The 57,671-nt window shown below is 72.1% G+C and carries 13 protein-coding genes and 2 pseudogenes (2 of these 15 cut by a window edge); 9 read left to right on the forward strand and 6 right to left on the reverse strand.

Annotation, left to right across the window (positions count from 1 at the left end):
* From WI697_RS05205 to WI697_RS05245, 9 genes and pseudogenes are all read left to right on the forward strand, one after another.
* Window positions 1–2,752: the 3' end of an amino acid adenylation domain-containing protein gene (locus WI697_RS05205; protein WP_345957691.1), read on the forward strand. The gene continues 3,647 nt to the left of window position 1, outside the view; the window shows 2,752 of its 6,399 coding nt (coding positions 3,648–6,399); the start codon falls outside the window, past its left edge; the stop codon is at window positions 2,750–2,752.
* A complete protein-coding gene (locus tag WI697_RS05210) occupies window positions 2,749–8,157 on the forward strand; it encodes an SDR family NAD(P)-dependent oxidoreductase (RefSeq protein ID WP_345957692.1) in 5,409 nt (1,802 codons plus the stop codon). The genes WI697_RS05205 and WI697_RS05210 overlap by 4 nt, the downstream gene beginning before the upstream one ends.
* Window positions 8,154–23,711, forward strand: coding sequence for an amino acid adenylation domain-containing protein (locus tag WI697_RS05215; protein ID WP_345957693.1), 15,558 nt, complete (start codon window positions 8,154–8,156; stop codon window positions 23,709–23,711). The genes WI697_RS05210 and WI697_RS05215 overlap by 4 nt, the downstream gene beginning before the upstream one ends.
* Before the next feature lie 24 nt (window positions 23,712–23,735).
* On the forward strand, window positions 23,736–28,856 hold the full coding sequence (locus WI697_RS05220) for a condensation domain-containing protein (protein WP_345957694.1): 5,121 nt from the start codon (window positions 23,736–23,738) through the stop codon (window positions 28,854–28,856).
* A 15-nt stretch (window positions 28,857–28,871) separates the two neighbouring features.
* Window positions 28,872–33,734 carry an SDR family NAD(P)-dependent oxidoreductase gene (locus WI697_RS05225; RefSeq protein WP_345957695.1) on the forward strand — a complete coding sequence of 1,621 codons (4,863 nt, stop codon included), beginning with the start codon at window positions 28,872–28,874 and terminating at the stop codon, window positions 33,732–33,734.
* Window positions 33,731–37,963, forward strand: a complete 4,233-nt coding sequence (locus WI697_RS05230) for a beta-ketoacyl synthase N-terminal-like domain-containing protein (protein WP_345957696.1) — start codon at window positions 33,731–33,733, stop codon at window positions 37,961–37,963. The genes WI697_RS05225 and WI697_RS05230 overlap by 4 nt, the downstream gene beginning before the upstream one ends.
* Window positions 37,964–38,025: 62 nt before the next feature.
* Window positions 38,026–44,439 carry an amino acid adenylation domain-containing protein gene (locus tag WI697_RS05235; RefSeq protein ID WP_457853542.1) on the forward strand — a complete coding sequence of 2,138 codons (6,414 nt, stop codon included), beginning with the start codon at window positions 38,026–38,028 and terminating at the stop codon, window positions 44,437–44,439.
* Window positions 44,436–50,957, forward strand: a pseudogene (locus WI697_RS05240) (amino acid adenylation domain-containing protein); the annotation flags it as partial. The gene WI697_RS05235 and the pseudogene WI697_RS05240, both read left to right, overlap by 4 nt.
* Window positions 50,958–51,057: 100 nt before the next feature.
* On the forward strand, window positions 51,058–51,291 hold the full coding sequence (locus WI697_RS05245) for an MbtH family protein (RefSeq protein ID WP_345957699.1): 234 nt from the start codon (window positions 51,058–51,060) through the stop codon (window positions 51,289–51,291).
* Window positions 51,292–51,388: 97 nt separating this feature from the next.
* On the opposite strand, the pseudogene WI697_RS05250 reads toward WI697_RS05245, so the two are convergent.
* The 6 genes and pseudogenes from WI697_RS05250 to WI697_RS05275 all read right to left on the reverse strand — a co-directional run.
* Window positions 51,389–51,547: pseudogene (locus tag WI697_RS05250) on the reverse strand (addiction module antidote protein); the annotation flags it as partial.
* A gap of 652 nt (window positions 51,548–52,199) precedes the next feature.
* A complete protein-coding gene (locus WI697_RS05255; protein WP_345957700.1) occupies window positions 52,200–53,012 on the reverse strand; it encodes a hypothetical protein in 813 nt (270 codons plus the stop codon).
* A 22-nt stretch (window positions 53,013–53,034) separates the two neighbouring features.
* Entirely contained in the window at window positions 53,035–54,732 is a 1,698-nt protein-coding gene (locus WI697_RS05260; protein ID WP_345957701.1) for a toll/interleukin-1 receptor domain-containing protein, read from the reverse strand.
* Window positions 54,733–55,089: 357 nt separating this feature from the next.
* On the reverse strand, window positions 55,090–56,112 hold the full coding sequence (locus WI697_RS05265) for a CPBP family intramembrane glutamic endopeptidase (RefSeq protein WP_345957702.1): 1,023 nt from the start codon (window positions 56,110–56,112) through the stop codon (window positions 55,090–55,092).
* Between the two features lie 131 nt (window positions 56,113–56,243).
* Window positions 56,244–57,434 (reverse strand): CynX/NimT family MFS transporter, encoded by a 1,191-nt coding sequence (locus WI697_RS05270; protein ID WP_345957703.1) that lies wholly within the window; start codon window positions 57,432–57,434, stop codon window positions 56,244–56,246.
* Between the two features lie 2 nt (window positions 57,435–57,436).
* Window positions 57,437–57,671: the final stretch of a FadR/GntR family transcriptional regulator gene (locus tag WI697_RS05275; protein WP_345957704.1), read on the reverse strand. The gene runs 533 nt beyond the window's last position; 235 of the gene's 768 nt are visible here — the last part of the coding sequence; its start codon lies beyond the right edge, outside the window; the stop codon is at window positions 57,437–57,439.

Here is a 57,671-nt window from a genome sequence, read left to right on the forward strand (position 1 = left end):
CCGGATCGGTGCCGGCCCCGATCTGCCGCCGGCGCCCGCGCTCACCTATGCCGATGTCGCCGATTGGCAGCGCCGCCGCCTGAACGAGGCCGAAGCCCGCCGCCAGTTGGACCATTGGCGGGGCGTACTGACCGACCCGCCGGTGCTGGATCTGCCGACCGACCGGCCGCGGCCGCCGGTGGTCTCGTCGGACGGCGGCTGCCTTGTCCGCGATCTGCCCGCGGATCTGCCGGACGATCTCCGCAGGCTTGCCGCCGCTGCCGGCGGTACCCCCTTCATGGTGATGACCGCCCTGTTCGGCCTGCTGCTCGGCCGCATGGCCGGCCAGGACGAGGTCGTGATCGGCACGCCGGTGACCAACCGTCCGGACCGGCGGCTGGAGGATCTGGTCGGCTTCTTCACCAACACCCTGCCGCTCAGGCTGGATCTGAGGGGGGCCGATCTTCCCGCCCTGCTCTCCCGCACCCGCGCCACCTGCCTCGCCGCCTTCGACCATCCGGACCTGCCCTTCGAGCGCCTGGTCGATGCCTTCGCGCCCGAACGCAGCCTGGCCCATACGCCGCTCTTCCAGGTGATGCTGGCCTGGCAGCTGGCCGGCGCCAGCCGGCTGGAACTGCCGGGGCTTGCCGTCAGCCGGCTTGCCCCCGCCTTCACCGCGGCCAAATTCGACCTGATGCTTTCGGTCGAAGACTCCGGCCGGTCGATGTCCTGGCGCTTCGACTATCGCGCCGAGCTGTTCGAGCCCCGAACGATCGCCCTGATCGCCGACCGGCTCACCGCCCTGATCCGCGCCGCCGCCCGCCATCCCGCAGCGCGTCTGCCGGAACTCTTCGAAGCCCCGGTTCCGACAGTGCCGGCGTCCCCCGCCCCCGCCTCCGATGTCGTCGACGTCATCCTCGCCCGTCTCGACGCCGATCCCGGCCGGATCGCGCTGGTCGACGCGGCCACCGGCATCAGCCTCACCGCCGCAGAACTGGCAGCCCGGGCCCGCCGCCGCGCGGCGGGGCTGGTCGCGGCCGGCATCGGCCCCGATCGCATCGTCGCCCTCGCCCATCCCCGCGGGGCCGAGCTGGTGGTGTCGATGCTGGCGGTGGCGATTGCCGGCGGTGCCTGGCTCGCCCTCGACGAGGACGAGCCCGAGGCGCGCCGGGCGCTGATCCTGGCGACCGCCGCCCCCGATCTGGTGCTGGATGCCGACGGCGCCGCCCGGATCGATGCCGCCGCCGGCGATCATCCGCTGCCGGCCGGCGCCCGCCATCCCGACCGGCTGGCCTATCTGCTGTTCACCTCGGGCTCCACCGGCACGCCCAAGCCGGTGGCCGTGCCGCACCGCGCGCTCGCCCGGCACATGGCCTGGATGAACCGCAGCTTCCCGCTCGACGCCGCAGATGCCGTGCTTCAGAAGACGCCCACCGGCTTCGACGCCTCGGTCTGGGAGTTCCAGGCGCCGCTGATGACCGGCGCCCGGCTGGTGCTGGCCCCTTCGGGCAGCCATCGCGCGCCCGAGACCCTGGGCAGGCTGCTCGACGCCCATGGCATCACCATCCTTCAGGCGACGCCGACCCTGGTCGATGCGCTCGCGGCCACCGACGCCCTGGCCCGCGGCCGGCGGCTGCGCCGGCTCTTCATCGGCGGCGAGGCACTCGGCACCCCCACCATCCGCGCGGCGCGGGCGACCCTGCCGGCGGGCTGTGCCGTCATCAATCTCTACGGCCCCACGGAATGCTGCATCGATGCGACCGCCTGGGTCGCGGACGACCTGCCCCAGGACTTGCCCCAGACGGGCACGGCACCGCTTGGGGCGGCGATCGACGGCGTGCATCTCATGGTGCTCGACCGCACCGGCCGTCCCGTCCCGCCGGGCCTGCCGGGTGAACTCGCCATCGGCGGCGAGACCGTCGGCCGCGGCTATCACGGCGATCCGGTGCGCACCGCGCTCGCCTTCCGTCCCGACCCGGCGGCCCCCCGCCCCGGCGCCCGCTGCTATCTGACCGGCGATCGGGTGCTGGTCGATGCCCGGGGCCGGCTGCGCTATCAGGGCCGGATCGACGCCCAGATGAAACTCCGCGGCCAGCGGATCGAGCCGGGTGAAATCGAAGCGGTGTTGAGCGCCCATCCCGCCATCGCCCGCGCCGGGGTGACGGTGGTGAGCGCCGAGAGCGGCGAGACCCTGGTCGCCTGGCTGACCTGCCATCCGGGGCAGGCGCTGCCTGCGGCCGATGTGCTCCGCCGCCATGTCGCCCGGCATCTGCCGATCCACATGATCCCGGCGCGGTTCGTCGCCACCGACAGCCTGCCGCTCACCGCCTCGGGCAAGCTCGACCGCCGGGCGCTGACCGCCCGGCCGCTGCCCGCGGCCGACCGCCCCGCCGGCGGCGATGCCCCGGCCAGCCCGGTCGAGATCCTGATTGCGGACATCTGGGCCGAGGTGCTGGACCGGCCGGCCATCGCGCGCAGCGACGACTTCTTCGCCCTCGGCGGCCACTCGCTCAAGGCCGTGCGCATGCTCGCCCGGCTGAACGAGGCGCTGCCGGTGGAGGTGCCGCTGCGCACCGTGTTCGAGAACCCGACCGTGGCGACGCTTGCCGCCGCCCTCGACGCCCTGACCGATGCGGCACTGGCCGGAGATGACGATCTCGCCGCCCTGCTGGCCGAAATCGAGGCACTCCCCGAGACGGATGGGCCCGAGACAGATGGGCCCGGGACAGATGGGCCCGAGGCCGAAACCTTTCCGGATACCGCCGCCCAATGAGCACGCTCCCGCCCGATACGCCTGCCGGCCGCAGCCTGCTTGACCGCATGGCCGCCCTCAGCCCCGCCCAACGCGCGGCGCTGAAGCAGCGTCTGGCGGCCCGCGACGGGGCTCCGGCAGCACCTGCGACGACCGTCGCTGCGGAGACATGGCCCGAGGTCGGCGCACAGGCCCCGCTTTCCCCCGCCCAGGCGCGCTTCCTGTTCCTGGCCGAAGACGAGGCCGGCGATGCCCAGGCCATGTCGCTGATGCTGCGCATCGACGGGCCGCTCGATGCCGATCGGCTGGCGGCGGCGGTCTCGGACGTCGTCACCGCCCAGGCGGCGCTGCGCTGCCGGATCCTGAACACCGCCCGGGGCCCGGTGCAGGAGGTGCTGCCCGCCCCCGCACCGGCCGAGGCATTGCCGGTCGTCCATGTCTGGCCGGCGGAGGATGCCGACGCCGCGCTGGTTGCGGCGGGCCTCACCCTCGGCCGCGAGGGCTTCGATCTCGCTGCCGGCCCGCTTGCCCGTTTCCGCCTGTTCCGCTGTGCGCCGGATCTGCACGGGCTGGGTGTGGTGCTGCATCACATCGTGGCCGATGGCTGGTCGGCCGGGCTTTGCCTCGCCCTGATTCAGGACGCCTATGCCCAGCGGATGGCCGGCCGGCAACCGGCGCCGCCGCCTGCGCGTTCCGCCTTCGACGAAGCCCGGCGTCTGGCCGATCTGGCAGGCGGGGAAGCGCATCGCCGCAGGCTAGACCAATGGGTCGACCGTCTGGCCGGTGCACCGCGGCGGCTGATGCTGGATGGCGGGCCGGGAGAGCCGGGCCCCGCCCGGCACCTGCCCTTCCGGATCAGCCCCGCGCGGACGGAAGCCCTGGCCGGCCTCAGCCGGCGTGTGCCCGGCGCCACGGTCTTCACCGCCCTGCTCGCCGCCTGGGGCGCGGTGCTCGGCCGGTTCACCGATCAGGGCGACACCACGATCGCGGTCGCGGTCGCCAACCGCCCCGATCCGGCGCTCGACCGCACGATCGGCGAATTCGCCGATCTGGTGGTGCTGCGGCTCGCCACCGCCGACGATCCGGGCGTGGATACCCTGCTCACCCGCACCCGCGATGCGGTGATCGACGCCCAGGCCCATGACGGCATCACCCTCGCCCAGATCATGGAAGCGATCGACCGCCGCCATGGCGCCGGGGCCCGGCCGGCGATCGATGCCGCCTTCAGCTTCCTGAACGTGCCGGCACCTGCGGCCGACGCCCACGGCCTGCGCTTCCGGCCGCTGCCGCTGCCGGCCGACCGGCTGGATTTCGCGCTCTATCTGACGGCCCATGAAGATCCCGCCGGCGGGCTGGCCGGATCGCTGGGCTTCCGGCCCGACATGGTACCGCCGGCGCTCGCCGCCGCACTCGCCGACGCTTTCGGGCTGGTCGTCGACGCCATCAGCCTGGACGGCAGCCTGCCGGTCTCGCGCCTGGCCCTGACGACCGAACCCGCCGGCGACGACCTGCCGGTGGTGACCGGCCCCGATGGCCGGCTGCATCTGGCGCCCGTGGGTCTGCCGGGCCGGCTGCTGCCCGGCCCCGACCGCGCGCGGCGGTTGTCCGACGGCCGGCTGCGGCTGCTGCCCGGCATCGACGGCGCACTGCGCCGCGGCACCGCACGGGTTCATCCGGCCGCGGTGGAAGCGGCGCTGCGCCGCCTGCCCGGCGTGCTCGATGCGGCGGTCTGGACCCGCATCGGCACCGATCACGAGGCCCGTCTGGTCGCAGCGGTCGCGACCCGCATTCCGTCGATCGGGCCTGCGGGTTTCGCGGCCGGGCTTGTGGACGCGCTGCCGCCGCTGCTCCGCCCGGATGCCGTCCTGCCGGTTCACGCCATCCCGCGCGATGCCGAGGGCCGGCCCGACCGCGCCGCCCTCGACCGGCTGGCCGTGCCCGCGGCCCCGCACCGGGCGGATCGGGCGGCCCTGGTCTGGGTGGAGGCGCCGGCCCCTGCCCTGCAGCACCTGCCGCTCGACAGCCTGCCCGGCACCGCCAGAGCGGCGGATGACGCGGACTGGCTGGTGCCGGGCGACCCGCCGCCGCCGGCACTGGCCGATGGCGGACCGCTGGTTCTGCCCGCCGATGCCCCGCGCACGCTGGATGCCGCCCTGATCGCAACCGCCGCCGGCCATCCGGGGCGCGGCATTCTGCATGACGACGGCCGCGGATCGCCGCAGCTTCAGGATTATGCCGGGCTGCTGGCGGCGGCCCGCCGCACGCTCGGCCGGCTTCAGGCGGCAGGGCTGCGCCCGGGCGACCGGGCGGTGCTGGTCTTCGCCGATCTCTCCCGCCATATCGAGGCACTCTGGGCCTGCATCCTGGGCGGCCTCCGGCCGGTGACGGTCGCCGTGCCCCATGCCGCCGGCGATGCCGTCGCGGCCAAGCTTTCGGGCACCCATGCGCATCTGGGCGCCCCGCCGGTGCTGACCGATGCCGACACCCGCGATCATCTGACCCGGATCCTGCCCCAGGCCCGGATCCTGGTCGCCGCCCCCGCCGCCGACACGCCCGAGGGCATTCTCCATCCGGCCGCCCCGGAGGATGTCGCCTTCATCCAGCTCTCCTCGGGCTCGACCGGTGTGCCCAAATGCATCCAGGTCACCCATGGCGGGGTGATCGCCCATGTCTTCGGCCAGGTCGACGCCTGGGGGCACGGCCCCGACGACGTGTCGATGAACTGGCTGCCCTTCGACCATGTCGTGCCGATGCTGACCTGCCATCTGAAGGACACGGTGCTCGGCCGCCAGCAGATCCAGGCCCCCACCGCTGCGGTGCTGGACCGGCCGCTGCTCTGGCTCGACCTGATCGAACGCCACCGGGTGACGCTGGCCTGGGCACCCAATTTCGCCTTTCGCCTGGTGGCCGACGCCTTGTCGCGTGAGACGGGGCGGCGGCGCGACCTGTCTTCGATCCGCTGGTTCATCAATGCGGGCGAACAGGTGACGGCACCGGTGGTCGCCGATGCGCTGGCGGCCATGGTGCCGCATGGCCTGCGCCCCGGTGCCGTGCGCAATGAATTCGGCATGGCCGAACTCTGCACGGTGATGACCGGCGGCATCGACTTCACCGCAGACGGCGCCTGCCGCCATGTCACCGCCGGATCGCTGACCGGCCGGCTGCGCGCCGCCACGGCCCCCGGCCCCGGCACGGTCAGCTTCGTCGATGCCGGCCGGCCGATCCCCGGTGTCGCGATCCGCATCGCCGATCCCGACGGCGCCACCTGCCCGGAAGGCGTGATCGGCCGGCTTCAGGCGCGGGGTGCCGTCACCACCCCCGGCTATATCGACAACGCCGCCGCCAATGAAGCGGCCTTCGCCGATGCCGGCTGGTTCGACACCGGCGATCTGGGCTTCATCGCCGATGGCCGCCTGGTGCTGACCGGCCGGCTGAAAGAGATGATCGTCGTCCGCGGCGCCAATCACTATGCCCATGACGTCGAAGACGAGGCCGGCCGTGCGGCAGGGGTCGCCGCCACTTTCGTCGCCGCCACCGCCGTCGACCGCCCCGATCTCGGCACCGAAGGGATCGCCGTTTTCTACGTGCCCGAGGCTTGTCTGGCCGAGATCGGTGCCGCCGATGATGCCGGCCCGCGCCGCGCCGAAATCGCCGAGATCACCGCCCGTCTTGCCCGCCGGCTCGGCATTGCGCCCTCGGTGGTGGTGCCGCTGGACCGGGCCGATTTCCCCAAGACCACCAGCGGCAAGATCCAGCGCACCGCCCTGCGCCGCCGGCTGGAAGCGGGCGATTTCGATGCCCGACTTGCCACCCTCGGCCTCGCCCCGGGCCGCGATCGGGGGCCGGGACTGCCCGACTGGTTCCTTGAGCCGGGGGATGCCCCCGCCCCGCCGCTTGCCGGCGCCCCGCGGCTTGGGCTGATCGAAGACCGCCTGCCGCGTGGCATGGCGCTGGCCGATGCCATCGACCGCCGGCGCGCGCTGCTGGCCCGGCTGGCCGGCCAGGATGCCGAGCTGGTGCAGGATGCCGAACTGGTCACCGTGACACCCGCCGGCGACGTCACCGCCGCCGCGGTCGATGCCTTCACCGCCGCCGCGGCCGAGGACCTGCCCGGCCTGCATCTGCGCCGGATCATCGTGGCCGACGGTACCCCCGAAGCGGTGGTCACCGACGAGATCGCCCGCGGCACCCTGCCGGTGGTCCACCTTACGGCCGGCGGCCGCACCCGGCCGGTGCTGCGCCCGGCGCGGCTCGCCACCGACATCCCTGCCCAGGGTATCGCCCCGGGGCAGTCCTGGCTGGTCACCGGCGGCCATGGCGGGCTCGGCCGGGCGCTGATCCGCCACCTGCTCGATCGGGGCGTGGCCTCCATTACCGTCATCGGCCGGCGCATGGCAACGATGGATGACCCGCGGGTGCAGGCCCTGTCGCTCGATCTTGCCGCCGCCGATGCCGGCGCGCGGCTTGCGGCCCTCGGCCGGTTCGACGGCATCGCCCATCTGGCCGGGCTCTATCGCGAGCGCCCGGCGGCCGAGGAAGACGGCAGGGCGGTGGCCGAGCTGGCGGCGCCCAAGACCGGCATGCTGCCGGCGCTTGCCCGCCTGCTGCGGGATGACGGGCTGCTGATCGCCTTCTCCTCCGTCGTGGCCCATCTGCCGGCGGCCGGCACCGCGGCCTATGCCGCCGCCAATGCGGCCCTCGAAGCCGAAGCCGCTGCGCTGCGCCGGCCCGGCGGGCCACGCCTCGTCACCATCGCCTGGACGAATTGGGAAGGGCCCGGCATGGGGGCGGCCGTCACCGGTGCCGCCGGCCTCGCCCGCGGCCGCGGCCTGCTGCCCATCCCGCCCGCCGACGGTCTGGCCAGCCTGGATGTCGTGCTGGCCGCCGGCCTCACCCGCGCGGTGATCGGCGCCGATCGCCGCCATCCGATGATCGCGGCCCGCTGCATCGATCCGGAACTGTCCCCCGCCCGCGCCCGCGCGGTGCTGCTGGTGGCAGGTGAAACGGCTGCCCCGGCGACGCTCCGCCGGGCCGAAGACGTCTTCGGCACCCCTGCCGGGCCCGGGCTCCGCCATGTCGATCATCTGCCGGAAAGCGACGACGCCCTTGCGGCCCTTGCCGGCGGCGGCGACACCCTTGCGGCCGTCGCCCCCCGCACGCCGACCGAAACCGCCTTGGCCGCGATCTGGTCGGAACTGCTGCCGGCACCGGTCGCCGGCATCGATGCCGATTTCTTCGCCGCCGGCGGCCACAGCCTGCTCGCCGCCCGGATCGTCACCCGGATCAACGACCATTTCGGCCTGCACCTCACCCCGGCCGCGCTGTTCGATGCCCCGACCATCCGCGCGCTGGCGGCGCATGTCGACGGCATTGCGGCGCCGGGCCCGGCCGGAGCCGACGAGGATTTCGAGGAGGGCGCCCTGTGACCGCCACCGACCTGCTCGCCCGCGTCGCCGGTGCCGGCATCCAGCTCTGGTCCGAGAATGGCGAGCTGCGCTTCCGGGCACCGAAAGGGGCGCTGACCCCGGAACTGCGGGCCGAGATCGGGGCGCGCCGCGCCGAGTTGATCGCGCTTCTGGCCGAGGCGGCCGCCGTCGCCGCGGCGGATGACCGCGACCCGCTGCCCCCCTTCCACCCCGAACTGGATGATGAGATCCCGCTCGCCCCCGGCCAGGCCCGCTGGTGGTTCCTCGACCGGCTGGGCGCCGATCCGCGGGCGGCGCTGATCACCGCGGCGCTCGACCTCAGGGGCCCGCTCGACATCGACCGCCTGGCCCGGGCCTTCGCCGACATCGTCCGCCGCCATCAGCCGCTCAGGACCGCAATCCTCGATCTTCAGGGCACGCCGCGCGCCGTGCTCCGGCCGGTGCCCACGGCCTGGCCGCTGCCGGTGACCGATGCCGCCGACGACGCCATGGCCGATGCGATCGCGCGCGAGATTGCCGCCCGGCCGATCGATCTGGCGGACGGGCTCAACCTCCGCACCGCGCTCCTCCGCCAGGCGCCCGATCATCACCGGCTGGTGGTGGTGCTGCACCATGCCGCCGCCGATGGCTGGTCGCTGGGCGTGCTGCTCCACGAGTTGCAGGTTCTGTATGACGGCGGCACGCTGCCGCCGCTCCGCCGCAGCTATGCCGAGGTGATGCAGGATCAGGCGCGGATCCGCGCCGCCGATCTCGATCTCTGGCGCCGGATGCTCGCCGACCTGCCGCCCGCCTCGGACCTTCTTCTGCCCGGGCACCCCGAACCGACCGGGGGCGACCACGTGATCCGGCGGCGTCTTGCCCCAGAGACGGCGGCCCGGCTCGACGCCCTCGGCCGCGGGCTGGGCGTCACCCCCTTCATCATCCTGACCGCGGCCGCCCAGATCCTGATCGGCCGGCTGTCGGGCAGCCGGGATTTCGCCCTCGGCACCCCGGTCGCCAACCGCCCCGATGCCGATGCCGAGGCGCTGATCGGCTTCGTCACCAACACGCTGGTGCTGCGCGCGGCACTCGGCCGGGCGCGCACGGTGCGCGAGCTGCTCACCGCCATCCGCGGCGACACCCGCGATGCGCTTGCCCACCAGTCGCTCCCCTTCGACCGGCTGGTCGACGCGCTGGGCATTGCCCGCACCGGCACCGACAACCCGCTCTTCCGGGTGCTGGTCGCAGCCGGCACCGCCGATCTGCCGGCGCCGGGGCTGGGCGGTCTCGACGTCGCCATTCTGCCCGCCCCGGCCACGCGCACCCGGCTCGACCTTGAAATTCACGGCCATGCCGGGCCCGAGGGCTTCGATCTGGCGGTCACTTTCGATCCGGCCCGGATCGGCCGCACCGCTGCCACCGACCTGCTGGACCGGTTGGGTCTGATCCTGGACGGCATGGCGACCCGCTCCGATGAAGCCTGGGCCGACCTGCCGATCCTGACCGCGGCCGAGGCCACGCGCATCGATGCTGCGGCCCGCGGCGCCGCCATCCGCCACCCGCGGGTGCTGGACGAGATCCTGGCCCGCGCGGCCGAGGCCCCCACGGCACCGGCTTTGATCGACGCCCATGGCAGCCTGGATCGCCGCAGTCTGATCGGCCGCGCCGCCGCGCTCGCCGGGCAACTCGGCGCCGTGCAGGGTGCACCGGTGGGGTTGATGCTCGGCCGCGGTCAGGCCCATGGCATCGGCCTGCTGGGTGCCTGGCTGGCCGGTGCGGGGGCCATGCCGCTCGATCCCGAGCTGCCGGATGCCCGGCTCGCAACCATGATCGCCATCGCGGAACCGGCCGCGATCGTCGCCGATGCGGCAGAGATCGACCGGCTGCGCCGGCTGACCGACCGGCCCGTGCTTCCCCTGCCCGATGCCACCGCCGAAACCCGGCCGGTCGCGACATCGCCCGACGACCTCGCCTATCTGCTCTTCACCTCGGGCTCGACCGGCACGCCCAAGGGGGTGCGGGTCGCCTGGCGCACGCTCGACCAGCTGATCGGCTGGCACCGGGCCCGCCACCCCATGCCCGCCCGCACCCTCGGCTTCGCGCCGCTCGGCTTCGACGTCTCGATGCAGGAAGCGGCCCTGGCCTGGGCCGAGGGTGGGACGCTGGTCACCGCCGACGAGGCCACCCGCCGCGACCCGGCGGCGCTTGCCGCCTTCATCTCGCGCCACGACATCGCCCGGCTGTTCCTGCCGGTGGTGATGCTCCATGCGCTGGCCGACCATCTGGCCGACCATCCCGACCGCACCCCCGCCTCGGTGCAGATGATCGCGACCGCGGGCGAGCAGCTGCGCATCACCGCCCCGGTCCGCGACTGGTGCCGGCGGCAGCCCTTCGCCATCGACAACCAGTACGGCCCGACCGAGACCCATGTCGTCGCCGCCGAACTGCTGCCGGCATCGGATGTCGACCGCTGGCCCGACCGCCCGGCGATCGGCCGCCCGGTCGACGGCGCCACGCTTTTCGTCACCGACCCGGCCGGCCATCTCCTGCCCGACGAGGTGGCGGGCGAGCTGCTGATCGGCGGCACGGCCCCGGCGCTCGGCTATGCCGGCGATGCCGCCCGCACCGCGGAACGCTTCGTCACCGGCCCCGATGGCGGCCGCGCCTATCGCACCGGCGACCGGGTGCTCCGCCATCGCGACGGCCGGCTCAGCTATCTGGGCCGGGCCGACGACCAGGTGAAGATCCGCGGTTTCCGGGTCGAACCGGGCGAGATCGAGGCGGCGCTGGGCAGCCATCCGGATGTCGCCCAGGCGCTGGTGGTGGTGCGGACGATCGCCGGCCAGGCGACGCTGGTCGCCCATGTCGAGCCGCGCGCACGCCCCGCCGACGAGACCGGCTTCGCCCAGGCGCTCGCCGACCATCTGCGTGCCCGCCTGCCCGAGCCGATGGTGCCGGCGCGCTGGGTGATCAGCCCCGCCCTGCCGCGCTCGGCCAACGGCAAGCTCGACCGTCGGGCCCTGCCGGCCGTCGACGGCATGCCGCTCGCCGCCGCCACGGCCGCGCCGCCCGCCACCGAAACCGAGCGGCGGCTGGCGGCGATCTGGGCCGAAATCCTGGCCCTGCCGGTCGATGCGGTGTCGCGCGGCGACGATTTCTTCGCCCTCGGCGGCCATTCGCTGCGCGCCACCCAGCTGATCGCCCGCATCGGCCGCGATCTGGGCCTGGAGCCTGCGGTGGCCCAGGTCTTCGAGACCCCGCGCCTTGCGGATCTGGCGGCCGCCCTCGATGCCCTGACGCCGGCCGGCCGGACCGCCCCGATCCCGCGCCGCACGGACGACGACGACCTGCCGCTCTCCTTCGCGCAGGAGCGGTTGTGGTTCATCGATCAGTTGAGCCCGGCGCGCGGCGCCTACAACATGCCGGCCGCCCTGCGCCTGACCGGCAGGCTGGACCACGACGCCCTGGCCCGCGCCTTCGCCGCGATCTGCCGCCGCCATGCCGTGCTGCGCACCGCGATGATCGAGCGCGACGGCCGGCCGGTGCAGCGCATCCATCCCGCACCCGAGACCTGGCCGCTGCCGGTCGAGGATCTCTCTCACCTCGCCGATCCCGAGGCCGAGGTGGTCGCCCGCGCGGTCGAGGATGCCGAAACGCCTTTCGACCTCACCCGGCCGCTCAAGATCCGCACCCGGCTGCTGCGGCTCGGCCCGACCGCCCATGTCCTGCTCGCCACCCTCCATCACATCGCCTCCGACGGCTGGTCGATCGGGGTGATGGTGCGCGAGCTGGGCGCGCTTTATGCCGCGTTCGCCGCCGGCCGGCCCGATCCGCTGCCGCCGCTCTCCGTCGACTATGCCGATGTGGCGCTCTGGCAACGCGCCCGCCTGTCCGGGGCTGAACGCGACCGGCTGCTCGACCACTGGCGCGGCGTGCTCGACGGCTTTACCGCCCCCGAACCGGTCTTCGACCGGCCGCGGCCGGCGGTGCAGAGCTATCAGGGCGCGCTGACCCGCCGGCCGATGCCGGCGGCACTTGCCCGCCATGTCGACGAGACGGCGCGCCGCCACAAGGCGACGCCCTTCGTGGTGCTGCTCGCCGCCTTCCAGCTGCTGATCGGCCGCATCTCGGGCACCGCCGACGTCGCCGTCGGCTCGCCCATCGCCAACCGCACCCATCCCGATACCGAGGCGCTGATCGGCTTTTTCGTCAACGCCCTGGTGCTGCGCAGCCGCTTCAACGACGATCCGGGCTTCGCCGCCTTCACCGACCGGGTGCGCCAGGTGGTGCTCGACGCCCAGGACCATCAGGACCTGCCCTTCGAAGTGCTGGTCGAAGCGCTGGAGCCCGACCGGGCGCTGGACCGCAACCCCCTGTTCCAGATCGCCTTCGCGGTCCAGAACGCCGAATTGCCGCCGCTCGCGCTTGACGGGCTCGACATCAGGGCCGTCGAACGCGAGGTCACCCGCACCCGCTTCGATCTGGAACTCCATGTCTGGCCGTCGGAGACCGGCTACGACCTGGTCGCCTATTACGCCACCGACCTTTTCGATGCGGCCACCATCGACCGGCTGCTCGGCCGCTATGAAACCCTGCTCGCCGCCGCCCTGGCCCGGCCCGAGGCCCCGGTATCGACCCTGCCGGTCGCGACCGCGGATGAAGAGGCCGCCCTCGCCGCGCTCCGTGCCGGCCCGCCGGCCGCGGCCTTCCGTCCCGTCACCGCCGAAATTGCCGATCGGGCGGCCGAGGCCCCCGCGGCTCCGGCGATCCTGCACCAGGGTGCCCCCCTCTCTCGCACCGATCTGGACCAGGCCGCCACGCGCCTCGCCCGGCGGCTGATCGCGGCCGGTATCGGACCCGAAGACCGGGTCGGCCTGCTTTTCGACCGCTCGCCCGCTTTCGTGATCGCGGCACTGGCGGTGCTGCGCGCTGGCGCCGCCTACGTCCCGATGGTCACCGACTATCCGGACGAGCGCATCCGCTGGCAGATCGCCGATGCCGGCATGCGCGCGGTGCTGGCCGCCGCCGATCAGGCACCCCGCATCGGCGATGCCGTGCCCGTGCTGGTGCCGGACGACGATACGGGTGACGGCGATGCCGCAGCCCGGCTGCCAGATCCGGCGGGCCTGGATCCGGCGGGCCTGGATGCCGACCGCCTCGCCTATGTGGTCTATACCTCGGGCTCCACCGGCCGGCCCAAGGGCGTGGCCGTCACCCATGGCGGGCTCGCCAATCTGGTCGCCTGGCACCGGCGGGTCTATGCGCCCGACCAGACCACGCGCATGGCCCAGGTGGCCGGCCTCGCCTTCGACGCCGCCGGCTGGGAGATCTGGCCGGCACTTGCCGCCGGGGCCGCCCTGGTCCTGCCCCAGCCGGGGGCCAGCCGCGATCCCGACCTGCTGCTGGCCGATTTCGTCACCCATGGCGTGACCCAGGCCTTCGTGCCGACACCGCTTGCCGCCCCGCTGCTCTCGCGCCCCAGGCCCGAGGGGTTGAAGCTCGACCTGCTTCTGACCGGCGGCGAACGGCTGGCGACTGCCCCCGAGATGCCCGGCGTGCGGCTGATCAACCATTACGGCCCCACCGAGACCGCGGTGGTCGCCACCGCCGGCCCGGTCGATCCGGCAGAGATAGCCGACGGCCGCGCACCCGCCATCGGCCGGCCGATCGACGGCTTCACCGCCCATGTCCTGGACCGCCGGATGCGCCCGGTACCCCTGGGTGTGGCGGGTGAACTCTGGCTGGGCGGCGCCGGTCTCGCCCGCGGCTATCTGGGCCGGGCGGAGCTGACCGCCACGGCTTTCCTGCCCGACCCGTTCTCCTCGACCCCCGGGGCCCGGCTCTACCGCACCGGCGATCTGGTGGTGCGGCGGCCCGACGGATCGCTCGATTTCCGCGGCCGCGCCGACGGCCAGGTGAAGCTCCGCGGTCACCGGATCGAGCCGGGGGAGATCGAGGCGGCGCTGCGCGACGATCCGGCGGTCGCCGAGGCCGCCGTGCTGCTGGCGCCGGCCGGCGATGGCCAGGCCGGCGCCCGGCTGGTCGCCTTCGTGGTGGCAGATACCGCCGCCGACGAGGCCGACCGTGCCGCCCGCGAGGCCGAGCGCGCCGAGGACTGGCGCCGGCTTTATGCCGATACCTATGGCGCGCTGGACGGCGACCCGGTCTTCCGCATCGCCGGCTGGACCAGCAGCTACGACCGCAGCCCGATCCCGGCCCCGGAAATGGCCGCCTGGCGCGATGCCACCGTCGCCGCCATCGACCGGCTGGGCGGAGAGACGGTCTGGGAAATCGGCTGCGGCAGCGGTCTGCTGCTGTGGAAGCTGGCACCGCGCCGCCGCCGCTACCATGCCACCGACTTCTCCGCCGAGGCGATCGCGCATCTGAAGGCCGATCTGGCCCGAAGCGGCATCGATCACGTCACGCTGGAGCGCCGCGCCGCCGACGACATGGCCGACCGGCCGACAGGCCCCTGGGATAACCGGCCGGCGGGCCCCTGGGATGCGATCGTCATCAATTCGGTCATCCAGTATTTCCCGGGCGAGGACTATCTGCTGCGGGTGCTGCGCGGCGCGCTCGATGCCATCGCGCCCGACGGCGCGCTCTTTGCCGGCGACATCCGCGCCGCCCATGTCGAGCGCGGTTTCCAGACCTCGATCGCCCTGCATCAGGCCCCCGCGGCCACCCCGGCGGAGGCGCTCTCAGCCCGCATCGCCGATGCGCTGGCGGCCGAAAAGGAACTGCTGATCGACCCGGCCTGGTTCCTGACCCGCGCCGCGGCCCTGCCCGGTGTGGCAGGGGTGGACATCCGGCTGAAGCGCGGCCGCGACCGCAACGAGATGACCCGCTTCCGCTATGACGTCACCCTGTTCAAGGGTGCGGCCCGGGCGCCGCTGGTGCCCGACCGGCGGATGGTCTGGGCGGACGGCCCCGATTTCCCCGCCCTCTGTGCGCGGGTGGCGGCAGAGGGTGGCCGGATCGAGATCCTGGACCTGCCCAATGCCCGCACGGCCGCCGACATGGCGGCGGCCGACCGGCTGGACGGCCGCCATGCCACGGCGGGCGACATCGCCGCGGCCGCAGCCGAAGCGGCGCGGGATGCCGTGGATCCCGAAACCCTCTGGTCGATCGCCGATGAAGCCGGCGTCGCCCTGCGCATCACCTGGGCCGAGGATCCGGCCCTGATGCATGTGCTGATCGAACCCGCCGCCGCGGCCGAAGATCCGCGCCCGCCGCTCTGGGCGCCCTGGCGGTCGATGCCGGCGCGCAGCCCGATCAACGACCCGCTGGCCGCCGGTGCCGACCGGCGCATGATCCGCCGCCTGCGCGACCATCTGCGCCGCCGCCTGCCCGAAGCCCTGGTGCCGGCCGAGATCCGCCTGGCCGACCGGCTGCCGCTTACCCCCAACGGCAAGCTGGATCGGGCCGCCCTGCTGGCGCGGCTCACCGCCTCGCGCGCCGCGGCTCCCGAGGCCGCCGCCACCCCGGCCGGCGCCACCGAGGCGACCCTCGCCCGGATCTGGTGCGAGGTTCTGGGCATTCCCACAATTGGCCGGACGGACAATTTCTTCGAGGCCGGCGGCGATTCGATCCTGTCGATCCAGGTCGCCTCCCGCGCCCGCAAGGCCGGGCTGCCGCTGGCCGTCCGCGACCTCTTCGCCCATCAGACCCTGGCGGAACTGGCCGGGGCGCTGGACGCCCGCGCCGAAACCGATGCCGGCCGCGATGCCTGCCTGCCGGTCGACGGCGCCGTACCGCTCACCCCCGTTCAGGCCTGGTTCCTGGACCGGGAACCGGTCGACCCGCATCACTTCAACCAGGCGATCCTGCTGACCCTGCCGGCTGGAACCGGGGATGCGGCGATCCGGGCCGCCGTGCAGACCCTTGCCGGCCGCCACGACGCGCTGCGCCTGCGCTTCGCCCCCGATGGCAGCGGCCGGATGATGCAGCAGGCGGGCCCGGTGGACGGCGCCACCCGGTTCGACAGCATCGATGCCCGCGGCGACGACTGGGGCGCCCATGCCGCCCGGGTGCAGGCGGGGCTGGACATCTCCCGCGGCCCGCTGCTGCGTGTGGTCCGCTACCGGACCGGTGCCGACACCGACCGCCTGCTGATCGTCGCCCATCACCTGGTGATCGATGCGGTGTCGTGGCGGCTGCTGCTCGACGAGCTGCGCGAGCTGCTGGCCGGTGATGCCGTCGACCCGGTACCGGCTCCCTCCGTCACACCGGCACCCTCCTTCACCCGCTGGGCGGCGGCACTGGCCGATCGGGCCGCGCGCGGCGCCTTCGACGACGAAATCCCGCACTGGCAGGCGGTCGCCCGCGCCGCGACCTCGGCCGCGGACCTGCCGGTCGACGACCCGGCCGCGCCCGATCTGGTCGGGCGCGCCCGGGCCACCCACCGCGCGCTCGACGAGACCCGCACCGACCGGCTGCTGCGCGCCGCCAACCGCGCCCTGCGCACCGAGGCGGCGGAGATCATCACCGCGGCCGTCGCCCGCGCGCTGGCCCGGCTGACGGCCACCGCCCCGGTTACCGCCCCGGCCACCACCCCGGTCACCGCCCCTGGCCCGGTCACCCTGCTGATCGACCGCGAAGGCCATGGCCGCGAGGATCTGGTGCCGGGTCTCGATCCTGCCCGGATCACCGGCTGGTTCACCGCCATTCACCCGGTGGCACTGATCGTCGATCCGGCCGAGCCGCCCCGGGCCAGCCTCGCCCGGATCAAGGACGCGCTCCGCGCCGTGCCGCGCCGGGGTGCCGGCTTCGGCCCGCTCATCCGCGCCGGGCGGATCGACACCCCGCCACCGGCGCCCGGGATCGCCTTCAACTATCTGGGCCAGGTCGATGCGGCGCTGGATGGCGGCGGCCTGCTGGCCGCGGCACCAGAGCCTGTCGGGCCCCTGCAAAGCCCGGCGGCGCAGCGTCTGCATGCGCTGACCATCGGTGCCGCGGTGATGGCGGGGCGGCTCAGGGTCGAGATCACCTGGCCCGGCGACCGCATCGCCGCCGCCCGTATGGAGCGGCTGGCCGATGATGTGGTGGCCGAACTCGGCGCCCTGGTCGATGCCTGCATGGCGGCCGATGCCGCCGGGCTGACGCCCTCGGATCTGCCGCTCGCCGGGCTGGATCAGCCGGGCCTCGATGGCCTGCTCGCCCGGCTGCCGATCCCGGCGGAGGCGGTGGAAACCGCCTGGCCGGCAACGGCACTTCAGCACGGCCTGCTGCTGCAGGGCGCGCGCGGCCCGGCCGAGGGGGCGGCGCTCTATGTCGAACAATTCGCCTTCCGCCTGCGCCCGCCCGTCGACACCGGGGCGCTGGCCCGCGCCTGGGATCTGGTCACCGCCCGCCACCAGGCGCTGCGCTCGCTGATCCTGCACGAGGGGTTGGAGCGGCCGCTGGTGGTGGTCGCGCGACACCACAGCCCCGAGATCGCGACCTGCAACCATCGGGCGCTTGCACCGGCCGTGGCCGAAGCGGCGCTCGATGCCGCACTTGCCCGCGACCGGGCCACCCGCTTCGATGCCGCCCGGGCCTGCCCCTGGCGCCTGGCCCTGCACCGGTTGCCCGGGGATGCCGGCTCTGATGAAGATGTCGGGGCGGGCGACATCGTGCTGGTCTGGAGCTTCCACCACGCCCTGCTCGACGGCTGGTCGACCTTCCGGGTGCTGGAAGAGGTGCTGGCCGCCTATGCCGCCCTCAGCCGCGGCGCAACGCCGGATCTGGCGCCGGCCGCCCCGCTCGCCCGCTTCGCCGCCTGGCTCGCCGCCCGCAATCCGCTGGCCGAAGAGACCTATTGGCGCGCGGCCCTCGACACCCTGCCCGAACCGCAGCCGCTGCCCGCGGCCCGCCCCGGCGGCACGGCGACGGCCGAACGCCGCCACGTCACCGGCCGCCTGCCGGCTCCGGCGGCGGCACGGATCATAGAGGCCGCCCGGCTGCTGAAGGTGACGCCGGCCACCATCGCCCAGGCCGCCTGGGCGATGGTGCTGGCCCGCCATGGCGACCGCGACGACGTCGTCTTCGGCACCACGGTCTCGGGCCGGCCCGAGGCGGTGGCAGAGGTCGAACGCATGGTCGGCCTGTTCATCAACACCGTCGCCGTGCGCGTGCGGATCGATCCCGCCCGCCGCATCGGCGACTGGCTGGCCGAGCTTCAGGAAAGCCGCCGCGCCGCCACCGCCTTCGAGGCCGCCCCCCTGGGCCTGGTCCAGCGCTGGGCCCTGCCGGGAGAGCAGCGCCGGCCGCTGTTCGAAACCATCCTCGCCTTCGAAAACTACCCGGTCGCCGAGGCGCTGAAGGGCGATGCCGCCACCCCGCCGGTGCTGGATGTCGCCGACACCGTCTACGAGGGCCGCACCGAATATCCGCTGGCCGTCACCGTGCTGCCGGGCGACGGCTTCGCGGTCGACATCGCCTATGATCCGGGGCTGGTCGATGCCGGGGCGGCCGACCGGCTGCTCGGCCAGATGCTGACCGCGCTGGCCGGCCTCACCCGGGATCCCCTGGCCCGGCTGGCCACGGTCGACGTGCTGGATGCGGCCGAGCGCCGGCTGATCGCCGACTGGTCTGAGGGCCGTGGCGCGGCGGCGATCGCGGCCGGCTTCGCCGGGGATCCGGCACCGGTTGCCGATGACGACCGGCCACTGCATCTGCGCCTTGCCGACCATGGGGCCGGGGAGCCGGCGCTGATCCATGGCGATCGCCGGCTGGATCGCGCCTGGCTCGACACCGCCGCCCGCCGGGTCGCCGCCCGGCTGGTTGCGGCGGGCGTGGGCAAGGGCGATCTCGTCGCCCTGCTGATGCCGCGCTGCCCCGAACTGGTCGCGGCCATGGTCGGCATCCATCTGGCCGGCGCCGCCTATCTGCCGCTCGACCCGGTCTATCCCGATGCCCGCATCGCCGCGGTTCTGGGCCATGCCCGGCCGCGGGCGGTGCTTGCGGATGTGGCGGGGCTCGGCCGTCTTCACGACCTCGCCGGGGCCCCGGCGCTGCGGCTGGATGTCGCCGCCGTCACCGGCACCGGCCCCCTGCTCGACCCGCTGCCCCAACCCGCCGCGGACTGGCGGGATCAGCCCGCCTATGTCATCTACACCTCGGGATCCACCGGCACGCCCAAGGGCGTCGTCGTCACCCTCGGCAATCTCGCCCGGCTGATCGATGCCACCCGGCCCTGGTTCGATTTCGGGCCCGGGGACGTCTGGACCCTGTTCCATTCCCCCGCCTTCGACTTCTCGGTCTGGGAGATCTGGGGGCCGCTCGCAACCGGCGGCCGGCTGGTGATCGTCGATCACGACCAGGCCCGCGACCCGGCCGGCTTCCATCGCCTGCTGGCGCATGAAGGCGTGACGGTGCTGAACCAGACGCCGAGCGCCTTCGCAGCCCTCGACGCGGCCGATGCCCTGGCGGCAGGCGTCCCGGCACTCGATGCGCTGCGTCTGGTGATCTTCGGCGGCGAGGCCCTGGATGCCGCAAGCCTTGCCGGCTGGTTCGCCCGCCATGGCGACGACCGCCCGGCGCTGGTCAACATGTACGGCATCACCGAAACCACCGTTCATGTCACCCATGCCCGGATCCGCGCGCCCCACGCCGCTGAAACCGGCACGGCGCCGATCGGCGTGCCGATCCCCGATCTCTCCCTGCAGCTGCTCGACCATCAGGGGCGCCCGGTGCCGATCGGGGCGGCGGGGGAAATCCATGTCGGCGGCCGCGGCCTCGCCCGCGGCTATCTGGGTCGCGACGACCTGACGGCCGAGCGTTTCATCACCACCGCCGACGGCACCCGGCTCTATCGCAGCGGCGATCTCGGCCGCTGGCGCAGCGATGGCCGGCTCGATCATCTGGGGCGGATCGACGCCCAGGTGAAGATCCGCGGTTTCCGGATCGAACCGGCCGAAATCCGCGCGGCCCTCCTCGCCCATCCAGCCATCGCCGATGCCGCGGTGGCGGCCCGTGCCGGCGGCGCGGATGGGGAATTGCGGCTGGTGGCCTGGATCCTGGCCGACGATGTCCCGGAAGATCTGCGCGACCATCTGAAGGCCCGGCTGCCCGACTGGATGGTCCCCTCCGCGATCATGCCGGTGGCGGCGCTGCCGCTCACCCGCAACGGCAAGCTCGACCTTGCCGCCCTGCCCGACCCGTCACCGGTCGCCGGCAGCGGCGGTGCGGCGCCCGCCACGGCGACCGAGATCCGGCTGGCCCGGATCTGGGAAGAACTGCTGGGCGTGCCGGCACCCGGCCGCCGTGATGATTTCTTCGCCCTCGGCGGCCATTCGCTGCTGCTCGCCCGCCTCGCCCACCGGATTGCGCGGGAATTCGGCGTCACCCTCGACTGGCCGACCCTCTTCGCCGCCACCAGCCTCGAAGCCCAGGCCGCCAGGATCGAGGGCCTGGCCGGCAGCGATGGCCTGCCGCCGCTGCGCCCGGTGCCGCGCGACGGCCGGCCGCTGCCGCTGTCGGCCGCCCAGCGCCGGATGCTGTTCCTGAACGAGGCCGCCCCCGGCCCGGCGCACACCATCCCGCTGCTGCTCGGCCTGACCGGCCCTCTCGACCTCGCCCGGCTGCAGGCGGCGATCGACGGGCTCATCGCCCGGCACGAGGCGCTGCGGTCGCGCTTCCCGACCGTGGCCGGCCAGCCGGTCCAGCTGGTGGCGCCCGCTGCACCGCAGCCGCTGGCCGTGGTCGAGCCCGAGGATGCGGCCGAATGGATCCGGGCCGAACTCGCCCGCCCCTTCGATCTGGCGAACGAGCCCGCCTTCCGCTGCACCCTGCTGCGGCGTGGGCGGCAGGATCATGTCCTGGTCGCCTGTCTGCACCATGTCGCGGGTGACGGCTGGTCGGTCGGGCTGCTGGCGCGCGATCTGGGCGCGCTCTATCAGGGCGATACCGACCTGCCGCCGGTGGTGATCGGATCGGCCGATCTGGGTGCCGCCGAGGCCGATCCCCGGCGGATGGCGGCGGTGAATGCGGCGCTGGACCGGCGCGCCGCGGCCCTGGCCGGGCTGCCGGTGCTGGACCTGCCGACCGACCGGCCCAGGCCCGACATCCGCCGCGGCCTGGGCGCCTGCCACGGGTTCACCCTGCCCGCCACCCTGGCAGAGGCGGCCCGCAGCCTTGCCGCCGCCCGGGGCACGACGACCGCCGTGGTGCTGGCGGCGGCCCAGGCGGCCCTGCTCGGCGGCCTTGCCCAGGCCGACCGCTTCGCCATCGGCCTGCCGGCCGCAGAACGCCTGGCGCCCGAGACCGCCGAGACCGTCGGCCTGCTGGTCGAAACCCTGGTGCTGGCGGTGGATCTGGGCCAGGTCAGCGGGGCCGGGCTGATCGACCGGCTGGCGGCCGAGATGCGCACCGCGCTGGGCGCGCGGCCGCTGCCGCTCGACCGGCTGATCGACCGGCTGGCGCCGCCGCGCGATCCGGCGCGCACGCCGGTCTTCCAGACCATGTTCGGCCATGAACGTCTGGCCGCCCACGGGCTCGACATGGGCCCCGATCTGGCCGCAGAGCTGCTGCCGGCACCCATGGCCGGCGCCCGCACCGATCTCACCCTGATCCTGACCGACCGTGCGGATGGCGGGCTGGACGGGTTGATCGAATACGACACCGACCTGTTCGAAGCGGCAACCATCGACCGCCTGGCCACCGGCTATGCCCGGCTGCTGGCCGCCCTGATCGCGGCGCCCGACCGGCCGGTCGCACAGCTGCCGCTCGGCGACCCGGCCCCGGCCGCCCCCGCATCGGCCCCGCGGCCTGCCGGCCCGGCTGCGGCGTTCCGCGCCGTCGTGGCGGCCCGCCCGCAGGCGATCGCCATCAGCCATGCCGACGGCACCCGGATCGGCTATGCCGATCTGCTCGACCGTGCCGACAGGCTCGCCCGCGGGCTGACCGCCCGGGGGCTCCGCCCCGGCGCCCATGTCGGGCTCTATGCCGAACGTTCGGTCGAGAGCATCGTGGCGACGCTCGCGATCATGCTGGCGGGTGCCGCCTATGTGCCGATCGATCCCGCCTATCCGGCCGAGCGTCAGGCGATCATCGCCCGGGATGGCGGGCTGGAGGCGCTGATCCTGCCCCGAACCGCCCCCCTGCCCGACTGGGCGGCCGGCCTTGGACAGATCGTTCGGATCGACCGGGATGGCGGGGGCGATCAGCATGGTACCCCTGCACCCGCGCCCGACGGACCGGTATCGCCGGAGGCCGTGGCCTATCTGATGTTCACCTCGGGCTCCACCGGCCGGCCCAAGCCGATCGCGGTGCCCTGGCGGGCGGTGATGGCCCGTGCGATCGCCGGCGGCTATGCCGCGATCGGGCCCGAGACGGTGATCCCGCACATCTCCAACCCGTCCTTCGACGCGGCGACCTTCGAAATCTGGGGGGCGCTGCTCAACGGTACCCGGCTGCATCTGGTCGATCAGCCGGTGCTGGCCGATCCGGCCCGGCTGGCCGATGAACTGACGCAAGCCGGCGCCACTCTCGTCTTCCTGACCACCGCCCTGTTCAACCGCATCGCCGAGCGTGCCCCCCAGGCCTTTGCCGGCATCGGGCGGGTGCTGACCGGCGGCGAGGCGATGCAGATGCGCTGGATCCGGGCGGCGGCGGCCGCCTGTCCCGCCACCCGCTTCGCCAATATCTACGGCCCGACCGAAACCACGACCTTCGCCACCGTCTTCGACATCGACGATGTGGCGATCGATGCCGCCCCGATCGGCCGGCCGATCGCCGACACCACCGCGCAGATTCTGGACCGCCATCTCCGGCCGCTGCCCGATGGCGTGCCCGGGGAACTCTGCCTGGGCGGCGCCGGCCTTGCCCATGGCTATCCGGGCGATCCGGTGCGCACGGCGCTGGCCTTCGTGCCCGACCCGTTCGCCACCACCCCGGGGGCGCGTCTCTACCGCACCGGCGACCGGGTGGTGCGCGATGCCCGGGGCAGGCTCCGCTATCTGGGCCGCCGCGACGGCCAGATCAAGCTGCGCGGCCATCGCATCGAGCCCGGAGAAATCGCCGCCGCGGCGCAGACCGTTCCGGGCGTGGCCCAGGCCCATGCGATGCTGCGCCGGGACGACGACACGCCCCGGCTGGTGCTCTACGCAACCGGCACCGCCACCCCGGCGGCACTTGCAACCGCCCTCCGCGGCCTCCTGCCGCGCTGGATGGTGCCCTCGGCGGTGCTGGTGCTCGACAGCCTGCCGGTCACCGCCAACGGCAAGATCGACACCGCCCGCCTGCCGGCACCGCCGGCGGTCGCAGCGGACCCCGTGGCGGCGACCGGTGACGGCACCGTCGACCGGCTGGCGGCGATATGGGCCGTCCTGCTCGGCCATCGCACGTTCGGGCCGGCCGACAACTTCTTCGATGTCGGCGGCCATTCGCTGCTGCTGGTCGATCTGCGTGCCCGCATCGCCGAGGGGCTGGGGGTGACCCTGGCCATGACCGACTTCTTCGCCGCCCCGACCCTGGCCGATCTGGCCCGGCGGATCGACGAAGGCGCGACGCCGGCGGCACCCGCCCGGCCGGGCGCCGCCGCCGATCGCCTGGACGGCCGCAGCCGTCTTGCCGCCCGCCGCCGCAGACCCTGAACCCCGACCCGAAGGCCCCTGCCGATGATCCCCGCCGACGACCACAGCATGACCAATGCCGGGACCGCGCCGTCGCCCACCGACATCGTGATCATCGGCATGGCCTGTCGCGTGCCCGGCGCCGACGGGCCCGAGGCGCTGGCGCAGCTGCTGGCCGAGGGGCGCGAGGGCATCGCCGATCTGCCTGCCGATGACGGCATCGACGATCCGCGCTGGGTGCGGCGCAAGGGGCTGCTGGCCGATCCCTTCGGCTTCGATGCCGGGCTGTTCGGCCATGCCCCGCGAGAGGCGGCGCTGATCGACCCGCAGGCGCGGCTGCTGCTGGAACTGGCCTGGGAAGCGCTGGAACGCGCCGGCCAGCCCCCCCGGGCGACCGAGGGCCAGGGCCGCACCGCCGTCTATGCCGGCGCCGGCATCAGCACCTATCTGCTGACCCATCTGCTCAACAATCCCGCGGCGGCCGATCTCGCCACACCCTTCGAGGCGGTGCTCGCTAATTCGGGCGACAGCCTGGTGACGCGCATCGCCTATGAACTGGATCTGCGCGGCCCGGCGGTGGACGTCCAGACCGCCTGTTCGACCTCGCTGGTGGCGGTGCATCTGGCGGTGCAGGCGCTGATCGCCGGCGAATGCCGGATGGCGCTGGCCGGCGGCGCCTCGATCGACCTGCCGGCGCCGACGGGCTATTGGTACGCCCCCGGCATGATCCTGAGCCCCGACGGCCATTGCCGGGCCTTCGCGGCCGATGCCGCCGGCACCGTGCCCGCCTCGGGCGGCGGCATGGTGGTGCTGAAGCGGCTGGTCGATGCGCTGGAGGATGGCGACCATATCCATGCGGTGATCCGCGGCTCTGCCATCAACAACGACGGAGCCGCCCGGATCGGCTTCACCGCCCCGGGTGTCGAGGGCCAGGCCGAGGTGATCGCCGAGGCGCTGACGCTGGCCGGTATCGCGCCCGAGCAGATCGGCCTGATCGAGGCCCATGGCACCGGCACCCCCATCGGCGACCCGATCGAGGTTCAGGCGCTCACCCGCGCCTTCGGGCCCGAGGTGCCGCGCGGGCAGTGCCTGCTGGGCTCGATCAAGAGCAATCTGGGCCATCTGAACGCGGCGGCCGGCGTGGTCGGCCTGATCAAGGCGGTGATGGCGGTGGAGGCCGGCATGGTGCCGCCCACCCTGCATGCGGACCAGCCCAACCCGGCCCTCGACCTCGCCGCCACGCCTTTCCGGCTGGCGACCGCCCTCAGCCCCTGGCCGGCGATTCGCGGGCCGCGGCGCGCGGGCGTCAGCTCCTTCGGCATGGGCGGCAGCAATGCCCATGTGGTGATCGAACAGGCCCCGCCGCCCCCCGTGCGCCCGGCCGCCCCGGCCCGGCTGCTGTGCTTCGCGGCGGCGACCGCCACCGCACTCGACCGCATGAGCACGGCCCCGATCCCGGCGACGGCCGATGCCGGCTTCACCCTGCTTGCCGGCCGGGCACGTCTGCCGCATCGGCGGGTGCTGCTGTGGCTGCCGGATGGCGGGATGGAAACGATCGACGGTCAGGCCCCCGACCAGCCGGTGACCGTGGCACTCGCCCGGCCCGATGCCGCCGTCGCCGCCGGTCTGGCGGCCCTTGGCCTGGACCTCAGCCCCGATGGCACGCTGATGCTGGAGGTCGAGGGCCGCGACGAAACCGCGCTCCTCCGCGCCGTCGCCCGCGCCTGGACGCAGGGTGCCGACATCGATGCCGTCCGGCTCTACGGCCCCGGCCGCCGCCGGCTGCCGCTGCCCGGCTATCCGTTCGAACATGGCCATCACGAGATCCCGCGCCCCGCCGCCATGCCGACCGCGGCCGATCCGCTGGCCCTGCCGCCCAGGCTGGCCGATCCGGCCGACTGGTTCTGGCTGCCGGTCAGTCGCGAAATCCCGCCGCCTTCGGTCGAGGCCGAGGCGGCGGATGCCGCCATCACCGGCCCGGTGCTGATCCTGGCCGACGCGCTGGGGGTGAGCGCGATCCTGGCCGATCGGCTGCGGGCGGCCGGCCACGGCGTCACCCTGGTCACGCCCGGCAGCGCGTTCGCCGCGGCGGGGCCGGGCCGTTTCACCCTGGACCCCGCGGATCCGGGCCAGTTCCGCAGCCTGGTCGCAGCGCTCCAGGCCGAGCCGCGCACCATCCTCCATGCCTGGGCGCTGGAGGGGGCCGAAGCGCCCGCCGCCGGGGTCGAGACCATCGCCGCGGTGCAGAGCCGGGGGCTGCATGCCCTGCTCCACCTGCTTCAGGCCCTGGGCAGCCCGGGCACGGGGCCCGAACGCCGGCTGCTGGTGGCGGCCGACCGGCTGCTGCCGGTGACGGACAATGATCTCCGGCCCGATCACGCGCCGCTGCTGGGGGCCGCCAAGATCGTTTCGCAGGAATACGACCGCATCCTCTGCCGGATGGTCGATCCCGGCACCGCCGCGCCGGCGCAGCTGGCCGATATCCTTCTGGCCGAGCTGACCGAGGGGGCGGAGGCGCCGCGCGTGACCAGCTGGCGCGGCGGCCGGCGCTTCGTCGGCGAAGAAGCCCCCCGGCGGCTGACCGGGGATGGCCGGGCGCGGTTCGTGCCGGGCGGGGTGACGGTGATCACCGGCGGGCTGGGCGGCATGGGTCTCGCCTTCGCCGAAGAGGTGGCGGAGCTTGCCCCCGGCGGCGCGCTGGTGCTGATCGGCCGGTCGGTCTTCCCCGACCCCGAAGACTGGGAGGACTGGCTGGTCGAGAATGGCGAGGCCGGCCGCATCGCCCGCAGCATCCGGCGCCTGCAGGCGATCATCGCCCGCGGCACGAGGCTGATGGTGGCGACCGCCGACGTGGCCGATGCCGGTGCGGTCGAGGGGGTTCTGGCCGAGGCGCGCCGCCGCTTCGGGCCGATCACCGCCCTGCTGCACACCGCGGGCCTTGCCGATTATGAAGGCGTGATCCACGGCCGCCCGCGGGAACGCACCGACCGGGTGATGGCCGCCAAGCTTCAGGGCACGTTGGTGCTCGACCAGGCAACGCGGAACGATCCGCTGACCCTGTTCCTGCTCTGCTCCTCGCTCGGCACCGTGCTCTATCATGTGAAGTTCGGCCAGGTCGGCTATGCGGCGGCGAACGAGTTCATCGACGCCTTCGCCCGGGCGCGGGCCGCCGACCCTGCCCGCCCCGGCGCCACGGTCGCGATCCGCTGGTCGGACTGGCGCGACAGCGGCATGTCGGTGGCGGCGCTCGCCCGCTGGGCGGAGCGCACCGGCATCGACGAGAGCGACTATATCTCGGACGGTCTGACCGATCTGGAAGGCCGGCTGGCCATGCGCCGCGCCGCAGGCCAGGCGGCGCCGCTGATCGGGGTGTCGCAGCACGACCTGCGGATGCTGGTTGCCCAGGATCCCCTGCGCGCCCGGGCCTTTCTGGCCGAGACCGACCGCGCCCATGCCCGGCCGGCGCTGGCGCAGGATTACGTGGCGCCGCGCACCGCGGCAGAGCGCGAGGTGGCGCGGATCTGGCAGCGGCTGCTGGGCATCGACCGGGTGGGCGCGCTGGATGATTTCTATGATCTGGGCGGCCATTCCCTGCTGGCCACGCAGGTTCTGTCGCGGATCACCGAGCGGCTGAAGGTCGAGGTGCCGCTGGATGCCTTCCTGGACGATCCGACGGTGGAGGCGCTGGGAGGGCTGGTGGATGCGGCCGAGGCCGCCCGCGCCGCGACGGCCACCGCCGCCGCCGGCAGCCTGCCGGCCGAGACCTCTGGCGATGACGGCCCGATCCCTCATGCCGGCCGGCCGGAAACCGGGCTGCCGCTGTCTTTCGCCCAGGCGCGCTGCTGGTTCCTGGACCAGATGGAGCCGGGCAGCGCCGGATATAACATGCCGATGGCGCTGGATGTGGCCGGGCCGCTGGACCGGATGGCCCTGTCGCACAGCATCGACCTGATCCTGGCCCGGCACGAGGGGCTGCGCATGCTGTGCCTGGTGCAGGACGGCGAGCCGCGCCAGATCGTGGCGCCGGCACGCACCGGCAGTCTGGAGATCCGGCCGCAGACCGGGCCGTCCGACATGCGGGCCCTGGCCGAGGCCGAGGCGCGCAGGCCCTTTGACCTGACGCGGGACATCCCCTTCCGCGCCGCCCTGGTGCCGGTGGGGCCCGAGCGGCATCTGCTGCTGATCACCATGCACCATATCGCATCCGACGGCTGGTCGATGGGGGTGTTCCTGGACGAGCTGGCGCGGTTCTATGCCGGCTTTGCCGCGGGCCAGGTGCCGGCCCCGGCCCCCCTGCCGGTGCAGATGCCGGATGTGGCGGCCTGGCAGCGGCAGCGCTATGCCGGCGGCCGGCTGGAGGCGCTGACCGGCTGGTGGCGCGACCGGCTGGCGGGGCTGCCCGATCTGGTGCTGCCGACCGACCGGCCGCGGCCACCCGTCCGTAGCGATGCCGGCGGGCTGATCGCGGTGCCGCTGGACACGGCGGCCATGGCCCGGCTGCGGGCGCTGGGGCGGGCGGAGCGGGCGAGCCCGTTCATGGTGCTGCTGGCGATCTTCCGCCATCTGCTGGGCCGCTATTCGGGGCAGGAGGATTTCGCGATCGGCACGCCGGTGGCGGCCCGGTCCCGGCCCGAGCTGGAGCCGCTGATCGGCTTTTTCGCCAACACGCTGGCCATCCGCAGCCGCATACCTTCAGATGCAAGCCTGCGCCGGGCGGTGGCGATCGTGCGCGAGGATGCCGGCCAGGCCTTCGCCCGCCAGGACCTGCCCTTCGACCGGCTGGTGGAAGAGCTGGGCATCGCCCGCGACCCCGGGCGCAACCCCGTATTCCAGGTGCTGTTCGTGCTGCAGAACGCCGGCCGGGCGACCCCGCGGGTGGCGGGGCTGGAGCTGACGCCGCTGGAGGCGGACACCGCCACCGCGAAGTTCGACCTGACGCTGTCGGTGGTGCCGGCCCCCGTGGCGGAGGGGGCCGAGGCCGAGGATTGCAAACAGGCGTTGTTCGAATTTGCCACCGACCTGTTCGATCCGGCCGGAATCGAGATGATGGGAGCATGCTTCGCCGAACTGGTCATGCGACTTTCGGTTGAAGCCGACGCGCCGATGTCGTCCATTGCGCTGACTGCCGCGGGGATGGCGGCCGCAGCCGATGACGACGGCTGGTGAGGGAGGGAGGACGAGATGACCCGCGATACCACCGACCTGGCCACCCGACTTGCCGCACTGGACCCCGCCCGCCGGGCATTGCTGGAGCGGAGCCTGGCTGCACGCCGGACGATGCAGTCTGCGGATCTGCCCATCGATCTGCCCATCGATCTGCCCACGGATCTGGCCGGGGCCGTCGCACGTCTGCTGGCAGCCAGCCCCGCCGCCCGGGCGATGGTCTTTACCCTGCGGGAACTGGGGGTCGGAAAAGGCAGGGTCGTGGGGGTGCTTTTAGCCGAAACGGCTAAGCACGGGCCCGAAATAGCCGCAATGGCTATTTCCGCCGGGCTGGCCACCGGCGCCGATGTGCTGGTGGCGGCAGATGGCGATCGGATGCCGGGCGACATGATCACGCTGCCCTCGGCCGACCTGCCCTGGCCCGAGGTGCCGGCGACCACCCCGGCGGTTGCGGCGGAACCGGTTGGACGGGTGCTGATCGACGGGCCGGATGGGTACCAGCCGGTCGATCTGGCGGGACGCTTCGCCCGGCTGGCGGAGGTCTTCGCCGGGGCACGGCGGGTGGCGGTGGAAAGCGGGACCGACGACCCGGATGCCGTGGCGGCGCTGATGCTTGCGGCCGCAGGCGGGCTGGGCCTGACCGGGATCGAGGCGGCCGCCACCCGGCCGCGGGCCATGCTGGCGCGGCTGGCCGCATCGCCGGCCCAGGCCATGGCCATCCGGCCCGGATCGCTGGCCCGGCTGATCGAGGCCGCAGGCGGCAGCGACCATCCGGGGCTGACGGGCATCGCGGCGATCGATTTCGGCGGGGCGGCGGTGCCGGCGGCGCTGGTGGCGAAGCTGCCGGGCCGGCGGCTGTTCTGCCATTATGCCGATGGCAGCGGCGCGCCGCTGGCCGGCTGGGACATCGACCCGGCGCTGGTGACGGGAGAGACCGCACCGGCAGGGCGGCCGCTGGCCAGGGGACGGATCCGGATCGTGGACGGCAGCGGTGCCATGGCGCCGGCCGGCATGGTGGGACGGATCGAGACCCGCCCCACCGCAGAAGAGGGCACCGCAGACGGAGGGGGGGCCTGGGTCGCGACCGGCGATGCCGGACGGCGCACGCGCGACGGGCTGCTGGAAACCCTGGCCCGGCCGGATGGCCGGCTGCGCCGGGACGGCCGGCTGCTGGACCTGGCCGCGGTGGAACGGCGGATCGCCCGCCTGCCGGGGGTGGCGGATGCGCATCTGCGCCTGCGCCGCACGGAAAACGGGCCGGTTCTGCTGGCCGCCCTGGTGCCGGCCGGTGCGCCCGAGCGGGCGGCGGCCGCCCTGGCCGCCCTGCCCGGCTGGTGCCGGCCCGAAGCGGTGCAACTGGTCGACCATCTGCCGCTGACCGCCGCGGGCGAGATCGATACGGCGGCGCTGGACCAGCTGCCGGTGCCCGACGAGGCCCTGCTGGAGGCGGCAGATGCCGCCCTGGCCCCGGCCGCCCCGATGGAGGCCCCGGAAGCGGTGGATCTGGCGCGGCTGGCGGTGCTGCCGCCCGCACCGGACCGGCGCGCCCCGCCGCCCGAAACCCTGATCGCCACCGGCGCGCCGCTGCCCGGGCCGCGCTTTCGCACCCTGCCCGAGATTCTGGACCATGCGGCAGACCATGCGGCCGCACGCGGGATCGGGATCATCCGCGACGGCCGTGGTACGGTGGAGCAGATCGACCATGCCGGGTTCCGCGACCGGGTGCGGCGGCTGGCGGGCGGGCTGGCCCGCGCCGGGATCGGCCGGGGTGACCGGCTGCTGCTGGTGGTGGCCGACATCGCCGACTATCTGACCGGCTTCTGGGCCGCGCAATGGCTGGGCGCCGTGCCGGTGCCGGTATCGGTGGCGGGCAGCTGGACGGCGGAAGACGGCAATGCCGCCAAGCTGCTGCAGACCCGCCGGCTGCTGGGCCATCCGCCGGTGCTGGCCGATCGCGGCCGCGCCGGCCTGATCGCCGATTTCCTGGCCGCCCACGAGGACGACATGTCGGCGGGGCCGGTGCTGGACCCGGCGCTGCTGGCCGAAGGCGGCGCCATGGAAGAGGCGGTGGCGGCGGACCCGGATGCGCCGGCAATCCTGCTGCTGACCTCGGGCTCGACAGGTGCGCCCAAGGCGGTGGTGCAGACCCATCGCACGCTGATCGCCCGGACCACCGCGACCATCGCCCATCGCGGCTATGGCCCCGGGGATCTGTCGTTCAACTGGATGCCGCTGGACCATGTGGGCGCGGTGGTGATGTTCCATCTGCGCGATCTGGCCGCAGGGGCAGGCCAGATCCATGCGCCGATCGATCTGGTGCTGGCCGAGCCGCTGAACTGGCTGCGCTGGATGAGCCGCGACCGGGTGACGGTGAGCTGGGCGCCGAATTTCGCCTTCGGCCTGATCGTCGCCGAGGCGGCGCGGCCGGGGGCGCTGGACGGGATCGACCTGTCGGCGCTGCGCATCCTGATCAATGCCGGCGAGGCCATCGTGCCGCGCACCGCCCGGCGCTTCATCGCCGCCCTGACCCCGCACGGGCTGGGAGCTGCGGTGATGAAGCCCGAATGGGGCATGTCCGAGACCTGTTCGGCGGTGATCTGTTCCGACGGCTTCACCCTGGAGGGCACCACGGATGACGACATGGCCGCCGATCTGGGCGGCCCCGTGCCCGGCACCGCCTTTCGGATCGTGGAGGCGAGCGGCACGCCGCCGGTGGGGCGGCTGCAGGTGAAGGGGCCGACGGTGACCCCGGGCTATCTGGAAAACCCCGAGGCCAATGCCGAGGCCTTTACCGCGGACGGCTGGTTCGACACCGGCGATCTGGGCACGATGACCGGAGGCCGGCTGAAGATCACCGGCCGGGCCAAGGACGCGATCATCGTGAACGGCCGCAATCTGCACGCCCACGAGATCGAGGCGGTGGCGGAAGAGGTGCCGGGCGTGGCGGTGTCGTGGACGACCGCTTTCGCCAACCGCCCGACCGGGGCCGATACCGACCGGCTGGTGGTGACCTGGGTCCCCGAAGAACCGGTGATCGATCGCGAAACCGTGGCCGGCGCGATCCGCGCCCGCATCGCCCGCCGGCTGGGGGTGACCCCGGCGGCAGTGGTGGCGGTGCGGCGCGAAGACGTGCCCAAGACGGCGATCGGCAAGATCCAGCGCGCCCGTGTCCGCGCCGATTACGAGGCCGGCCGCTTCGGCGGGCTGGTGGCGGCCCCGGCCGCCGGCGCGCCCGACCAGGGCCTTGTGGACCTGCCGCTGGCCCGGCCGGTCTGGCGGCCGGCGGCCCTGCGCCGGCCCGATCCGGCGACGCGGGCGGTGATCCACCCGTCAGACGGCGAAGATGCCGTGGCGGCGATCGCGGCCCTGCGCGACCGGCTGGCGCCGCTGCTGACCGAGGGCAGCGGCCGGCTGCGGCTGGTGCTGGGGGTGCGCGGGCTGGAGGCGATCGACCCCGGCGACCCGGCGCCCGAACCGGCCGCGGCGGCGCTGGCCGCCTGGGCGGCGAGCCTGGCCGAAGAAACCGGGCGGCTGGAGCTGCGGGTGGTGGATCTGGACCCGGGCAGCGATGCCGCGGCCAGAGAGGCGGCGCTGGCCGAAGAGGCCGGGCATGCCGACCCCGAACCGGTGGTGGCCCGGCGCGGCAGCCGGCGGCTGGCCCGCCGGCTGGAGCCGCTGGACATGGAGCTGCCCGCCCCGCGGCCGCTGCCGATCACCGCGGGCGGCATCTGGCTGCTGGCCGGCGGGACCGGCGGGCTGGGGGTGGAACTGGCGGAGCTGCTGGGCCTTCGCTTCGGGGCACGGCTGCTGCTGGTGTCGCGCAGCGATGCCACGGCGGACCCGATGAAGGCGGCGCGCCTGGCGCGGCTGAGCGCGGCCGGGGTGGAGCATCTGGCGATGACCGCGGATGTAACCGACCGCGCAGCGCTGGAGGCGGCCGTTCATGCGGCCCGGAGCCATTGGGACGCGCCGCTGGCCGGTATTGTGCAGATGGCGACCGAAGGGGCGCTGGACGCACAATGGGCGGAGATGGCCGATCGCGGTGGGCTGGCCGACAGCGATGCGGTGCTGGCGGCGACCATCGGCCCGAAACTGGAGGGCACCCGCAATCTGGTCGCGATCGCGCGCGACCATGGCGACCTGCCGCTGATCGGCTTCGGCACGGTGAACGCGCTGTTCGGCGCGCCGACGCTGGGCGCCTATTCGGCCGCCAATGCCGCCATGGCGGCGGTGCTGGCCGGTGAACGCAGCCGCCGCCAGGCCATTGCAACGGCGGCAACCGGGCCGGTGACGACCATCGACTGGTCGATGTGGGACGGGCTGGGCCTGGCCCAGGGCGCCCCGGAACCCGCCCGCGCCCGCACCCGGGCGCTGGGCTACCGGATCATCGGCCGCAGCCAGGGAATGAGGGCGCTGCTGGCGGCGCTGGCGCTGGACCGGCCGCGGGTGGTGGCGGGTGTGGATACCGGCAGCCACCCGGTGATGCGGCGGCCGCGTGCGGCACCGCCGCGGCCGCTGCTGGTGCCGGTGACCCGGGGAAGCGTCATCAACGCCACCGACCGTTTCGGCCGGCGGGTGACGATCGGCACCGGGGCCGCCGCCCCGGCCGGGCCGGGCCCGGTTGCCGACCCGCCGCGCGGGCCGGTCGAGACCCGGATCGCGGCGCTGTGGTGCGAACTGCTGGAACGGCCGGCGATCGGCCGGCACGAGAACTTTTTCGAGATCGGCGGCCATTCGCTGCTGCTGGCCCGGCTGCGCGCCCGGCTGGTGCCGCTTGCCGGGCGCGAGATCGGCATCGTTGAACTGTTCCGCCACCCCACCATCCGCGACCTGGCCCGCCTGGTTGCCGCAGACACCGCCGAGATCGAGGCCGGGGAATGACCGTCGACACCGCCGACACCGCGCAGAGCTTCCCCGTCCACACCGTGCCGATCGCCGTGACCGGCCTTGCCTGCCGCGCGATCGGCGTGGACGGCCCCGATGCCCTGCGCCGGGTGCTGCTGGAAGGGCGCGACGTGCTGGCGCGCCATGATGCCGCCGATGCCGCGGCCCTGGGCGTGCCCGCCGCCCTGGCGCGGGATCCGCGCTATGTCGGCACCGCGGCGATGCTGCAGGGACAGGAGAGCTTCGACCACGCGCTGTTCGGCCTGTCGCTGCGCGAGGCGGAGCTGCTGGACCCCCAGCACCGGCTGTTCCTGGAACTCTGCCGCGAGGCGCTGGAAGATGCCGCCTGGCTTGCCCCGGCGGCGGGACGCCGGGTGGGCGTGTTCGGCGGCTGCGGCAGCCCGATCTATCTGATGACCCGGCTGGCCGGTGCCGGTGCGGCGCTGGAAGCGGCGGGTGCGACGGCGCTGAGCTTTGCGGCCAAGCCGGATTTTCTGTCGCTGCGCGTGGCCTATCGGCTGGATCTGCGCGGGCCGGCGATGACCGTGCAGACCGGCTGTTCGACCGGCATGAGCGTGGTGCAGGCGGCCGTGGCCGCACTTGCGGCCGGCGAATGCGAGGCCGCACTGGCCGGCGCCGCCTGCCTGACCCGGCTGGACCCGGCCGGCTATCTGCACCATCCGGGCGCGATCGAAAGCCCGACCGGCCGCTGCCGGCCCTTCGACGCCGCAGCCGACGGCACGGTCGGCGGCAGCGGCGGCGCGGTGGTGGTGCTGAAGCGGCTGGCCGATGCCGAACGCGACGGCGACCATATCCATGCGGTGATCCGGGCGGTGGCGATCACTAATGACGGCGGCGCCAAGATCGGCTTCACCGCGCCGGGCGAAGCGGCCCAGGCCGAGGCGGTCGCACGCGCATTCCGTGCGTCCGGCATTCACCCCGATACGATTGGCTGTGTTGAGGCCCATGGCACCGCCACGGCGCTGGGCGACCCGATCGAGGTGGCGGCGCTGACCCGCGGTTTCCGGGCCGCGGGCGGCACGCGCCTGGCCCATGCGGCGCTGGGATCGGTGAAGGGCAATCTTGGCCATGCCGATGCGGCGGCCGGCATGCTGTCGATCGCCAAGGCGGTGCTGTCGGTGGCCCATGGCGAGATCTACCCCACCGCCAACACCACCACGGCGAACCCCGAATTGCGGCTGGCCGAAACCCCGTTCCGCCTGCCGCGCGCGCCGGAAGCCTGGCCCGCCGCCGACCATCCCCGGCGAATGGCGGTGAACTGCTATGGCATGGGCGGCACCAATCTGCACGCCATTCTGGAACAGGCGCCGGCCGGGCGCCCCCGCGCGGCAGCGCCCGCGGACCCGCTGGTCTTCGTGCTGTCGGCCGCAGATGCGGAGATGCTGGAGGCGCTGGCGGCGCGCATGGCCGCGGCCTTCACGGCCGATGATGCGCCGGCCGCCCTGGATGCCGCCTTTTCGCTGGCAACCGGCCGGCCGGCCCTGGCCGCCAGGCGGGCGGTGGTGGCGCGGGATGTGGCCGAGGCCGCAGCGCTGCTGACCATGCCCACCCCTGCCCTGCCGGTGCTGCGCGATCGACCGGTCGTGATCGACGGCGCCGATGACGGCTGGGCGGCGCTGCTGCCCGATCTGACCGACAGGCCCGATGCCCGCGGGCTGGTCGACGGGGTGGCGCCGGCACGGCTGGTCTTCGGGCCGGACAATGCGCCGACGGGCGATCCGGCGGACCCGCTGATCGTGGATGGCCGCGACCGGATGCAGGCGCTGGCGCGGCTGTGGTGCCTGGGGGTGCGGGTCGACTGGACGGCGGTGTTCAAGGACACCAGCCCGCGGCGGGTGCCGCTGCCGGTGATGCCCTATCGCCCGACCCGCTGCTGGATCGACCTGGCACCGGCGGAGCCCGTGACCGCTGCGGCCGTGGCGCCGGCCGCCGTGACGCCCGCTTTCGTGGAGGCCCCGCTTGCCGCCGGGACGGCGATGCCCGCCACCATCGTCACCGGATGTGCCGCGCCGACGACCGGCCTTGGACCCACCCTGCCGCTGGCCGAAGCCGGTGCGGTGACCGGGCGGGTGCTGCTGGTGCTGCCCGGGGCGCTGGGCCTGGCCGGACGCCGGCCGGCCGACCCCGAGGAATTGCGGCAGGCCAGGGCCTTGCGGGCCCGGCCCGGCGTGGATCTGACGATCATCGACACGGCCGCGGCGGATCTGCCGCCTGCCGCCGCATCCGCGCTGGCGGCCCGCATCCGCGCCGAGGCGGCGGGTGATGCCCCGGCGGTGGCCTTCGACGGCGCCCGCCGGCTGGTGCTGGTGGCCGAAGCGGTGGCCGCCGACGACGCAGCACCGGCGCCGGATGACGGCTGGCAGGCGACGGAGACAGCAGGGCCGGAGACCGCAAGGCCCGAGCTGGCCCGCCCCGCAGCATCGGCCGCGGCGGCCCGGCTTGCCGCCCTGCCGGTGGAACCGGCGCGCGGGCCGGCGCTGGATGCGGCCCTGGACCGGCTGTGCGCCGCGCACAGTGTTGCCATGTTGCGCACAAGCGGGGTCGAAGTGGCGCCCGGCACCGGGATCACCCGTGCCGAACTGGACCGGCGGATCGGGCCGGTGCAGGGCCAGGGGCAGATGCAAGAAGGATGGCGCCGCATGCTGGACGCGGCCCTGGCCGATCTGGCGGCTGACGGGCTGCTGACCATCGCCGGCGACCGGCTGATCTGGGGGCCGGCGGTGGCCGATCTGCCGGCGCCGGATGCGGCGGCCGATCGGGTGCGCACGATCGACCCCGATCATGCCGGGCTGGTGGCGCTGATCGATCATTGCATGGCGGCCCATGGCGAGGTCTTCGCCGGCCGGCGCCCGGCCACCACGGTGATTGCGGGGCGCGAGGCCGGGCGGCTGTTCGCGGGCGCCGGCCCGGCGATCGAGCGCCATTCCAGCCGGGCCCGGGTGCTGGATGCCGCGGCCGATGCGGTGGTGGCGGCGGTGGATGCCGCAGCCGCCGCCGGACGCACGGCCCGGATCGTGGAGGTGGGCGGTGGCACGGGCGCCTTCACCGGCCCGGTGCTGGACCGGCTGGCCGGCCGGGCGGTCGACTATCTGTTCACCGATGTGTCGGGCGAATTCGTGGCGCGGGCGCGGGCGACACTGGCCGCACGCGGGCTGACCGGGGTCCGGGTGGCACGGTTCGACGTGTCGCGCGACCCGGCGGATCAGGGGCTGGAGACGGGGGGCGCCGATCTGGTGCTGGCGCTGGACGTGATCCACGCCACCGCCGATCTTCGCGTCTCTCTCGACAATGTCGCGCGGCTGCTGCGGCCGGGCGGGCTGCTGCTGCTGGCCGAACTGGTCGTCGCCCGGCGCTGGGTGAACGCGATCTGGGGCCTTGCCACCGGCTGGTGGGTGATGGCGGATGACCGCACCACTTCCCCGCTGATCGATCCGGCCGCCTGGCGGCGGGTGCTGGAAGGCGCGGGCTTCGCGACCGAGGCGGTGCTGCCCGATACCGACGGCGCCGATACCCGCCTGTTCATCGCCCGCAACACCCGCACGAGCCTGGCTGACCTGGCGCTGTACGAGGGCGAGCTGCCCGAGCCCCTGCCCCCTGCCATGCGACATGTGCTGATCCGCCCGGCCGCGACGGGTGATCTGGTCGCCGCCGCCCTGGCCGGGGCCGAGGCGCGGGCGCTGGAATGGGCGACCGGCGCCGAAGCGGTGGCCTGGACCGGCGACGGCCGGCCCGATGCCCGGCTGCGCGGCCTGCTGCGGCACACACGGGCCGCGGTGCTGATGCCGCCCGCCGCCGCAGATGCGGCGGGGGCAACGACGACGGCGGCGCCGGTGGATGGCGATGCGGCCTTCGCCCTGGTGGCGGGGCTGTGGCACGACCTGCTGGGGGTGACGCCCGAGGATGCGGCCGCCGATTTCTACGCCGCCGGCGGCGACAGCCTGATCGCCACGCGCATGCTGGCGCTGCTGGCCGAACGCCACGGGCTGGAGCTGCCGGCCTCTGCGCTGTTTGCGGCAACCACGGCGGGCGAGATGGCCGGGCTGATCCGTGCCGCCGCCCCGGCGGCGGAACCGGCCGCGATGGAAAGCGATGCCGACCTGCTGGACCTGCTGGCCGATATCGAGAGCATGTCGGATGACGAGATCGCCGCCGCCATGGCCCGGCTGGAGGGGCAGGAACCGGATGGGCGGGAGGTCGCCGAATGACCGCGGATATCTCGGCCCGGCTGGACCGGCTGAGCCCGGCGCAGCGTGCGCTGTTCGAACGCATGCGCGGCAAGCGCCCGGACCCTGCCGCTGCGCCTGAAACAGCGCCTGAAACAGCGCCCGGCACGGCGCCCGACACGGCCCCCGGGGCGGCGCCGCTGTCCTTCGCGCAGGCACGGCTGTGGTTCCTGGACCGGCTGCAACCGGGGAGCCCGGCCTACAACATCGCCTCTGCCGTCGAGATCGGCGGGGAGATCGACCCGGCGGCGCTGGATGCGGCGCTTCAGCAGGTGATCGCCCGCCATGGCGTGCTGCGGACGCGGTATGAGGAGGGGGCGGATGGCCCCCGGCAGATCGTGGACCCGGCCCCGGCCGGCCCGGTGCTGCGGCTGGCCGATGCACCGGATGCCGCGGCGGCGGCGGCCCTGGCCACGGCAGAGGCGCGCCGGCCCTTCGATCTGGCCACGGGGCCGGTTTTCCGGCTGCTGCTGATCCGGATGGCGCCCGCCCGGCATGTTCTGGCGGTGACGGTGCACCATATCGCCGCCGATGCCTGGTCGCTGGGCATTCTGTTCGACGAGTTGATGGCCGCCTATCGCGCCCGGCTGGACGGGCTGCCGGCGGACCTGCCGGTACTGACCACCAGCTATGCCGCCTATGCCGCGGAACAGCGGGCGGCGCTGGATGCGGCGGCCGAGGCCCGGCTGCTGGACTGGTGGCGCCACCGGCTGGACGGGCTGCCGGTGCTGGACTGGCCGGCGGGCCCGCCACGGCCGCCGGTCCAGCGTTTCGAGGGCGCGGCCCGGCGCTTCGACGTGCCGGCGGCGCTGACCGCGGCCGTGGAGGCGCTGGGCCGCCATCATGGTGCGTCGACCTTTCAGACCCTGATGGCGGCGGCGCAGGTTCTGATCCATCACGAGACCGGCCAGCGCGATTTCGCCCTGGGCGCGCCGGTCGCCAACCGGCGGCGGCGCGAGCACGAGGCGCTGATCGGGTTTTTCGTCAACACCCTGCCCTTCCGGGCCAGGTTCGACGACGACCCCGCCTTCACCACCTGGCTGGAACGGCTGCGCGACGATGCGCGCGCGGTGCTGGCCCATCAGGACCTGCCGTTCGAGAAACTGGTCGAGGCGCTGGAAGACACCCGCGACCCCAGCCGCAACCCGCTGGTGCAGGTGGTGCTGGCTTTCCAGAACGCGCCGGTCGGCAGCGGTACCGCCCCCGGCGGGTTGAGCCTGCGCGGGCTGGAGACCGATCAGGGCATCGCCCGCTTCGACCTGGAGATCCATCTGACCCGCGCCCCCGGTGGCGGGCTGGCGGGCATGATCCTGTACGACACCGCGCTGTTCGATGCGGCGCGGGTCGACCGGCTGGGGCGGCGCTTCGTGCGGCTGCTGGAGATGGTGGCCGCCGATCCCGGGCGGCGGATCGGCGATCTGGTGCCGCTGCTGGACGAGGATCTGGCGGCGATCGCGGCCGCCGCCCCCGCGGTGCCGCCGGCGGCGGAACTGGTGCCGGTGCGGCTGGCGCGCATGGTGGCGGCGCGGGCGGCGGCGCCGGCGGTGGAGGATCTGGGCGGCGGCATCGACTATGCCGGGCTGGATGCGGCCGCGGCCCGGCTGATGCAGGCGCTGGCGCGTTCCGGGATCGGCCGGGGCGATGTGGTGGCGGTGATCCTGTCGCCGGGGCGGGCGGCCGCCGCGGCGGCAATGGGCATCTGGGCGGCGGGTGCCGCCTATCTGCCGCTGGACCCGCGCCACCCGCCGGCACGGCTGGCGGCGCTGATCCGCCGCGCCGGTGCGCGGGCGGTGGTGGCACCGGCCCTGCCCGAGGGGGTGGAGCTGCTGCCGCGGTTGGATGTCGACTTCGGCCCGGATACCGGCGGTTTAGGCAATGGCGGGGCGGCGGCGCGGGCGGCCCGGATCAACACGGCAGAGGATGCCGCCTATCTGATCTTCACCTCCGGCTCGACCGGCGAGCCCAAGGGGGTGGTGGTGCCGCATGGCGCGCTGGCGGGGCTGGTCGACTGGCATGTGAACGCCTTCGGTACGGGGCCGGCCACCCGGGCGAGCCTGGTGGCCGGCCCCGGTTTCGACGCCGCGGTCTGGGAAATCTGGCCGGTGCTGGCCGCGGGCGGCACCGCGGTTGCGGCCGACCCCGCCATGCTGGCCGATCCGGCGGCGCTGGCCGGCTGGCTGGTCGACCGGCGGATCACCCAGGCCTTCATGCCCACCCCGCTGGTCGGCGGGCTGCTGGGCCGGGCCTGGCCGGCGGAGACCGCGCTCCGCCTGATGCTGGCGGGGGGTGAGCGGCTGAGCCTGCGGCCGCCCCAGGGCCTGCCCTTCCGGCTGGTCAACAATTACGGGCCGACCGAGGCGGCGGTGGTTGCGACATCGGGCACCGTGTCTCCGGGCGCGGCGGGTATGGGGCTGCCCGATATCGGCGGGGCGATCACCGGGGCGCGGCTGCATGTGCTGAATGCGGCCGGCCGGCCGGTCGGCATCGACATGCCGGGCGAGTTGCATGTCGGCGGGCGCGGGCTGGCCCGGGGCTATGCCGGCGATCCGGTGCGCACGGCGCTGGCCTTCCGGCCCGACGCCACGGGCGATGGTGCGCGGCTGTATGCGACCGGCGATCTGGTGGTGCTGCGGGCCGATGGCCGGCTGGATTTTCTGGGCCGGGCCGACGACCAGGTGAAACTGCGCGGCCACCGGATCGAGCCGGGGGAGATTGCGGCCGCGATCCGCGCGCTGGACGGCGTGCAGGACGCGGCGGTGATCCTGCGCGAGGACGGCGCCGAGCCCCGGCTCTGCGCCTATGTGGTGGCGACGACCGCACCGGCGCGGCTGGCCCGCCGGCTGCGCGACCGGCTGCCGGGCTATATGCTGCCGGCGGATTGGGTGCAGCTGGACCGGCTGCCGCTGACGACATCGGGCAAGCTGGACCGGCGGGCCCTGCCGGCGCCCGAGATGGCGGCGGCGACCGGGGCCGTGGCGGAAACCGCGGCCGAACGGCTGATCGCCGACATCTGGGCCGAGGTGCTGGGCCGGAAGCTGCCGCCCGGCCGCGACGATGATTTCTTCGCCCTGGGCGGCCATTCCCTGGCGGCGGCGCGGGTGGCGGCGCGGCTGCAGGCGGCGGGACGGCCGCTGCCGCTGGCGACGCTGTTCCGCGCCACCACCCTGGCGGCGCTGGCGGCGGAGCTGGACATGGCCGCCGCACCGGATGACGACGGCGAGGTGGATCTGCCGGCGTTCGCACCGGTGCTGGCGGGCGAGGTGCCGCTCAGCCCCGGCCAGGCGCGGTGGTGGTTCCTGGACCGGCTGGGTGCCGACCCGGCAGCCGCGGTGATCTCGGCGGCGCTGGATCTGACGGGGCCGCTGGATGTGGACCGGCTGGCGGCGGCCTTCGGGCAGATCGTCGCCCGGCATCTGCCACTCCGCACCGCGATCCTGGCGGTGGACGAGCAGCCGCGGGCGGTGCCGCAGCCGGTGCCCGCACCCTGGCCGCTGCCGGTGCTGCCGGTAGTGGACGAAGCTGGGGCGGACCGGCTGGCACGGGAGCTGGCGGGCCGGCCCTTCGATCTGGCGTCAGGGCCGTTTCTACGCACGCATTTGCTGCGGTTTGGCGCTGAGAGACATCTTTTGATTGTGGTTCTGCACCATGTCGCCGCCGATGGCTGGTCGATGGGGGTGCTGATCCGCGAGTTGCAGGATCTTTATGCCGGGCGGATGCCGGCGCCGCTTTCGGTGGAGTATCCCGCAACCGCACGGCGCGGGGCGGCGCTGACCGGGCGGGATCTGGCCTTCTGGCGCGACCGGCTGGCCGGGCTGCCGCCGCCCCAGGCGGTGCCCGGGCGGCCGGAGCGTGAGACTGTAACGGAAGCCGCCGATCCGGTGGTGGTGGTGGCGCTGCCCGAGTCTGCGGTCGGCGGGCTGGAAGCGCTGGCGCGCCGGGCGGGGGTGACGCCGTTCATGATGCTGCTGACGGCCGCCCAGATCCTGTTCGCGCGGCTGTGGGGCACGCGCGATTTCGCGCTGGGCACGCCGGTCGCCAACCGGCCGGACCCGGCTTCGGAAGCGCTGATCGGGTTTCTGGTCAACACCGTGGTGCTGCGCAGTTCGCTGGCGCAGGCCGATGACCGCCTGGACCGGCTGCTGGCGCAGGTGAAGGCCGATACGGTGGCGGCGCTGGCCCATCAGGCCCTGCCCTTCGACCGGCTGGTCGAGGCGCTGGATGTTGCGCGCAGCGGCACCGACAACCCGCTGTTCCGGGTGCTGGTCGCCTGGCAGCCGGGGGATCTGGCGACACCCGATCTGGCGGGGCTGGAGGTGACGCCCCGGCCCTCGCCCCTGATCGGCACGCGGCTGGATCTGGAGATCCACGGCCAGGCGGGGCCGGGCGGCTGGCATCTGGCGCTGACCTATGCTCCGGCACGGCTGGCGCGGGCGGATGCCACGGCCATCGGCACCCGGCTGGCGCGGGTGCTGACGGCGATGGCGGCCGGCCCCGAACAGTGCTGGACGGCGCTGCCGATCCTGGATGACGACGAGGCGGCCAGGATCGATGCGGCGGCGCGCGGGCGCGCCATCGCCCATCCGCGGGTGCTGGACGAGATCCTGGCACGGGCGGCGGAAGACCCCGCTGCTGCGGCAGTGATCGACGGCCGGGGCAGCATCAACCGCAGCAACCTGATCGGGCGGGCGGCGGCGCTGGCCCGGCTGCTGCCCAAGGCGCATGGCCGATCGGTCGGGTTGATGCTCGGGCGCGGTCAGGCGCATGGGATGGGGCTGCTGGGGGTGTGGCTGGCCGGGGCGGCGGCGATGCCGCTGGATCCCGATCTGCCGGATGCGCGGCTGAAGACGATGATCGATATCGGCCGGCCGGCGGCGATCATCGCCGATCCGGCGCAGCTGGCGCGGCTGCGGACGCTGACCGATCTGCCGGTGATGGTGCTGCCCGAGGGCGAGGCAAAGCCTGCGCCGGTGACGGCCATGCCCGACGATCCCGCCTATCTGCTGTTCACCTCGGGCTCTACCGGCACCCCCAAGGGGGTGATGGTGGCCTGGCGGACGCTGGACCAGCTGACCGGCTGGCATCGGGCGCGGCATCCCGTGCCGGCGCCGACGCTGGGCTTTGCGCCTCTGGGCTTCGACGTGTCGATGCAGGAGGCGGCGCTCGCCTGGGCCGAAGGCAGCCCGCTGGTGGTTGCCGACGAAACGGTCCGGCGCGACCCGGCGGCGCTGACCGCCTTCATCCGCATGCATCAGGTCGCGCGGCTGTTCCTGCCGGTGGTGATGCTGCATGCGCTGGCCGATCATCTGGCCGCCCATCCCGAGCGGATCCCGACCTCGGTTGCGCTGATCGCGACGGCCGGGGAACAGCTGCGGATCACCGCACCGGTACGCGACTGGTGCCGGCAGAGCCCGTTTGCGATCGACAACCAGTACGGCCCGACCGAGACCCATGTCGTGGCGGCGGAACTGCTGCCGGCCGACGCCGTCGACGACTGGCCCGACCGGCCGGCGATCGGGCGGCCGGTGGATGGTGCGGTGCTGTTCGTGACCGACCCGGAAGGCCGGGTTCTGCCCGACGAGGTGGCGGGCGAGCTGCTGATCGGCGGCACGGCCCCGGCGATCGGCTATGCCGGCGATCCGGTGCGCACGGCCGAGCGCTTCGTGACCGGCCCCGACGGCAGCCTGGTCTATCGCACCGGCGACCGGGTGATCCGCGGCCGGGACGGGCGGCTGACCTATCTGGGCCGGGCCGACGACCAGGTGAAGATCCGCGGCTTCCGCGTGGAGCCGGGCGAGATCGAGGCGGCGCTGGGCGCCCATGACGAGGTCGCCCAGGTGCTGGTGACGGTGCGCGGGATTGCCGGCGCCGCGACGCTCGTCGCCCATGTCGAGCCACGGGTGATGCCGGCCGATGCGGCCGGTTTTGCGGGCCGGCTGGCGGCCTGGCTGCAGACCCGGCTGCCGGCGCCGATGGTGCCGGCGCGCTGGGTGATCAGCCCGGCCCTGCCCCGATCGGCCAATGGCAAGCTGGACCGCAAGGCCCTGCCGGCGGTGGACGGCATCCCCCCAGGGCAGAGCATCGGGGCCGCACCGGCGACGGAAACCGAGACGGCGCTGGCCGGGATCTGGACCGCGATCCTGGGCGTGGAGACGGTGTCGCGCGGCGACGACTTCTTTGCACTCGGCGGCCACTCGCTGCGCGCGACCCAGCTGGTCGCCCGCATCGAACGGGAGCTGGGCATCCGGGTGCAGCTGGCGACGGTGTTCGAACAGCCGACCCTTCAGGGCCTGGCCGCGGCGGTGGACGAGGCGCGGACCGACGCGCTCGCCGACGATCTGGCCCTTCTGGACGATGACGAGCTTGCCGCCCTGCTGGGTGATGACGACCTGGGCGCCCTTCTGGGCGACGACGACCTGAGCGCCCTTGCGGGCGACGACGATCCGGAGACCGCCGCATGACCGACGCCCCCCGCCCCTCGGCCGAGGCGCTGCGCGCGAAACTGAAGACGCTCTCGCCCGAACAGCGCGCGGCGCTGGAACGCAGGCTGGCGGCAGCCAAAGCGGGGGCCGCTGCCACCGGCATGGCGATCCCGCGCATTCCGCGCGACCCGCCGCCGGCGGCATCCTTCGCGCAGGAACGGCTGTGGTTCATCGACCGGCTGGCGCCGGGCACTGCGGCCTATAACATGCCCGCCGTGCTGCGGCTGGCGGGCGCGCTGGACCACCGGGCGCTGGAAGACGCCATCGGGCGGATCGTCGCCCGGCACGAGGCGCTGCGCACCGCGCTGGTCGAACGCGATGGCCGGCCGGTGCAGCTGATCGCCCCGCCGCCGGCGGCCTGGCCGATCACGGTCGAGGATCTGAGCGACTGCCCGGCGGAGACGGTTGCCGCACGGGTCGCCGCCGAGGCGGAGACGCCCTTCGATCTGGCCCGGCCGTTCAAGCTGCGCAGCCGGCTGCTGAAACTCGGGCCCGATGACCATCTGCTGCTGATCACCCTGCATCACGTCGCCTCGGACGGCTGGTCGCTGGGCGTGCTGACCGCCGAAATCGGCGCGCATTACGCGGCGGCACGCGCGGGCCGCGAAACCGACCTGCCGCCGCTGGCCTGCCAGTATGCCGATTTCGCCGCCTGGCAGCGCGGCCGGCTGAGCGGGGCGGCGCTGGAGCGCGAGATCGACCACTGGCGCCGCACGCTCGACGGGTTCGTGCCCGGCGAGTTCCCGACCGACCGGCCGCGGCCGGCCGAGCAGCGCTTCGAGGGCGCGGTGGTCAGCCGCCGGCTGCCGGCGGCGCTGGCGGTGAAGGTCGATGCCGCGGCGCGGCGGCACAAGGCGACGCCCTTCATCATTCTGCTCGCCGCCTTCAACGCCCTGCTCGCCCGCTGGTCGGGCGAGGTGGATGTGTCGGTCGGCATCCCGGTCGCCAACCGCACCCATCCCGATCTGGAGGCGCTGATCGGGTTTTTCGTCAATGCGCTGGTGGTGCGGGTGCCGCTGGACGGCGACCCGACCATGGACGAGATCATCACCCGCAGCCGGGCGGCGGCCACCACCGCCTATGACCATCAGGACCTGCCCTTTGAACGGCTGGTGGCGGAGCTGGCGCCCGAGCGCGACCCGTCGCGGCCGCCGCTGTTCCGGATCGCCTTTGCGGTGCAGAACGCGCCCCGGGGCAGCGTCACCCTGGCCGGGCTGGAGCTGCGCCCCTTCACGGCCGAAATCACCCGCACCCGCATGGAGATGGAGTGGCATGTCTTCGAGCGCCGCGACGAGACCGGCGCCGCGGCGGGGCTGGACCTGGTCGTCGCCCATGCGACCGCGCTGTTCGACCGGGCGACGGTCGACCGGCTGATCGACGGCTTCGCGGTGCTGCTGGAGGCCGGGCTCGACCGGCCGGAGACGCGGCTGTCGGCCCTGCCGGTGATGACGGCGGCCATGGAAAGGGCGGTGATGACCGCGGGCCGTGGGCCGGCCCCTGAGGCCATCCCCGCCACCGACCTGGGTCAGGTGCTGGCGGAACGGCTTGCCACCGACCGGGTGGTGCTGGCCGAGGCCGGGGGCCCGCGGCTGACCGGCCACCAGTTGCAGGCGCGGGTGGAGCGGATGGCGGCGGCGCTGGCGGCGCGCGGGCTTGCCCCCGAAACCCCGGTGCTGCTGCTGATGGATCGCGGCATCGACCAGATCACCGCCACGCTCGCCATCTGGCGGGCGGGGCTCTGCCAGATGCCGGTCGATCCGGCCCAGCCCGATGCGCGGCTGGCGGCGATGATCGCCGGCGGCGCCCCCGGGCTTGCGATCGGCGATGCCGGGGGGCTGGCGCGGCTCACCGCCCTTGCCCCCGACCTGCCGCGCTGCCGCACCGCCGACCTCGATGCCGAGCCGCGGCCGTTGAAGGCGGTGCATGGCGACCAGCTCGCCTGGATGATCTTCACCTCGGGGTCGACCGGCACGCCCAAGGCGACGCTGGTGACCCATGGCGGCGCGCTCAACACCGGTTTCGCCCAGGCGCGGATGCTGGGGCTGGGGACGGAAGACCGGGTGGCGCAACTCGCCTCGCCCGGCTTCGATGCCGCCCTTTCGGAACTGCTGATGGCGCTGATCGCCGGGGCGGAACTGATGCCGGTGCCGGCGGCGGTGGCGCGCGACCCGCTGGCGCTGGGCGATTTCCTGGCGGCCGAACGGGTGACGGTGGCGACGCTGACCCCCAGCATGCTGGCGGCGATCGGCCGGGATCTGCCCGATCTGGCGGTGCTGCTGGTGGCGGGCGAGGCCTGCCCGCCCGCGCTGGTGCAACGCTTCGCCCCCGGCCGGCGGCTGGTCAACGCCTATGGCCCGACCGAATGCGCGGTCTGCGCCACCATGGCGGTCGGGCTGGACGCAGAAGCGGGCCCGCCGCCGATCGGCATCGCGATCGACGGCGCCGAGCTGCTGATCCTGGATCGCCGCGGCCGGCCGGTGCCGGATGGCGTTGCGGGCGAACTCTGCATCGGCGGCGCGGGCGTCGGCCGCGGCTATGCCGGGCGGCCGGACCTTACCGCCGAACGCTTCGTGCCCCACCCGGCGGCAGACCGGCCGGGCGCCCGGCTCTATCGCAGCGGCGACCTGGTCCGCCGCCGGCCCGACGGCGCGCTGGACTATCTGGGCCGCATCGACACCCAGCTGAAACTGGGCGGCAACCGGATCGAGCCGGGCGAGATCGAGGCGGTGCTGCGCGCCGACCCGGCCGTGGCCGATGCGGTGGTGGATGTGGTCGAGATGGCGGCCGCCCCCGCCACTGCCCCTTCCGCCGACCCGACCGATGGCGGGCCCGCAATCGCGCTCCGCCCCGCCGATGCGCTGGCCGATGGCCGGCGCCTGGAACTCTGGCCCTCGATCGCCGAGCATTTCGTCTATGACGAGACGCTCTACCACGCCATGACCCATGACGAGGCCCGCAACGCCCATTACCGGGCGGCGATCCGCGCCGCGGTGCCGGGCAAGGTGGTGGTGGATATCGGCACCGGCGCCGATGCCATCCTGGCCCGGCTGTGCGTCGAGGCGGGCGCCGCGAAAGTCTATGCGGTGGAGCTGCTGAAAGCCTCGGCCGACGCCGCGCGCGCGACCGTGCGGCGGCTGGGGCTCGACGACCGGATCATCGTCGTCGAAGGCGACGCCCGGCGGGTGACCCTGCCCGAGCCCGCAGACATCTGCGTGTCGGAAATCATCGGCCCGATCGGCGGCTGCGAAGGCTCTGCCGTCATCCTGAACGATGTCTGGCGGCTGCTGAAGCCCGGGGCGGAGATGATTCCGGCGCGCACGGTGTCGATGGTGGCGGGGCTGGAACTGCCGGCGGGCTTCCGCGAGGCGCCGGGCTTTTCCGGCCTGACCGCCGGCTATGTCCGGCGGATCTTCGAAGATCGCGGCGGGCCCTTCGACCTCAGGCTCTGCCTGAAGGGCATCGGCCCCGACGATCTGCTGACCGATGCCGCCGTGTTCGAGGATCTGGACCATGCCGGGCCGGTCGCGACCGAAAGCCGGCATCGAGTGGTTTTGACCGCCCGCCGCGCCGGCCATCTGTCGGGGCTGACCGTGTGGTTGAAGCTGGAAGCCGCGCGCGGCCGGGTGATGGACACGCTGGGCGAGATCTGCTGCTGGCTGCCGGTTTTCCTGCCGGTCTTCGGCGAGGGCCGGCCCGTGGCCGCAGGCAGCCGCATCGCCATGACCATCACCCGCACGCTGCATGCCAACGGGATCAATCCGGATTTCCGGCTGACCGGCACGATCGAGATGCCCGACGGCACCAGCGAGCCCTTCGACTGGTTCTCGCCCAATCACGGCGCCGGGGCCGGCTTCCGCGCCTCGCCCTTCTATCGCCGGATCTTCCCGGAAACGGCGCCCGCCCTGCCCGCCCCGACCGCGTCTCCCGGCACCGATCGCCGGCTGGTCGCCTGGGTCACGGCGCGCGGCGGGGCCGACCCCGAGGGCGATGCGGCGCTGGCCCGCGACCGGGTGGAGGAATGGCGGGCGCTTTACGAGACCGCGGGGCCGGCGGCGATGGAGACGGCGCTTAAGCCGACGGCGGAAGCCGGCGCGGAAGATGCCCTCTTCGCCGGCTGGAACAGCAGCTATACCGGCCGGCCGATCCCGGCCGACGAGATGCGCGACTGGCGCGACCGGACGGTGACGGCGATCCGCCGCGCCATCCCGGCGGGACGCCTGCCGCATATCGCCGAAATCGGCTGTGGCGCCGGGCTGTTGCTGGAACCGCTGGCGCCTGAGGCCGCCTCGATCCTCGGCACCGATTTTTCGGCGGCGACGCTGGCGGGGCTGGAGGCGCGCCTGGCCGGGCGCCGCTGGTCGCATATCCGGCTGGAACGGCAGGAAGCCGCCGACCCGCTGCCGATCGACCATCCGGTCGATCTGGTGGTGATGAATTCGGTGGCGCAGTATTTCCCCGCCCCCGCCCATTTAGAAAAGGTGCTGCTGCGGATCGGCGCGGCGCTGGCCGGCGGCGGCGCCGCCTTCCTGGGCGATATCCGCGATCATGGGCTGGCCGGGATCTTCCATGCCTCGGTTCTGGCCTTTCAGTCCGGCGGTGCCCTGCCCGACCGCGACGACGTGGCCCGGGCGGTGGCGGCGGACGAAGAGCTGATGCTGGACCCGGCCTGGTTCCACGGCCTGATCGGCCGCATTCCGGGCCTCGCCCATGTCGAAACCCTGATCAAGCGCGGCCGGGGCGACAATGAACTGGTGCGCTATCGCTATGACGTGATGGCGGTGTTCGGCCCGGCCCCCGCGCCCATCCGCCCCGAGCTGACGCTGCCCTGGCCGGGGCCCGAGGCCCTGGCGACGCGGCTCGCCACAGTCGCAGGCCCGGTCGAGGTGACCGACATCCCCGATGCCAGGATTGCCGAAGACACCGCCCGGGCGATGCGGCTGGGGCTGGTTCCCACAACTGCCGCGGGTGACGCAGCCGATCCCGACAGCCTGCACGAGCTGGGCCTGCGCCTGGGCCGGGCGGTGCGGCTGGCGCCGGCGGCCTCTGGCATCGCCGGGGCGATGGATGCGCTGTTCGATGCGCCGGGGCTGGCCGACGACCCGCTGGCCCGGGGCTGGATGCGCGCGCCCCTGCCGCGGGGCCGGTTGGCGAACGATCCCCCGTTGACGAACGACCCCCGATTGGCGAACGACCCCTTGGCGCGCCGGCGCAAGGCCGCCCTCGCCGACCGGCTGCGCCGCCGGGCGCGCGAGGTGCTGCCGGCGGCGATGGTGCCGCAGGCGGTGATGGTGCTGGACCGGCTGCCGCTGGGTGCGTCGGGCAAGCTCGATCGGGCGCGGCTGCCGCGGCCCGAGACCGGCCAGGCCCGCCACGCGGCGCGCGCCCGCGCCCTGCCGGCCGACCGGCTGGAAGCGGCGCTGGTGGCGCTGTGGGAAGAGCTGCTCGGAACCGCGCCGATCGGGGTGGAGGATGATTTCTTCGCCCTGGGCGGCCATTCCCTGCTGGGGGTGCGGCTGGTGGCCGAGGTGAAGGCGCGGCTGGGCGGCACGGTGCCGCTGGACCTGCTGATGCGCGCGGGCAGCGTGCGGGCCATGGCTAAGCATCTTAAGGAGGCCGGCGAGCTGGCGGACGAGGGCGAGTTGGCGGACGGCGCCGGGACAGGCCGTCTGGTGCCGCTGCGCCGCGCCGGCAGCGGCGCCCCGCTGTTCTGCCTGCCGCCGGGTGGCGGCACGGTGTTCTGCTATGGCCCGCTGGTCGACCGGCTGGCCCCGGGCCGCCCGGTCTGGGGCCTGCAGGCGGCGGGTGTGGAACCGGGCGAGGACCCGCATGAAAGCCTGGACGAGATGGCGGCCGCCTATCTGACCGCGATCCGCCGCATACAACCAGAAGGACCATATCACCTGATCGGCTGGTCCTTCGGCGGGCATGTCGCCTATCAGATGGCGGCAGCGCTGGAGGCGGCGGGCGAAGAGGTGGCGCTGCTGGCCCTGCTCGACACCTTCCCGCCCGAACATGTGCCGCGGGTGGATGAACGCTACCGGCGGGAAGAGGCCTATCTGGCCTATCTGGCCGGGCTGGCGGGGATTGCGGTGGCAGAAGACGAGCTGGCGCCGCTTGCCTCAACGGCGCGGATCCGCCTGGTGGCGGACCGCGCGGTCGCGGCCGGCGCCCTGCCCGCCCGCGATGCCGAAGGCACGGTGCGCCGCCTGCTGGCCCTGACGCAGATCTCGGGCCGCCTGGCACGCGAGGCGAGCCTGCCCGCCTATGGCGGCCCGCTCGCCATGCTGCGCGCGGCCGAAGCCCTGACCCCGGCCCTGGAAGACCTGGCCCGCCGCGACCCGGCCTGCGGCTGGGGGGCGCATGCGACCGGCCGGCTGATCACCGACACGGTCCCCGGCCGCCACGACACGATGATGACCGCCCCCCATGTCGACCGCCTGGCAACCGTGATTGACCATCTGCTGACGCAGGCTGTCGCCGCGCCGACGGACGGGTAAGATCGGACCGGATAACCACAAGACCACAACACCCCCAAACACATCGCGGGGGGCGCCCCCCTCCCCCCCCCCGCGGGAACGCAGATACAGGAGACGCAGGATGAGCTGGGACGACGACGAAGACCGCACGATCTATGAAGTGGTCGTGAACCACGAGGAACAGTATTCGATCTGGCCCGCCGACCGCGAGCTGCCGCTCGGCTGGAACAAGGCCGGCAAACAGGGCCCGAAGGCCGAATGCCTGGAGTATATCAAAGAGGTCTGGACGGATATGCGGCCGCTCAGCCTGCGGAAGAAGATGGAGGAGCAGGCGCGGGAGGCGGGGGAGAGGTGAGGTCTGGGGCGGGGCGATGTGACGTCGCGCCCCGCTTTCATGCGGGCCCCGGCCCGAACGGGCCGCCCGCGCTGGCCGGCTGCCGATGCTTCGTCCCGGCCATTTCCGTCATGCCCCTGGCGCGGGCGACAACGCCAAGCGCCTTTGCGACATAGGCCGCATCGCCGGTTTCGACGGCATCGGCCATGAAGGCCGCGATTTCTTCGTCATCGACCAGTGCGGCGGCGGGGTCGTAGGTGGTGAGGGTTTCGGCCATTCGGGGCTTTAGACCGATCATATGGAGGCGATGGGTTAGTGAGTTCCGACGAACGCCGATGATATGACTCCATCGGTGACGTCCTGATACTCGCCACCACTTCGGCACTGCCACGGAACATCTTTTACGTATAACGTGTCCCTTATTTAGCTATTCCACACATAATTTACGATTTGCGGCCGACTTTCGCGGATTTGCGTCAGTATGAAAGACGAATTCAAGGACGTCTGCTGCAAGTGTCCTAATTCATCCCGAACCCATACCAGAAGTGTTACGGCGATTGTTATTAAGACAATTACTCTAGGTGCCCGTCTAAAAAAATTGCCGAGCCAGAATTGAACAACCGGAGGCGACATATTCCTACGCCGAAAAAAAGTCGCACACACAAAATCTAATCGCACCAAAAATATATTTATAATTTTCATGGATAGAAAGAAAATCATTCCAATAACAATCACCGCTACACAATTCTCATATCTTCCAGATAAGGCTGCCCATTCCCTGATCCAATCAAATATGAGTTCCCAATAAATCCCTAAAAACTTGCCCTGCTCCATGTCGCTCTCCTCATTTTTTCATCATGATTTTATTATTCACCCAAGAATCCCTTACTTCAAAAATAATATTTAGTTCGATCTGTTCAAAATTCATCTCATTTTTCTCTTTTTTTCACCAGATTAATTTCAGAATTATTGATTGACCCCATAATATCTCTAAAATATTCACGATATTCATGCGGCTCTATTGTTCCAGCCTCTAGAGCAGCGCTAAAATTTTCAATGATCTCTTTTTTCTTTTGCATTTCGATATGAATGAATGTCATCAGCATTTCATGAATTTTATCATTACCAGTTCTTAGATACTCTGCATACATTTTCTCTGGAGATTCCAAAAGGCTCATCCACTTCTCGCGTTCATCATCATCAAGCCTGAAGTCAGCAGCATATGCTGCGCGTTCCAGTTCTTCTTTATCAATTTTTCGTATGAGAACAGCCGCATCAGCGTCAGGAGTTACAGTAATAGCTACGCTGTCAATGGTTATAGGTAATTCATCCTTCATACCAAGCACGCGATCTCTAATAACTCCACGCAATTCCATCGCATCTTTGATATCAAAAGTACATGCGAGTTCCTCACATATTTGTTGTAGAGGCACTTTCATCAATGTCAGTGGATCAGAAATATTTTTCTGGACCGCAACTATTGGATCACTGATCCTAAAATTGACACTTAATTCAATACAAAAGTGCATACTCGACCTCAATGATGGTGCTTTAACATTAAAAACCCCTTGTTGCATAGATATATCAACCAGATAAAACTCATTGTACTTGCCAAGTAAACGTTCTCCCCACGTCAATTCATTCCCCCGCAATAAGGGAACTGCACCTCTGGCCCCGATGGCTATAATAATTTTCCCCGCCTGAGGGGCCGGCATTTTTTTGCATAGCTCAATTAAATTCATGATAACTCCCTCATTCTTGCTTCTAGCTAGTAAGAACGGCCTTATACTCGATTTTTCTTACATCCTCTTCTGTATATAAACTACGTACGCAGAACAATATTCGATGCTGATCATTCTGTTCGCCTGCTCGCAAATAGATATTTTGAACTAATTTCAGAAGTACATCTGATGTCTTCTCTATAGATCCGCTCGAATTAATCTCTTTCGTTTTTTCCATGAACATAGATATTATATTTTGAGCTTCTTTTCTGGGACTGAAATCTTTATCACCGAATTTGCGCAATGAAATGGCAAACATTTGAGCAGTCGGTATGGCGAAACGATCTTTCACCAGGTCCTCAAGTGAAAACCGCCCTTGAGTCTCTCGCTTTCGCATTAAAGGCGTATGCCGCATCACCCGGAGGAAGAGGTATAAAGGAAGCATCCCCACGGCCTCGTTCTCTGCCTTTTCACTCCAGTCCGCCAAAGCCTCGAATAATTTACCAATATCAAGCAAAGTATTATCATCAGCATTAGATATTTCTGTAAATAGAAAATCTACTGCATCTCCCATTATTTCGTACATCTTGACGTTTCCAACAGATGATGCCGCTAACGTCTTTAAAATGGAGATTGATAAATTCTCATACCGGAAGCCAGTATACCCACATGAAACCTCAATAGCTGCCCGTCTCGCCCCTTCGTTATTCGAATGCGCCCACTCCTTTATGATCGCAGCAACGGTAGATTTGTGCCCGCAATCCATCGCGACCACTGACAACGCCACATCTGCAACATCCCGGACACATTTATTATTCTGGAGAGCCCAAGGTGAGATAAGCGCCTCAAAGACTGCCATGAAATGCACACGGGCCAACGCACCGATCATAAGCCCCAAGCGCAAGCGCACGCGGATACCGCGTGCTTCAGCGAGCTGTTCCAGCCAATTCACGAGGGGCTGGCGAAACAAATCCAGCTCTTCCCAGACGTATGCGAACAGCTCAAGCCCACGCCTGGGATCTACAAATCGCACGTGCTCAACATCTTCACCATAACGACGGTGGGCGCTGTGGTAGATGACGGCGCCGATCGCATCCATCCGTTGGCGGCGAGGAGTCAACAAGGCTCGATATCCATCGTTATCGCCCAGATCTTCAATACCTTGCCCCAGGACCTCCTTGAGGTTCTGTTCAAGGAGAGCAGCCCCCTTAAGAACAATCGATAGCGGCGCAGTTTCCATCGCCGCAACAGCAAACGCCAACGCGATATCGCTAAGGCCCGGCCTATGATCAAGCCACTGCGCAGCCGTCTGGCGCATCGGAGTTACAGATGTACCTATATTATCACGCTTACATAAATTACAAATGTCCAGAAATCTCTTATCTGCGATAAAATCATCAAAATTTTCAAAGTAATAAATCTGGCGCCCGAACGTCAATCCGGCGAATATAAGCGGCTGTGTGAACCGACCTACTTGGATAGGGATAAGTTTATTTTCACTAAGAGCCCGATCCATCTCCGCAACAATGTAGTATTTTTTGCTATTAACAGCATTTTGACTTATAAATGCTAAAACACGTCGCGCAGACGAAAGATTTTCTTCGATCTGCGGCCCCCATTCGTGTTCCTCAATACGCTGATCCCACCATACAGACAGCCCACGCCGCTCCAGCGCCGAAACAACTCTCTCTACCTCTAGGCGGTCTTCGGCGGAATATGAAACAAAAACGTCCACCATCATCGCGCTCTGATTTTTTTTGCACCAGCGTCTTTAGGATTTAATGTGCTCCATGGCGCATGCAACACCTTTCTACATATTCAGGTGCCTAGCAGGGGAATTACACCCATCAGGTCGATGTCGGGGGCTCCGAACGTCAGAACGAGGACCGGGTTCCGATGGTTGCAGGTTGCGACGGATGGACGTTGCCGGTTCGCCGTCCCTGTCTGGTGTCGTCGGACGGACGGCGACTGACGATCGCTAAGGCCCGGGGCACAGGCGAAGGCGACGTCCGAACCTGTCGGCTCGGCACCGCGCTCACCGTCATCCGCCACCGCCCGGATCTGCTGGTGCGACATGCCGGCGCCGTGGGGCGCAGTGTCAGGAGAGACCAGCGTGGCGGGTGGTCCGGGCGAGAGCCGTGCCCGTGATCCGGAAAAACACCACCCAAAACACCACCGCCGCGACAATCGCCGTCGCCACCAGCGCCCAGCTCATGCCCACCGGTTCGGCCAGGCGCCAGATCGGTTCGGCCGGGGTGACTTCGGGGTTCTGGACGATGGAGAACAACGACAGGTTGTTGGCGAGGTGGACGCCGATCGCCGGTTCCAGGCGCTGGGCCTTGACCGTCAGTGCCGCCGCGAACAGGCCGGCGACGAACAGGCTGGCATAGGTTTCGGGCGTGTTGGCGGGGCTGTAATGGTAGAGGGAGAAGATCACCGCGGCGCCGATGGCGGCGACCACCGGGCGGCCGATGACGGCGTAGACGCCCTGGAGGGGATAGGCGCGGAAGACCAGTTCGTCCGAGGTCGCCTGGATCAGGTAGAGCACCAGGCCGAGGGCCAGGCCCGCGATCCAGCCTGCCGGTTCGAACACGAAGTTGAAGGTCACCGGCTGGCCGGCAAGCCAGATGCCGGCGAGCGAGGACAGCGTCACCAGCGGCAGATAGATCACGAAAGCGAGGCCGACCAGCTTCAGATTATAGCTGCGCGTGGGCGAGATCAGGGTCATGAACGGCCGCTGGTTGAGCAGCCGGACCACCAGGAAGACGCCCAGGATCCAGATCGGGAACATCGCCATCCAGATCAGGAAGCCCACGATATTGGCCGTGGTCGCGAACAGATTGACCATGGCATCGGGCGCACCGAAGGTGTTGATCGCCCAGGCCTGGATCGGGCCGATCACCTGGGCGGCGCCCAGCGGCACCACCAGGAAGATGATGATCAGCCCGATGCCATAGATCACCTCGCTGCTGCGGCCGAGGCGGCCCATGTCGAGATAGGCATTGGACGGAGCGGCCGGGCCGGGGCCGCCTGCTGAACCGGTTACGGCAGAACCGGTTACGGCAGAGCCGGATGCGGCAGCCCCTGCCGATGCGGTGCTGGTCTTCTCGCTGGCGGTCATGGGCAGCCCTTCCTGATCCCCTCCGGCCGGCCGTCGCGGCCCGGCCTCCCCTGTCGGGTGCCCACTCTATCACCAGGTTGTGGCGATCTGCATCACGGAGTGACTATCTCTGCGCAAGCTTTTCCAAGCGCTCACAACGTGCGGTCGCGAGCGGCGATCAGCCCGTTGGTGAGCGCAACCAGGCCGATCCCGGTGAGCAGCCAGGCGACCAGCGACCAGCCGCCGGTGATTTCGTGGATCAGACCGATGGCGAGCGGCCCGAGCGCCGCCAGGGTGTAGCCCACCGACTGCGCCATCCCTGAGAGCCGCGCCGCCGTCATCGCATCGCCCGACCGCAGCACGATCATCACCAGGGCCAGCGCGAAACAGCCGCCCTGGCCGATGCCCAGCACCACCGCCCAGGGCCACATGGTGGCGATCGGCCCCCACATCATGCCCAGCATGCCGGCAATGGTGCAGAGCATGATGCCCAGAACCCAGAGCTGCTGATTGCGCCGCCGGGCCGCCAGCACCGGCACGAACAGCGCCGAGACCGTCTGCACCAGCAGCGACACCGAGACCACGAGGCCCGACATCACCACGCTGACGCCGCGATCCTGCAGAATGCTGGGCAGCCAGCCGAACACCGAATAGGCGAGCGAACTTTGCAGCCCCATGAACAGCGTGATCGACCAGGCGAGCGGCGAGGTCAGCAGCCGCGTGCCGGTATTGGGCCGGTGCCCCGCCCGGGTGTCCAGATGCCGCGCCGCCGGCCACCAGACCGCGGCCGCGAGCAAGGCCGGGATCGCCCAGACGCCCAGCGCCACCGCCCAGCTGCCGCTGGCCTCGGCAATCGGCGCGGTGACGCCGGCGGCGATTGCCGCCCCGCCGCAGAGCGCCATGGTGTAGATGCCGGTCAACAACCCGGCCTTGTCTGGAAACGCCTGTTTCACAACCCCCGGCAGCAGAACCCCGGCGATGCCGATGCCGGCGCCGCCCAGAAGCGAGCCGGCGAACAGGCCGGTGGGGCCGAAGAAGCCGCGCAGCACTACGCCCACCGCAATCATCACCAGCGCCACCACCGCGGCGGCCGGCACGCCGATCCGGCGGGCGAGCATGGGAGCGGCCGGGCCGAACAGGCCCAGGCACATCACCGGCAGGGTGGTGACCAGGCTGGCGGTGGCGCTGTCGAGGCCGAGGGCGGCGGAGACGGTGCCGAGCAGCGGCCCGATGCTGGTGAGTGCCGGGCGCAGGTTCAGCGCCACCAGCACGATGGCGACGATCAGCAACAGCACGGCACCGCGGCTGACGGCGGCAGAGGATCGCGGGGACGAGGTGGACATGGTCACAGGCCGGGAGCTTTCGGGGTGCGGGGGGGCTTTGTACGGGAGGCTTTCGGGGGCGACGACGGATCGGACAACCGGCCTTCGACCACCGCCATCAGCGGGGCCAGCAGATCGCGTGCCGCCTGCGCCGCCCGGTCGGGATCGCGCGCGGCGATGGCGTCGCGCACCGCGACATGGGCGGCGAGGCTCGGCTCCGGCAGGCTGCGATCGGCCAGCGACATGCGCAGATACCGG

Origin of the sequence: Tistrella mobilis (assembly GCF_039634785.1) — a bacterium.
In the GTDB taxonomy this organism is placed as follows: Bacteria; Pseudomonadota; Alphaproteobacteria; order Tistrellales; family Tistrellaceae; genus Tistrella; species Tistrella mobilis.

Coding starts and splice junctions, on each gene's coding strand:
- WI697_RS05225 (WP_345957695.1), top strand. CDS start 28,872: ATGACCCGCGATACCACCGACCTGGCCACCCGACTTGCCGCACTGGAC.
- WI697_RS05210 (WP_345957692.1), top strand. CDS start 2,749: ATGAGCACGCTCCCGCCCGATACGCCTGCCGGCCGCAGCCTGCTTGAC.
- WI697_RS05270 (WP_345957703.1), bottom strand. CDS start 57,434: ATGTCCACCTCGTCCCCGCGATCCTCTGCCGCCGTCAGCCGCGGTGCC.
- WI697_RS05265 (WP_345957702.1), bottom strand. CDS start 56,112: ATGACCGCCAGCGAGAAGACCAGCACCGCATCGGCAGGGGCTGCCGCA.
- WI697_RS05260 (WP_345957701.1), bottom strand. CDS start 54,732: ATGATGGTGGACGTTTTTGTTTCATATTCCGCCGAAGACCGCCTAGAG.
- WI697_RS05230 (WP_345957696.1), top strand. CDS start 33,731: ATGACCGTCGACACCGCCGACACCGCGCAGAGCTTCCCCGTCCACACC.
- WI697_RS05220 (WP_345957694.1), top strand. CDS start 23,736: ATGATCCCCGCCGACGACCACAGCATGACCAATGCCGGGACCGCGCCG.
- WI697_RS05245 (WP_345957699.1), top strand. CDS start 51,058: ATGAGCTGGGACGACGACGAAGACCGCACGATCTATGAAGTGGTCGTG.
- WI697_RS05255 (WP_345957700.1), bottom strand. CDS start 53,012: ATGAATTTAATTGAGCTATGCAAAAAAATGCCGGCCCCTCAGGCGGGG.
- WI697_RS05235 (WP_457853542.1), top strand. CDS start 38,026: ATGCGCGGCAAGCGCCCGGACCCTGCCGCTGCGCCTGAAACAGCGCCT.